Source organism: Variovorax sp. FG153, assembly GCF_057809595.1.
Genome location: NZ_JBMDKG010000045.1, coordinates 1 through 55,077, shown reverse-complemented (window position 1 = coordinate 55,077; position 55,077 = coordinate 1). Strand labels below are relative to the sequence as shown.

The following is a 55,077-nucleotide window of genomic DNA, read 5'->3' as shown; positions in this document are numbered from 1 at the left end:
ACCGCGTTTGGAGGGGGCATTTCAACCAAAGGAGTATTCACATCATGAAAAAGACCATGTTGGCGTTGGCAGCCCTGGGGGCACTGACGTCCGGCAGCGCCTTTGCACAGAAGGCCGGCGACTGGGTCGTCGGCGCGGGCTGGTTCCATCTGTCGCCGCAGGACAAGAGCAAGCCGCTGACGCTCACCGCGCCGGTGCAGAGCGTGCTCGCGGGTTCGGGCGCGAGCGTGAGCGATTCCGACACGCTGGGCCTGAGCGCCATGTACTTCGTCGACGACCACTGGGCCGTCGAAGGCGTGCTGGGCATTCCGCCGAAGTTCAAGCTCAACGGCACCGGCACGCTGGCACGCGTGGGCCAGCTCGGCGAAGCGCGGCAGTGGAGCCCGACCATCCTCGGCAAGTACTACTTCAACGAGGCCAACTCGGCCTTCCGTCCCTTCGTGGGCCTGGGCGCCACCTACGTCTGGTACAGCGACATCAACCTGACGTCGAACCTGCAGGAAGCGCTCGGCAGCCAGCTGCACCAGCGGCCGCTGTCGACCGTGACCACGGCCAAGCTCGACAGCTCCTTCGCGCCCGTGCTCAATGCCGGCCTGGCCTACCAGTTCGACAAGCACTGGGGCATTTCCTTCTCGGTCTCCTACATCCCGCTGAAGACCAAGGCCAAGCTCACGACGACCTCGATCACGGGCCTGCCGATCGCGACCAGCGAGGCGCGCCTGAAGCTCAACCCGATCGTGACCTACGTGTCGGCGACCTACCGCTTCTGAGCGGCGCGACGCGGCCTGGCCGGCTCGCGCCGATCGCGAACGACGATCAGCGCGAGGTCCGGTAGGGCTCGTCGAAGGCCACGAAATCCTGCTCCGCGAGCGCCTGCTCGATCCACGCGGCGACGCCCGGCAGGGCCGCCACCCGCTCGATGTAGGCCCGCGCCGCGGGCGGCACCGGCAGCCCGTAGCCGCGGATGCGCATGCACACCGGCGCGTAGAAGGCATCGGCGATGCTGAATTCGCCGAACAGCATCGGGCCGCCATGGGTGTCGAGCAACTCGCTCCACATGCCCGCGATGCGCTGCAGGTCCTCGACCACGCCGGCCTGTTCCTTCAGCACGCGCGCGCCGACCTCGGCCAGCGAGGCCTCGATGTTCATCGGGAAGTGGCTGCGCAGGTTGCCGAAGCCCGAGTGCATCTCGGCGCTGATGCTGCGCGCGCGGGCCCGCGCGGCCTTGTCGCGCGGCCACAGCGCCTTGTCGGGGAACTGCTCGGCCAGGTACTCGGCGATGGCGAGCGAATCCCAGACCGTGAGGTCGCCGTCGATCAGCACCGGCACGCGCGCCGTGGGGTTGACCGCGCCGACCACGGCCTTGAAGTTGGAACCGGCCTCGAAGGCGTCGAAGCGCACCATCACTTCCTCGAAGGGAATGCCGGCCTGCTTGAGCAGCACCCAGGGACGCATGGACCACGACGAGTAGTTCTTGTTGCCGATGTAGAGCTTGAGCATGGGATTCCTCCGGTTGGTTCGTGGCAAAGCCTTCGATGCTAGGGCGCCGGCGCCGCGCGATTGATACCGTTTGCGGCGCGCATTGATGACGGGCGCGGGCGGCGCGCCGCTGTCTATCTCCGGTCGCTGTCGTCGGTGCGCGGCACGGGCTCGGCGCTCGAGGCGATGACGCGCGGCGCCGCCTGGCCTTCGCCCTTGGGCGGTCCGATCGCGCGCTCGATCAGGCTCACGAGCTTCGGCACGAACTGCAGCACCACCAGCGCCAGCAGTGCGCTGATCACCGCCGTGGCCTCGCGGCCCAGGCCGCAGGCCATGCCGATCGCGGCCGTCATCCACAGCCCGGCGGCGGTGGTGAGGCCCTGCACGTGATGCTCGTCCTTGCCCTGCTTGAGGATGGTGCCCGCGCAGAGGAAGCCGACGCCGGCCACCAGGCCCTGGATCACGCGGCTCATGTCGGCCGGCACGATGCCGGTCTGCTGCGGCACGAGCACGAACAGCGCCGAGCCGATGGCCACCAGCATGTGGGTGCGCACGCCGGCCGCCTTGCCCTGCTGCTCGCGCTCGAAGCCGAGCACGAAGCCCAGCAGCGCCGCGAGCAGCAGCCGCACCAGGATGCGCGTGAGCTGGGCGAGATCGCCCACGTCCGAGAACTCCGCGGCGATGGTGTCGAGGACCTCGTCGCGCCAGCTCATCTCAGGGCAGGTCCTTGTTGGGCTCGGGCATCGCGGCGTCGCGCGGGCCGACCCGGCCCAGGCGTTCCTTCAGCGACTGCGGCCGGCCGGTGATGATCGCGGCGTAGTTGGTGGTGTTGGCCAGTACCTTCTTCACGTAGTCGCGGGTTTCGTTGAACGGCACGTTCTCGGCCCAGATCGCGGCATCGAGCACCGGGCCGTTGCGCCAGCTGCGCGGGCGGCCCGGGCCGGCGTTGTAGGCCGCGGCGGCCAGCGCCATCGAGTCGTCGAAGTCGTCGAGCGCGAGCTTCAAATAGTTGGTGCCGATGGTGATGTTGGTCTCGCGGTCGTTGATCTGGCCCGGCGTGAAGTCGGTCATGCCGATCTTGCGCGCGGTCCAGCGCGCGGTGGCGGGCATCACCTGCATCAGGCCCGAGGCACCGACGCCCGAGCGCGCGTCCATGATGAAGCGGCTCTCCTGGCGGATCAGGCCGTAGACGTAGGCCGGGTCGAGGCCGATGTCCTGGCTCTTGCGCAGCACCGTGTCGTGGAAGGGCATCGGGAAGCGCTGCTCGACGTCGATCACGCCCTTGGTGCGCTCGCTGGTGTTGATGCAGCGGTCCCAGACCTCGCGCTGGCAGGCGAAGTCGGCCGCGGCCAGCAGCGCGCGGTCGTCCATGCCGCCGCGGTCGTGCAGGTTGGTGGCGTAGTTCCATTCGCGCGTGCCCTCGGGGCGCAGGCCGATCGCGATGGCGTAGAGGCCGCGGTTGAGCGAGGGGTTCATGCGCGCGGCATTGCGTTCCTCGGGCGTGAGCGGCGCGGGCCGGGTGGCGGCCATCACGCGCTGGCCCAGCTCCTCGAGCGCCAGCATCTCGTAGAAGCCGCGCGTACCCGCGATGCCCTGGTAGAGCTCGCGCGCCTGGGCGCGGCGCTCGTCGCCGCCGGCATTGACCAGCGCGCGCGCCTTCCAGTAGGTCCAGGTCGGGTCCTGCTGGCTGGCCTCGCTCATGGCGTTGATGGCGGGCGCCACGTCCTTCCACTGGCCGGCGCGCAGCGCCGCGCGCACGCGCCAGCCGAGCATGTCGTCCGACAGGTCGGCGTTCTTCGTGACGTTGCCGAAGTAGCCCACGGCCTGCGGCCAGAGCTTGATCGCCGACTGGCGGCCGATGATGCCCCAGATCCAGTTGCGCTCCTCGGCCGAGAGCATCGCGCTCCACTTGGCGTCGAGCTGCGAGGCGGCCTGCTCGGGGTCGGCCATCGCGATCTTGATCAGTGCCAGCGTCACCAGCTCGCGGCGCGACTTGGCGGCCACCGGCCCGCGCGCGACCAGGAACTTGGCCGCGCTCGCGTTGACCTCCTCGAACAGCGGCAGCGCATCGGGCGAGGCCAGCGTGACGGCGCCGCGCGCGGCCTGCGGCCGGTTGGCCTCGATGGCCAGGCGCGCCTTCTTCCAGGCGTCGTTGGGCGTGAGCAGGCGCGCGGCGATCATGCGGTCGGCGGCCGTGAGGCAGCCGTCGTCGCTGTCGCGCTGGGCGAACCAGTTGCGCCGGATCTCGTCGGCCTGGGCCTGGGTGGCGCTGCCGCTGCGCAGCGCGTCGACCAGGATCGCGTAGCAGCGCACCTGGGCGTCGTCGCCCATGCGGAAGCCGCCGATGGCGGCCGAGAAGTTGTCCCAGTCGCGGCGCTGGCCCGTGAGCAGCAGCCAGTCGTTGCGCAGCCGGTCTTCCTGGTAGGTGCCGGGATAGCGCGCGAAGAAGTCCTGCACCTCGTTCGCGCCGGCTTCCTGCAGCCGCGCCTTGAGTTCCCAGTAGGCGGCCCAGGGTTCGAGCACGTGGCCGCGGGCCTGCGGCAGCAGCGCCGCGAGCCGGGCCTTGTCGCCGCGCTGGAAGGCCTGCTTCATCTGCAGCAGCACTTCGTCGTTGGTGTTGCCTTGGGCCGATGCGGACGCGGGGGCGAGGAGGGCCAGCGCGCAGGCCGCCAGGGCCGAAAGAACCAGTGCCGGCGCGGCGCGGCGCGGGCGACGGCACATGGATGCCAAAATGCTTGGAAACTGCATCGGGAGATTATGGACAAGTCAAAGGATGCCGCCACGTCGGCGACGGCGAGTTTTCTCAAGGATCAGCTGCGCAAGGCGTTGATCGAACAACGTCTGGGGATGCCGGACCGGCTGACACGCGCGGACCTGCTGCAGCGCGTGATGCGCATCTGGCTGGTCGGCCGGCCCGACACCGTGATCGGCGCCTACTGGCCGATCAAGGGCGAGTTCGATCCGCTGCCCGCGCTGCATCGGTGGAAGGAGGACGGCGAACTGATCGACGAGCCGCAGCGCCGCCGCATCGGCCTGCCCGTGATCGACAAGGTCCACAAGACCCTGACCTTCCACGCCTGGTACCCGGGCTGCCAGATGGAAGAGGACGCCTACGGCATCCCCAAGCCCAAGGACACCGAGCTGATCGTGCCGACCCTGCTGTTCGTGCCCTGCGTGGGCTACAGCGCGGGCGGCTACCGGCTCGGCTACGGCGGCGGCTTCTACGACCGCACGCTGGCCGCCCTCGAGCCGCGGCCCTTCACGGTCGGCCTGGGTTTCGCGAACGGCTTCCTCGAGGACTTCGAGCCCGAGGCGCACGACCTGCCGCTCGACGCCATCCTCAACGACAACGGCGTGGTCTGGCCGATCGGCTGAAACGCGCAAACAGCCGAATGCAGAAGTCGCGGAAGGAAAACACAGGAATTCTGTTCTGCGACTTCTGCGTGACTTTGGTATTTCTTCTGCGTTCGGCTACCCGATCCCGTATTCGTCTCAGTCCATGTTGTCGATGGTGTCCGGGTCGGGCACCTCGCCGATGGTCTCGCGCGTGGTGCCGGCCTGCGCCAGCAGCCAGTCCCAGAAGGCCTTGATCTCGGGCCGCAGCGCGCTGCGCGGGCCGGCGATCAGCCAGTAGGACATCGGCGAGTCCATGCGGTGCTGCGGCAGCACCTCGATCAGGTCGCCGTTGGCCAGGCTCTCCGCGATCAACGAGCTGCGCGCCAGCACCACGCCCTGGCCGGTGAGCGCGGCCTGCACCATCTGGTAGGCGTAGTTGAAATAGAGCCAGCGCTTGGGCTGGGCGCGTTCCAGGCCGTGCAGCTCGAACCAGCGCCGCCAGGTCAGCCATTCGAGGTGGGTGCGGTGGGCGTCGCCGGCCTCGATCAGCGTGAAGCGCGCGATGTCCTCGGGTTTCTTGATCGGCGGGCTGCTCTTGATGAGCCAGGGGCTCGCCACCGGCGTGAGGTTTTCGCCGAACAACCGCACGGCCTGCGGGGGCATGGCCTCGCGCGGGCCGTAGCGCAGCGCGATGTCGACGTCGGCCACCTCGAGGTCGACCGCGAGGTCGCTGGCGTCGATCCGGATGTCGATCTCGGGGTTGTCGCGCTGGAAGGCCTCGAGCCGCGGGATCAGCCACATCGAGGCGAACGAGGCGAAGGTGGTCAGCGAGACGCTCTTGCGCCCGGCGCTCTGGCGGATCTGCCGCACCGCGGTGTCGACGCGCGGCAGCGCCTGCTGCACCGCCAAAAGCAGCTGGGCGCCCGCGCTGGTCAGCTCGACCGCGCGCGTGTGGCGCAGGAACAGCGGCACGCCCACTTCCTCCTCGAGCGACTGGATCTGGCGGCTCACGGCCGACTGGGTCAGGGCCATTTCCTCGGCCGCGGCGCGGAAGTTCAGGTGCCGCGCGACCGCCTCGAAGGCCCGCAGGTGGCCGGCGGAGATCGGGCGGGAACGCAGGTGGGTTTGCGAATGCTGCATGGATCGGGGGCCGGCGCCTGCCTCGGGATTGATGCGAAACCGGAATCAGTAGGCTACCTCCTTTTCATTGGACTGCCAACGGCCGGGAAACGATCATTCATTCCCGAACCGCGCCATTGCTGCCTCCTTCTCCAAGCACCCATTGATTCGCGATTCGGCAAACACCTAGGAGCCCATCATGTCCACTGCCGTCTGCACCACCTCTACGCTGTCCACCCTGTCGCTGCCCAACCGCAACACCGCCGCCGCGATTCCGCCGGCCGTGCGCCGCGGTGCCTGGCAAATCGCGCCCGGCGAGGCGATGAGCCTGAAGGCGCGCGGCGAGAGCGTGCTGCGCGTGCGCCAGGGCCGGGTCTGGATCACGCCCGATGCCACGCTCGAGAGCCCGAGCGAGGACCTGGTGCTCGCCCCCGGCGAATCGCTCACCGTGGCGGCCGGCCAGCGCATCGTGATGGAAGCCTGGGACGGCTACGGCGCCACGTACACGTGGGATGCCGCCTGATCCCGCGGGTTTCCTGATCGATCCTGGGCCACCGGGCGGCGGCGCGAGCCGTGCCCGTCATACCAAGGGGCCGGACGGCGCTTCGCGCATCGTCCGGCCCTTTTTCTTTGGCGCGGCCGTCTTCAGCCGTTGATGTCGAAACTGCGGCGCAGCGCCAGGAAATGCTTGAGCGCGACCTCGCCGTCGAGCGCATGCACGCCGGCCATCAGGTCGGGGCCCTCGCTCTCGGCCAGCCCGAGCCGGAAGCCGCTGTAGCGGCGCGCGGCCAGTTCGCCTTGCCAGGCCACGCGCACGTCGACATGGCGCGGGTCGCGCGCGATGCGATCCATCAGCGAGCGCAGGGCATCGGGCGGTCCCTCGATGTGCTGGCAGAAGCGCTGGCCGTCGAAGACCAGCAGCCCGGTGATGCCGAGTTCGCCGTTGCGCACGCGGGCGCGCGCGACGATGCTGGCCACCGTGTCGGGCGGCAGGTCCGGCGCAAGCTCGCTGCAGTAGAGGATCTCGGAGAGCGCCGGGGCGGGCGCGGGAGCTTGCGTCTGTTCGTCGGAAATCATGGGCCGGGATGGGAAAGGCGAGCGCAGTGTAGGCAGCCGTCCGACATCACGAAATGTAAAAAGACATACCGGGACCACCCCCCTCGATGCCTATAGTCGGTGGTGCTCGACCAGTACCCCACACCCGCCGCCCCGGAGAACGGGCCCCATCCCTGCAGCCGTTGCGCGCTGCGTCAGCTGCCGGCCTTTTTGCCGGTGTCCGCCGACCAGTTGCGCACCATCGAATCGTTCCGCATCGGCGCGCGCCGCGTCGAGGCCGGCGGCTCGATCATCGAGGAACACCGGCGCAGCCCGCAGCTGTTCACGCTCTATTCGGGCTGGGCCTTCCGCTACAAGACCCTGAGCGACGGCCGGCGGCAGATCCTCAACGTGCTGCTGCCCGGCGACTTCGTCGGGCTGCAGGACGAGTTCGCCGATGGCCAGACCCATGGCGTCGAGGCCCTGACCGAGGTCTCGCTGTGCGTGTTCGCGCGCGACCGGCTGTGGGAGCTGTTCCATGCCGAGCCCAAGCTCGGCTACGACATCACCTGGCTGGCCGCGCGCGAGGAAAAGATGATCGACGACAACCTCGTGACCACCGGCCGGCGCAGCGCCGTCGAGCGCGTGGCGATGCTGCTGATGCATCTGTACCGCCGCGCCGAGCGCGTGGGCATGGTGCGCGACGGCTGGGTCGAGTTCCCGCTCAACCAGCAGCACATCGCCGATGCGCTCGGGCTGTCGCTGGTCCACACCAACAAGACGCTGCGGCGGCTGTCGCAACTCGGGCTCTACAAGCTCGACGACCGCTGGCTGCGCATCCTCGAGCCGCGCGCGCTCGAGGCGCTGGGCGACTACTTCGAGCGGCCGCTGCGGCCCACGCCGCTGATCTGAGGCCGGGGCCGGCTCAACCGGCCGCCTCCGAGAGCTGCCGCAGGTCCTCGCGGTAGCCCTGCAGCCGCTTGACCGCCTGCGCGCGCTGCGCCGCGCTGGTGCCGTTGTGCAGCGCGGCCAGGTTGCGGCAGCCTTCCTGCAGCAGCGCCTGCTGCTGCTCGCGCCAGGGGCCGGGTGGCGGGTCGGCGATGCGCTGCAGGTAGGCATGCAGCGCGGCGCGCGCCTCGGCCGGCGGCGTGCGGTTCGCGACGAAGCCGCGCAGCAGCACCAGCGCCTCCTGCTGGCGCTTGCGGCGCTCCACGTCCTGCAGCTTCGGGTCGAACACCGACTGCGCCACCTGCTGGCGCAGCAGCTCGCGCTGCTCGGGCGAAAGCCGGCCGTAGAAATCCTCGAAGCGGTCGAGGAACTGGTCGTAGCGCTTCTCCTGCACCCGGGCCGGCGAGCGGTCGAGCCAGTCCTTGCGGTAGTCGGCGTTGTTCTTCGCGTACTTGCGCTCGAGCTGCTGCAACTGGGCCTCGCCGAGGCTCAACGCCAGCTCGGTGCCCGCGGGCTCGGCGCGCTCGCTGACCGCCAGCAGCCGGTCGCGGATGCGGTCGGTCATGGCGCAGGCCTGGGCCGGCGTGATGTCGCCGGGCGCCAGCGCCTCGGCCTCCTGCAGCAGCGCCGCGATCTTCGGCAGTTCGTTGCGCCGGTGCCATTCGAGCAGCCGCGCCAGGTCGTCGCGTACCTTGGGCGTTTGCGAGCCGTCGAAATCGAGGTAGCCGTCGAGCCACCAGTAGCTGAGCTCGGGCAGGTTGTTGTAGGCCAGCCGGATCGCGCTGCAAGCCCCCAGGACGGCCGCCAGCGCCAGCACGCCGATAATCCGCGCCAGCTTGAAACAACGCATCCGGGTAGAAAAAGGCATGAATCAGATTCCGAAGCAGGGCGACCAGGGACCGGTCGACGTCGTGATCATGGCGGCCGGCAAAGGCACGCGCATGAAGAGCAGGCTTCCCAAAGTGTTGCATCGTTTGGGCGGGCGCGCACTGTTGTCGCACGTGACCGGCACCGCCGCGCGCATCGGCGCCCGGCACGTGGTGATCGTCACGGGCCACGGCGCCGAGCAGGTCGAGGCCGCCATGGCCGCCTCGCCCGAGGCCGCCTCGTTGCGTTTCGCGCGCCAGGAGCCGCAGCTGGGCACCGGCCACGCGGTGCAGCAGGCCACGCCGCTCTTGCCCGACGACGGCACGGTGGTGATCCTCTCGGGCGACGTGCCGCTGATCGCCGAGGACACGCTGCGCACCCTGATCGCCGCCAGCGGCGGCGAGCGGCTGGCGCTCTTGACCATCGAGCTGGACGACCCCACCGGCTACGGCCGCATCATCCGCAACGCCGCGGGCGGCGAGGTGACCGCCATCGTCGAGCACAAGGACGCCAGCGAGGCGCAGCGCGCGGTGCGCGAGATCAACAGCGGCGTGATGGCCGCGCCCGCGAAGCTGCTCAAGGGCTGGCTCGAGCGGCTGGACAACCGCAATGCCCAGGCCGAGTACTACCTGACCGACATCGTCAAGCACGCCGCGGCCGACGGCGTGCCGGTGGTGGCCCACATCACGACCGACGGGCTGCAGGTGGCCGGCATCAACAGCCCGGTGCAGCTGGCCGAACTCGAGCGCGCCTTCCAGCGCCGCCAGGCCGAGGCCCTGATGACCCAGGGCGTGCGGCTGGCCGACCCGGCGCGCTTCGACCTGCGCGGCACGCTCGAATGCGGCGGCGACGTCGAGATCGACGTCAACTGCGTGTTCGAGGGCCAGGTCGCGCTCGGCGAGGGCGTGCGCATCGGCGCCAACTGCGTGATCGCCAATGCCCGCATCGAGGCCGGCGCCGTGATCCATCCCTTCACCCACATCGACGGCGAGAAGGCCGGCGTGACGGTCGGCGAGCGCGCGCTGATCGGCCCCTTCGCGCGGCTGCGCCCCGGCGCCCAGCTCGGCACCGAGGTGCACATCGGCAATTTCGTCGAGGTCAAGAACTCCACCCTGGCCGCCGGCGCCAAGGCCAACCACCTGGCCTACCTGGGCGACGCCACCGTGGGCGCGCGCGTCAACTACGGCGCGGGCAGCATCACCGCCAACTACGACGGCGCCAACAAGCACCGCACCGTGCTCGAGGACGACGTGCACATCGGCAGCAACTGCGTGCTGGTGGCGCCGGTCACCATCGGCGCGGGCGGCACCGTGGGCGGCGGCTCCACCGTCACCAAGACCACGCCGGCGGGCGCGCTGACCGTGGCGCGCGGCAAGCAGATCAGCCTGCCGAACTGGCAGCGGCCGCAGAAGAAGCCGAAGGCCTGACGGGCCTCAGCCCGCGGGCGCCAGCGGTGTCAGCGGCACCCGCGGCTCGAACTTCGCGCGCTTGAGGCTGAAGAAGGCCTTGACGTTGCGCACGTTGGCGTCGGCGGTGAACAGCCGCTGCACCAGCGCGCCGTAGGCGGGCATGTCGCGCGCGGCCACCACCAGCACGAAATCCGGTCCCGGCGACACGCGCCAGCACTGCTGCACCGCGTCGTCCGCCATCACGCGCGCCTCGAAGGCCTCGAGCGACCCGGCGTCCTGCCGGTCGAGCGAGATCTCCACCACCGCCTGCAGCCCGTGGCCCAGCACGGCGGCCAGCCGGTCGGGCGACAGCAGCGCCACCTGGCGCTCGATCAAACCCTCCTGCCACAGCCGCTGCACCCGCCGCAGGCAGGTCGGCGGCGAGATGCCCACGGCCGCCGCCAGCTTCTGGTTGGTGGCCGAGGCGTCGCGCTGCAGGGCGTCGAGCAGCTTCAGGTCGATGGCGTCGAGTGCGATGGATTCCATGATTTGTGAAATTATGGAATAAAAATTCATTGACCTGAATGTGTGAAAGAAAAGTCCAAATTCATTGAAATTTAGACGGCAAATTTCCTTTCACCCTCCCTACTATTCGCAGCAATTCTTTTCGTTCTCCCTCATTCCTTTCCAAAGGCAAGACAACCATGTGCGGCATCGTCGGCGCGGCTTCCCATCGAAACATCGTCCCGGTCCTGGTCCAGGGCCTGCAGCGGCTCGAATACCGCGGCTATGACTCCTGCGGCGTGGCCGTGCACGCGGGCGGCCTGACGCGCGCGCGCACCACCTCGCGCGTGGCCGACCTCCAGACCCAGGTGGCCGAGGACAGGCTCGAAGGCCTGACCGGCATCGCCCACACCCGCTGGGCCACGCACGGCGCGCCCGCGGTGCACAACGCGCATCCGCACTTCAGCCACGGCCCGGGCGCCGGCGCGCAGGAAGCGCGGCCCGGCCGCATCGCGCTGGTGCACAACGGCATCATCGAGAACCACGAGTCGCTGCGCGCCGGCCTCGAGGCCAAGGGCTACGTGTTCGAGAGCCAGACCGACACCGAGGTCATCGCCCACCTGGTCGACAGCCTCTACGACGGCGACCTGTTCGAGGCCGTGAAGGGCGCCGTGCGCCAGCTCACGGGCGCCTACGCCATCGCCGTGATCTGCCGCGACGAACCGCAGCGCGTGGTCGGCGCGCGCGCCGGTTCGCCGCTGATCCTGGGCGCGGGCAAGGACGGCGCCGAGAACTTCCTGGCCAGCGACGCGATGGCGCTGGCCGGCGTCACCGACCAGATCGTGTACCTCGAGGAAGGCGACGTGGTCGACCTGCAGCCCGGCAAGTACTGGATCGTCGACCGCGCCCACAAGCCGGTGCAGCGTCCGGTGCGCACCGTGCAGGCCCACAGCGGCGCGGCCGAGCTCGGCCCCTACCGCCACTACATGCAGAAGGAGATCTTCGAGCAGCCGCGCGCCATCGGCGACACGCTCGAGGGCGTGGAAGGCATCGTGCCCGAGCTGTTCGACGGCATCGGCCAGGACGGCAAGCAGAGCGGCGCCAGCGCGCACCGCGTGTTCAAGGAGATCGACCGCATCCTGATCCTGGCCTGCGGCACCAGCTACTACAGCGGCTGCACCGCCAAGTACTGGCTCGAGGGCATCGCGAAGATCTCGACCCAGGTCGAGATCGCGAGCGAGTACCGCTACCGCGACTCGGTGCCCGATCCGCGCACCCTGGTCGTCACCATCAGCCAGTCGGGCGAGACCGCCGACACCCTGGCCGCGCTCAAGCATGCGCGCTCGCTCGGCATGGAGCAGACCCTGACCATCTGCAACGTCGCCACCAGCGCCATGGTGCGCGAATGCAAGCTGGCCTACATCACGCGCGCCGGCGTCGAGATCGGCGTGGCCTCGACCAAGGCCTTCACCACCCAGCTCGCGGGCCTGTTCCTGCTCACGCTGGCGATCGCGCAGTCGAAGGGCCTGCTGAGCGCGGAAGACGAGGCGCGCTACCTCAAGGAGATGCGCCACCTGCCGGTCGCGCTGCAGTCGGTGCTCGCGCTCGAGCCGCAGATCATCAACTGGGCCGAGGACTTCGCGCGCAAGGACAACGCGCTGTTCCTGGGCCGCGGCCTGCACTACCCGATCGCGCTCGAGGGCGCGCTCAAGCTCAAGGAGATCACCTACATCCACGCCGAGGCCTATGCCGCCGGCGAGCTCAAGCACGGCCCGCTCGCGCTGGTGACCAGCGAGATGCCGGTGGTCGCCGTGGCGCCCAACGACGCCCTGCTCGAGAAGCTCAAGAGCAACCTGCAGGAAGTGCGCGCGCGCGGCGGCGTGCTCTACGTGCTGGCCGACGGCGACTCGAAGATCAAGAGCAGCGAAGGCCTGCACGTGATCCACATGCCCGAGCACTACGGCGCGCTGTCGCCGCTGCTGCACGTGGTGCCGCTGCAGCTGCTGGCCTATCACACGGCCTGCGCGCGCGGGACGGACGTGGACAAGCCGCGCAACCTGGCGAAGAGCGTGACGGTGGAGTGAGCGGGCGGGATCGGCCCGAATGGCTTCCCAAGGCCTGCGGGACCTCCTGGCCCCCGGCCTCGCCATCGTCTTCTGCGGCATCAACCCGGGCCAGCGCGCGGCCGCGTCGGGCCTGCACTTCGAAGGCAGGGGCAACCGCTTCTGGCGCGTGCTGCACCTGGCAGGCTTCACGCCGGTGCAGATGCAGCCCGCCCAGGCGCCGCTGCTGCTGCAAAGCGGCTACGGCCTGACCACGGCCGTCGACCGGCCGACGGCGCGCGCGAGCCAGCTGGCGACGTATGAGTTCGCGGCCGCCACCGAGGCCTTCACCCGCAAGATCGCCGCCTGCGGCCCGCGCCGCCTCGCGTTCCTCGGCAAGGCCGCCTACGCGGGCATGACGGGACACCGGCAGATCGCCTGGGGCCGCCAGCCCGAGCCCTTCGCCGGCATCGAGACCTGGATCCTGCCCAATCCCAGCGGACTCAATCGCGCGTTCTCGCTCGATGAGCTGGTGGCGGCCTACAAGGCGCTGCGCGAGGCCGCCGCGCCGGGTTGACCGGTATTCCATCATGTTGGAAAATAAATCCAACATGAAAGAACAAGAGCCCGTCCCCCTCAACGACCGCATCGCCCGCCGCGTGCGCGAACTGCGCGCCGCGCGCGGCCTCTCGCTCGAGGCGCTGGCCGCGCAGAGCGGGGTCAGCCGCTCGATGATCTCGCTGATCGAGCGCGGCGAGAGCAGCCCCACGGCGGTGGTGCTCGAGAAGCTCGCGACCGGCCTCGGCACCATGCTGGCCTCATTGTTCGACGAGCCGCGCCCGCGCGCCGATCCGGTCGCGCGCCGCGCCGACCAGCCGCAATGGCGCGATCCCTCGTCGGGCTACCTGCGGCGCAACGTCTCGCCCGGCGGCATCGCCTCGCCGCTGCAGATCGTCGAGGTGCTGTTCCCGCCCAAGGCGCGCGTGGCCTACGAATCGGGCGCGCGCGAGTCGCAGGTGCACCAGCAGGTCTGGATGCTCGAGGGAACGATCGAGATCACGATGGGCGAGGAGCGCCACCGGCTCGACGCCGGCGACTGCCTCGCGATGGTGCTCGACCGGCCCGTCGCCTACTTCAATCCCACGCGCGAGAACGCCCGCTACGCGGTCGCGATCGTGAGCCCCCATCCCGATGCCTGGAAGTGAGAACGCCATGAACCCCACCAGCCTCCACCCGGTGCGCCGCCTGCAGGCGGTGGACGCGGCGCAACTGCAATCGCTGGCCGAGCTGCTGATCGACTGCGTCGACGGCGATGCCTCGGTGAGCTTCATGCATCCGCTGTCGCTCGAGCAGGCGCTGGCCTTCTGGCGCAAGGTGGCCGACGGCGTGGCGCGCGGAGAGCGCGCGCTGATGGTGGCGGAGGACGCGCGGGGCATCGTCGGCACGGTGCAGCTCGTGCTCGACCAGCCCGACAACCAGCCGCACCGCGCCGACCTCGCGAAGATGCTGGTGCACCGGCGCGCCCGGCGCCAGGGGCTCGGCGCGCTGCTGATGCAGGCGGCCGAGCAGGCCGCGCGCGACAGCGGCAAGACGCTGCTGGTGCTCGACACCTCGAGCCCCGAGGCCGAGCGGCTCTACGAACGCTCGGGCTGGCAGCGCAGCGGCACCATCCCCGGCTATGCGCTGCTGCCGCGCGGCGGCTTCTGCGACACCACCTACTTCTATCGCACGCTCGCGCCCTGAGGCCGCCATGCGGCAGACTGGCGCGATGACCGAATTCGATCGACTGCTGGCCGAGGCTGCGCGCAAGCCGCTGGTCGGCTGGGACCTGTCCTGCGATGGCCGCATCGCGACCACCGCCGTGCCCTGGGATTTCGAACGGGCGGTGGTCCACCGCGCGCGCCAGTCGCCCGACCTGCTCGACATGGGCACGGGTGGCGGCGAGTGGCTCGGCCGGCTGCCGCTGCGGCCCGCGCGCACCGTCGCCACCGAGGGCTGGGCGCCCAACGTCGCGGTGGCGCGCGAGCGGCTCGCGCCGCTGGGCATCGAGGTGGTGGCGGTGGAGGGCGCGCTCGACAACGGCGCGCGAAGCGATGGCGATGACGATGCGCACGACGACGCACCGCTGCCCTTCGCCGATGGCGAGTTCCACCTGGTGGTCAACCGCCACGAGTCCTTCGTGCCGGCCGAGGTGGCGCGCGTGCTCGCGCGCGGCGGCCACTTCCTCACGCAGCAGGTGGCCTCGGACTTCAATGCCGACCACCACCGGCTCGCGGGCCTGGCACCGGCCGAGCCGCCGCCCGAGTGGCGGCTCGACATCGCGCGGCGCCAGCTCGAGCGCGCGGGCTTCGAGATCCTGCGCGCGGAGGCGGGCGCCGAGCTGCTGCGCTTCGCCGACGTGGGTGCCTTCGCCTGGTACCTGAAGAACGTGCCCTATGTCTGCCCCGGCTTCACGATCGAAGGCACGCGCGATGCGCTCGCGCAATTGCATCGCCGGCAGCAGGCGGGCGAGGCGATCGAGGTGCGGCAGACCTTGTTCTGGCTCGAGGCGCTGCGCTGAAGGCGTTCAGCGCGCCCCGAACTTCGCGTTCTCGAACAGGTCCTTGAACTCGCGCGGCTGCGAGCGCCAGTACTGCACGGGGGCCTTCACCCGCGCGCCGAGTTCGGCGGCCGCGTGCCAGGGCCAGCGCGGGTCGTAGAGGATCGCGCGCGCCAGCGAGATGGCGTCGGCCCTGCCCTCGGCGAGGATGGCCTCGGCCTGCCGCGCCTCGGTGATCAGGCCGACCGCGATCACCGGGATGCCGACCTCGGCCTTCACGCGTTCGGCGAACGGCACCTGGTAGCCCGCGCCCAGCGCGATCGCCTGCTTCGGCGACACGCCGCCGCTCGAGACATGGATGGCCGCGCAGCCGCGCGCCTCGAGTGCCCGGGCGAAGGCCACGGTGCCCTCGAGGTCCCAGCCGCCTTCCACCCAGTCGACCGCCGACACGCGCACCCACACGGGCCGCTCGGCCGGGAAGACGGCACGCACCGCGTCGAACACCTCGAGCGGAAAGCGCAGCCGGTTCTCGAGGCTGCCGCCGTAGGCGTCGTCGCGGTGGTTGGCCAGCGGCGACAGGAACTGGTGCAGCAGGTAGCCGTGCGCGGCATGGATCTCGATGCCCTCGATGCCGAGCCGCGCGGCACGGCGGGCGGCGACCACGAAGGCCTCGCGCACGCGCGCCAGGCCCTCGGTGTCGAGCGCGAGCGGCACGTCCTCGCCGAGCGCATGCGGCACGGCCGAGGGCGCGAAGGCCTTCCAGCCGCCGGGCTCGCCGGGGCGGATCTGCGCGCCGCCTTCCCAGGGCGCGCGGCTCGAGGCCTTGCGCCCGGCGTGGCCGAGCTGCATTGCCACGGGCATCGACGAATGGGCGCGCATGGCGGCGAGCACGCGTGCCAGGCCCTCCTCGTTGGCGTCCGAATAGAGACCGAGGTCGCCCGGCGTGATGCGGCCCTCGGCCTCGACCGCGGTGGCCTCGAGGATCAGCAGTCCCGCGCCCGACAGCGCGAGATGGCCGAGATGGATCAGGTGCCAGTCGCCCGGCGTGCCCTCGCTCGCCGAGTACTGGCACATCGGCGCGATCAGGATGCGGTTGTCGAGCGAGAGCGGGCCGATGCGCATCGGCTCGAAGAGGCGGGGGGTGTCGCTGCTCACGGTGTCGTGGCTCCAGGGGTGCGGTAGGTGCAGGGATTCTGCGGGGGCGGCGCGATCCTTGCCGCGGGCAGGGCGTTGGCCTTGCGGTTCAGGGCGGTATGGATCAGGAGCGCAGCCACCACCATCGCCATGCCCAGCAGTTCGTTCGCCGTGGGCAGGGTGCCGAGCGCCGCGCTCATCAGCAGCGCCGACACCGGCACGAAGTTGAGGAAGGCGGTGCCGGTGACGGCGCCGAGCGTGCGCACGCCATGGTTGAAGGCCAGCACCGAGGCGGCCGAGGGCACCACGCCGACGAACAGCAGCGCCTGCCACGACAGCCGCAGCCCTTCGAGGCTGGGCGCCGCCGACCAGCCGAGCAGCGCGGCACCGACCGCGGCCGCCAGCAGCACCGGCCACGCGGCCAGCACCGTGAGCGCGCTGTACTCGACCGCGTCGAGTTCGGGAAAGCGCGCCGCGCCGCGCGTGTACCAGACCCAGCCCAGGGTGCCGGCGAAGGCGATGGCGTCGCCGAACAGCGTGGCGTTGCCCGCGCCGCCATGACCGCCATGACCGCCATGACCGCCGATGAGACCCGAGACGATCGCCACGCCCGCGAGCGCCAGCGCGGTGGCGAGCAGCGCGGCGCGCGTGGGGCGCACGCCGTCGAGCAGCCAGCGCACGAGCTGCGTGGTCATCGGCGTGGTGGCGATGATCACCGCGCCGTGCGAGGGCACCGAGTGCGCGAGGCCGATCAGCAGCAGCACGCTGAACACCCCGAAGCCGGCCGCGCCGCGCAGCGCCAGCGCGCCCGCATGGCGGCGCAGCCTGCGCCAGGGCGCGGCGCCGCGCGGCAGCACCAGCAGCGCGAACAGCAGCGCCGACAGGCTGTAGCGGATCAGCGTGAACCACACGGGTTCGACGTGGTGAAGCACGCCCTTGCTGACGAGGAACAGGGAGCCCCAGCCGGAGGTGGCGAAGAGCAGGGCGGCGATGCCGTACAGGCGTTGGGATCGGGACATGGGGGGCTTTCGGACGATGAAGGAGTCGATGTGTCCGAGGATCGGGGCGGGGCCGCGCGAATGCCATTCGCTTCTTTGGAGCGGGCCCTCCGAAAAAACGAAGGGACCGCGCGCCGCCGCGCGCTCACAATCGGCCGCCATGGAGCTCTACCAGCTGAAGACCTTCGTCGCCATCGCCCGCGAGGGCAGCCTCACGCGCGCCGCCGAGCGCGTGTTCACCAGCGCGCCCGCCGTGAGCGCGCAGCTCAAGGCGCTCGAAGACGAGCTCGGCGTGCGCCTGTTCGAGCGCACGCCGCGCGGCATGACGCCCACGCCCGCGGGCCAGAGCCTGCTCGAGGAGGCCGAGCGCACGCTGGCCTCGGCGCTGCGCATGCGCTCGGCCGCCGAGCAGCTGCGCGGCGCCGCGCAGGGCGTGGTGCGCTTCGGCACCGTGGTCGACCCGGTCTCGCTGCGGCTCGGCGACGTGCTCGTGAAGCTGGCCGAGCGCCATCCGCAGGTCACGCTGCAACTGCGCCAGGGCCTGTCGTACGAGACCGCCTCGGCGGTCGAGCGCGGCGAGCTCGACTGTGCCTACACGCTGAGCGACGTGGCTTCGCGCGAAGGCCTGGCGCTGCACCGCCTGGCGCCGGTCGACCTGGTGGTCGTGCTCCCGCTGCCGATGGCCGACGCCCATCCGGGCCTGTCGCTCGAGACGCTCACCGAGCAGCCCTGGGTCGGCACGCCGCCCTCCTGCGTGCTGCGCGCGCACCTCGACCGCCTGTTCGCCGGTGCCGGCCGCGAGTACCGCCAGGGCCGCACCGCCGACAGCGAGAGCGCGGTGCGCAGCATGGTCGCGAGCGGCATGGGCGCGGGGCTGATGCGGCTCGACCAGGCCGAGCAGGGCGAGCGCCACGGCGAGCTCGCGATCTGGCCCGGCTGGCGCGCCCACACCTGGCTGTGCTGGATCGAACCGGCCGCGGGTGCGCGGGCGCCGGCGGTCGAGGTGGTGCGGCAGGCGGTGTTCGAGGCCTGGGGCGTCTGAGGCCTTTCGCCCCTGTGGCAAGGCGGCCCCTGTCAGCCTCCGGTCAGCGCGAAACGCCGGCACGCGGGTACGATGCGCGCGGCCTGCCGCTGGCGGGGTCTTCCTCCTTTCTCGCATGCCCGAACCGACCCTTTCTCTCGCCGAACTCCTGAACCGCGCCAGGCAGGCACTGGCGGGTCCCGAGGGCGTGCTGCCCGCGCTGCCGCCGGCCACGCCGGTCACCGGCAGCGTGGTCTTCCTCGCGATCGGCGAGGGCGGCAGCCGCGCGCGCGTGGTCTCGGGCCGCGGCGCCGATGCCGCGCAGGCCTGGGAGGAAGCGGCCGAGGCGCTGGCCGATGCCGCGCAGCGCGGCGAGCGGCCGCCGCAGCGGCTGCGCGCGGAGCTGGTCGAGCACGTGCTGCCGATGCACTGGGGCGAGTTCAAGGAACTGCTCGCGAAGACGCGGCGCAACTACTTCCAGCAGGGCGTGTCCTTCGACAGCCGCTTCGAGTTCGCGCTGCTCGCGCCCGAGGCCAACGGCAGCGCGGTCTTCTACGACGGCAGTGTGGACCACTGCCTGCCCAATCCCGGCAACCTGCGGCTGCACACCCGGCGCCGCTTCGGCAAGGAGCTCGACTTTCCCGACGACGATGCCGCGCCCGTGTGGTGCTTCACCACGCGCGCGGTCTACGTCGATGCGGGCGGCGCCTGGCCGATCGTGCCCGAGGGGCAGGAGGCCAACCTGCGCCGCCTCGACGACTGGAACGCCGCGCGGGTGCGCGGCATGGTGGAGGACGCCAGCCGCTATCTCGCGGCGCAGGTCAAGCCCACGGGCGAGTTCCACTACGGCTGGTTCCCCTGCTTCGACCGCGCCATCCCGACCTACAACACGCTGCGCCACGCGAGCTCGACCTATGCGCTGCTCGAGGCCTGGGAGCTCACGCGCGATGCCGCGCAGAAGGAGGCCATCGACCGCTCGCTGGCCTTCCTCGCGGGCTCGCTGATCCGGCCCGCGGTGCTGCCCGACGGCAGCCGCGCGGCCTTCCTGGTCGACGTCGCGCACGAGATCAAGCTCGGCGGCAACGCCGTCTGCCTGCTGGCCTTCGTCAAGTACACCGAGCTCACGGGCGACCGCCGCTTCCTGCCGCTGCTCGAGCAGCTCGCGCTCGGCATCCGCCACATGCAGGACCCCGAGAGCGGCCGCTTCGTGCACGTGCTGCACCGGCCCAGCCTCGCGGTGAAGGAGGCTTTCCGCGTCATCTATTACGACGGCGAGGCCGCGTTCGGCCTGATGCGGCTGTACGGCCTCACGCGCGATCCGCGCTGGCTCGCGATGGTCGAGAAGGCCTTCGACCACTTCATCGCCGCCGAGCACTGGCGCGCGCACGACCACTGGCTCGGCTACTGCGTCAACGAGCTCACGCGCCACCGGCCCGCGCTGCGCTACTACGAGTTCGGGCTGCGCAACGTGGCCGACTACCTCGACTTCGTGCTCGAACGCGTCACCACCTTCCCGACCCTGCTCGAGCTGATGATGGCCGCGCGCGAGATGGTGCTGCGCATCGAGGCCGATCCCGAACTGCGCCCCCTGCTCGAGGGCCTGGACCGCGACAAGTTCGAGCGCGCGCTCGAGCACCGCGCGCGCTACCTCGCGAACGGCCACTTCTGGCCCGAGCTCGCGATGTTCTTCCGCCATCCCGAGCGCATCGCGGGCGCGTTCTTCATCAAGCACCACAGCTTCCGCGTGCGCATCGACGACGTGGAGCACTACCTGTCGGGCTACGTGGCCTACCACCGGATGCTGAAGGCGCGCGAGGGCGGCGAGATCGCCGCGCCGTCCGTGCCGCAGGCCGCCTCGCAGGCGCCGGCCGACACGCCCGCGACGCGCACCGGCACCGTCGCCTTCGGCGGCGACGTGAACCTCGCCCGCCGCCTGCACTACCGGCGCCTCGAGCTCGGCGGCGCGCGCCGCATGCTCAGCGGCATCCCCGCGCTGCGCGAGGCCGACCTGCGCATCGTCAACCTCGAATGCGTGGTCGCCACCACCGGCGAGCAGGGCGTGGACAAGGGCGAGGCCGGCTCCTACTACTTCCGCGCGCGGCCCGAGATGCTGGACGTGCTCACCACCGCGCGCGTCGGCATCGTCGCCACCGCCAACAACCACAGCGGCGACTACGGTCCGGGCGCGCTGATGGAGCAGCAGTGGCACCTGCGCGCCGCGGGCATCGCCTGGGCCGGTTCCGGGCGCGACCTCGAGGCCGCGCTGCGCCCGGCCTTCGCGATGGCCGGCGAGGTGCGCGTGGCGCTGTTCTCGCTCGACGCCACCCAGCCCCAGTTCGCGGCCGGCCCCGACAGGCCCGGCGCCGCCTACCTGCCGCTCGACGAGCCCGTGGCCTGGACCGCGCTGCTCGCGCCGCGCATCGCGAAGGCGCGCGAGTCGGCCGACGTGGTGCTGGTGGCGGTGCACTGGGGCGACAACCTCGAGACCGAGCCCTCCGAGGCCGAGATCGCGGTCGGCCACGCGATCGTCGACGCGGACGCCGATGCCGTGCTCGGCACCTCGGCGCACGTGCTGCAGGGCATCGAGGTCTACCGCGGCCGGCCGATCGTGCACGACGCGGGCGACCTGCTGTTCGAGGCGGTGCGCAACGACTTCGTCGACGCGGGCGTGTTCACGCTCGCACTGAGCCCGCGCGGCGTCGAGCAGCTGGTCTTCACGCCGATCGGCGTGGGCTTCGGCCGCTCGCGCCAGTACGCGAACGAACGCGCGCGCGGCGCGGCCGCGCGCTTCGCGCGCCAGTGCGAGGCGCTGGGCACCGCCATGACGGTACAGCCCGAGGGCCGCTGCACGCTCGCGCTGGCGCCGCCCGAGCGCGCCTCGCGGCTCGCCGCCGACGCGCCCGCGCTGCCCGAGCAGGTGTTCGCGCGCGTCGCGCCGATGCTCGCGCCGCGGCCCGAATGGCTGGTCGACGTGCTGCCGCCCGATTCGCGCCACATCGCGCCGATGCGCTTCGGCCCGCTCGAGCTGCTCGGCATCCGCTGCACGCCGACGCAGATCTCGGGCCGCCGCATGCTGTGGGTCGAGTCGTTCTGGCGCGCGGTCGAACCGGTGGCCGACGACCTGCGCATCCAGTTCCGTGCCATGCCGATGCGCAGCACCCACATGCCGCCCTGGGGCGAGAGCATGGACCACGATCCCTGCGACTGGATGTGGCCCACCAGCCGCTGGCAGCCGGGGCGCATCCACCGCGACCGCTACGGACTGCGCCCGCCCGCGAGCAGCCTGCTGCGCAGCGACGTGCTGCAGCTCGAGGTGCGGGTGGTCGGCAGCGCCCGGCCCGCGCGCCTGGGCGAGGAGAGCGAGGAGACCGTGCCCGCGCCCGAATGGCCGGCGCGGCGCCTGCCCGTGTGGTGCGGGCTGCGTGCCTCGCAGGTGGCGCTGCCGCTGCCCGAACGGCCCGCGCCCGTGCTGTTCGCGCTGCGTCCCGGCGCGTCGGCCACGCCCGAGCCGGTGTGGACCGCCGAGGCGCTGCAGCGCATCACGCACGGCCAGTGGCTGGTCGAGCCGCCGCCCGGCTGGCTCGCGCGCTCGGTGGTGCGCGGGCCCAAGCACATGGAGCTGCTGCCGGCGCCGGCGCTGTTCGTCGCCTCCGACTACGAGACGCTGGCCGCGCACGAGCGCTACAGCCGGCCGCGCAGCACCGTCAACTGGGACCGCCACCTGCTGCTGCCCGGCCTGCAGGACCAGCTCGCGGGCGCGATCGTGCAGCACCCGGTCGAGGGCCTCGCGAGCGACTTCCCGCTGCTGCAGGTGGAGGATCCGATCCGTGCCCTGCTGCGCCTGGGCGCCGCCGCGCGCGAGCGCTACCGCGGCCTGCTGGTCGGCGTGACCGGCACCGTGGGCAAGTCCTCCACCATCGCGATGCTGCGCGACCTGCTGCCCGCGCAGGCGCGCGTGCACACCACCATCGACAACTACAACTCGCGCGTCGGCGTGCCGGCGATGCTGGCCAGCCTCGGGCCCGACGTCGACGTCTGCATCCTCGAGATGGCGCAGAGCTCGCTGTGGATGGACCGCGGCCCGATCTCGCTGATGGCGCGCCCGCACGTGGCGATCGTCACCGAGATCGGCCTGTCGCAGACCCGGCAGGCCGTGAGCGTCGAGCAGACGGCCGAATACAAGTCGCGCATCTTCCTCGGCCTGGAGCCCGGCGGCGTGGCGATCGTGCCCGACCACATCCCCTGCCTGCTGCCGGTGGTGCAGGCGGCCGCGCGCACCGCCGGCGCGGTCTGGGTGGTGGGGCCGGGGCCGCAGGCCGACGTGCGCGTGCTCGGCATCGAACCCGAGGGCCACGGCTGCCGCGTGCGCATCGCGCTGCGCGGGCGCACCCATTCCTACCTGTTCCCGGTCGCGAGCGAAGGGCTGGTGCGCAACTCCACGCTCTCGTTCGCGGCGCTGGTCGCGATGGGCTTCGATCCCGAGGCCGCCTGCGCGCGCATGCCCGGCGTGCGGCTGCCGGCCTCGGTGATGCAGGTGCATGCGCTGCGCACCGGCAACGGCGTGCAGGCCACGCTGATCGACGACAGCTGGAACGCCGAGGTGATGTCGATGCGCAATGCGATGGCGTTCGTGCGCGACTACGGACGCGGGAATGGTGCCACGCCGGTCGCGCGCCGCATCGCCATGCTCGGGCGCATCGTCAACCTCGACCACGAGGCCGAGGCCATGCACCGCAGCCTCGCGGCGCCGCTGCTGGCCTCGGGCATCGAGCACGTCGTGACGCACGGCCACGAGATGCGCTGGCTGCGCGAGGAGATGCCGGCCGCGATGCTGGGTCCGCACTTCGAGAGCGCGGCCGAGGCCGCCGGCTATCTCGGCGCCTTCCTGCGCGACGGCGACCTGCTGCTGGTGAAGGGCGACCGCGACCGCTCCGACTTCGGCGACATCCCCGAACTGCTGCAGAAGCTATGAACCTGCGTTCGACCGCCATGCTGCTGTGCGCGCTCGCCGTGGCGCTGGTGCAGGCGGCCTGCGCGCAGCGCGCCGAGATCCGGCCGCCCGCGATCCGCGCCATCGGCGACGAGGTGCTGCACTGGAACCAGCCGGCGGTGCGCGAGAACTGCCCCGAGGGCCGCTTCGGCTTCCTCTGGGTGCAGCCGGTCGAGGGGCCGGCCTGCATCCGCTATTTCGCGAGCGGCGACATCGAGGGCGCGCGCGTCGCCATCGTGCAGTTCTCGGGCGACCGCGATGCCGTGATGGACCAGCCGCCCGCGCGCATCTCGGGCAACACCGAGGCGCTGCGCACGGCCGATGCGCAGAAGAACCGAGACCGCGCCGGCGTGCCGTGGATCTTCGTCGCGCGGCCCGGCACCTACGGTTCCTCGGGCAACCACCGCCAGCGCCGCCAGCCGGTGGAGTTCCATGCGCTCGATGCCGCGCTCGACGCGCTGATGCAGCGCCACCGGATCCAGCGCCTGGTCATCCTCGGCCACAGCGGCGGTGCCACCGCGGGTGCCGCGCTGCTCACGCTGGGCCGCACGCGCGTGGCCTGCGCGGTGCTGACCTCGGGCGCCTACGGCCTGCTCGAGCGCGCGCGCCTGCTCGGGCGTTCGCGCGACGGGCGCACCGACACCACCGGCAGCACGCGCTTCTACGACCCGCTCGACCATGTCGACGGCGTGGTGCCCGATGCGGCGCGCCGCATCGTGCTGATCGGCAACCGCGAGGACCAGAACACGCCCTTCGCGCTGCAGGAGCGCTTCGCCGAGGCGCTGCAGCGCGCCGGCCATCGCGTGGAGATCCGCACCGCGGCCGCGGAGCCGCCCGACTTCCACGACCTCAAGGACCGCGCGGGGCCGAACGCCGCCGCGGCCTGCGCGCGCGAAGCCATGTACCCGGAACCGCGCGGCATGGAGCACTGAGCCCGGGCCGCTCCATTCACACCAGACGTCATTCGATGAGCGAACCGAGAATCTCCCAGCGCAGCTACGGCCGCATGCCCGACGGCCGGCCCGTCATCGAGTACACGCTCGACAACGGCCTCGGCCTGCGGCTGCAGGCGATCAACCTCGGCGGCATCGTCACCGCGCTGCTGGTGCCCGATCGCCAGGGCCGCGCCGCCAACGTGGTGCTGGGCCTGCCCGACCTCGCGGCCTACCTCGGGCCGCATCCGCACCTGGGCACCATCGTCGGCCGCTTCGCCAACCGCATCGCGGCCGGGCGCTTCGAGCTCGACGGGCAGGCGTACCAGCTCGCGCTCAACGACGGGCAGAACTCGCTGCACGGCGGAGCGCAGGGCTTCGGCAGGCGCTTCTGGAGCATCTACGCGCTGCCGGGCGAGCCCGGGCGCATCGGCATCGAGCTGCGCCATGTCAGCGCGCATGGCGACGAGGGCTACCCGGGCGAGCTGCGGCTCGCCGTGCGCTACGAGCTGAGCACCACGGCCAACACCTGGCGCATCGGCTACCGCGCCGAGACCGACCGGCCGACCGTGCTGAACCTGAGCCACCACGACTACTTCAACCTCGCGGGCGAGGGCAGCGCGATGGCGCACCGGCTCATGCTGCCGGCCAGCCGCTACTGCCCGGTCGATGCCACGCTGATCCCGACTGGGCTGGCCGAGGTCGAGGGCACGCCCTTCGACTTCCGGCAGCCGATGTCCATCGGCGAGCGCATCCGCGACGGCCATGCGCAGATGCTCGCCGCGCGCGGCTACGACCACAACTGGGTGCTCGACCGCGCGCAGGAACGCGACGGCCTCGCGCTGGCCGCGCGGCTGGTGCACGAGGCCTCGGGCCGCACGATGGAGGTGCACACCACCGAGCCCGGCGTGCAGTTCTATTCGGGCAACTTCCTCGACGGCAGCCTGCTGGGCAGCGGTGGCGCGGCGATTCGCCAGGGCGACGGCCTGTGCCTGGAGACGCAGCACTTCCCCGATTCGCCGAACCGGCCGGAATTTCCCTCCACGGTGCTGCGGCCCGGCGAGGTGTTCCGCAGCGTGACCGAGCACCGTTTCGGCATCGCCTGAAGCCCGGCGCCGGGCTCAGGCGGCCGACAGCCGGTCGTCGGGCACCGTGCCGAAATCCGTCAGCGCGAAATCCTCGGGCACGTGCACGGCGCGCGCATCGCGCCGCAGCAGGCCGCGCTGTTCCATGGCGCGCATGGTCTTGTTGACCACCTCGCGCGACAGCCCCGAGTACGAGGCGATCATCGATTGCGAGATGCGCTTGTCGAAGCCGCCCGCATGCGCCGGCGCCAGCTGCGTGAGCTGGTGCAGCACGTGGCCCACCAGCGCGCCCGAGGACAGCGTGGAGACGCGCCGCAGCCGTCCGCGCAGCAGGGCCAGCCGCTTCGCGACCAGGCCCAGCAGGCGCAGCGCGATCTCGGGCCGGCGCGCGCACAGCTCGCGCAGCGCCGCCGCCGACACCAGGTGCACCGACGAGGGCAATGCGGCGACCAGCGCCTGCGTCGAGCGGTAGCGATCCTCCGGCAGCCCGAGATCGAGGAAGAAGTCGTCGGCGCGGATGAACTCGCTCGTGAAGTCGGCGCCCGGCGTGCGGCCGCGCGCCACCACGCGCAGCAGTCCGCTCGCCACGCAGTAGACGCGGTCGGTGTCTTCGCCGGCCTCGAGCACGGTCTCGTTGCGCCGGAAGTAGCGCAGCTCGCTGTGGCGGGTCAGCCATTCCCGTTCCGCCATCGGAAGGCCGGCCGTGAGGGGATGCAGGTACATGGCCGCGATGATTGGCGAGCGCGGCCGCCGCGTCTTCTCATTGCGCGCAGGCGCCCCGCGGCGAAACGATCAGTGGCCGCCGGCCCGTGCCCGCGCGTCGCGCGGCGTCATGGCGTAAGCGGCGCGGAAGGCGCGGTAGAAGGTCGCGAGGCTGTCGAAGCCGCTGCGGTAGGCGATGTCGGTGACCGAGCGTTCCGGTGCCGCCGCCAGCTGCCGCGAGGCGTCGGCGAGCCGCAGCGCCGTCAGCGTGCGCGCGAACGAATGGCCGGTGGGCTCGAACAGCACGTGCACCTGGCGCAGCGAGATGCCCAGTTCGCGTGCCACGCCCGAGGGCGAGAGTTCGGGCAGCCGCAGGTCGCGCTGCAGGATCTCGCGCGCCGCGTGCAGCAGGCCCGCGCGCAGCGCGGCACGGCTCTCGGGCAAGCCCGGCGCGAGGCGGCCGCGCGCCAGCAGCGTCAGCCGCACGGCATGCACCACCTCGGCCCCGGCGTTGGCGAGTTCACCGGGTCGCGTCGTCAGCGCGCGGAACAGCGCCAGCAGCGGTCGCGCGAAGGCGGCCGTGCGCGTGAGCGGTGCCGCGAACAGGTCGTCGGCGCGCGCGCCCAGCAGCATGCCGGGCGCGAGCGGTATGCGCAGCGAGCGGAAGTCGAAGCCGTCGCCGCGGATCGGCGTGGCCTCGAACGGCAGGTCGGCATGGTGGACCACGAGGTCGCCCTCGCGCACCAGCAGGGGTTCGCCGCGGCCGCTGCCGACCCAGCCCGGGCCGCGCACCTGCAGGCCGATGCACAGGCTCTGGCCCGCGACGCGCGCGATGTCGGCGCGCGTGCGGCTCACGCGGTAGGAGGAGGCGCGCAGCTCGGAGACGCTGGCGCAGATGCTCGCGTCGCCGACCGGCGTGGAGAGGAAGTGCCCTTCGAAGGCCGTGCGCCGTTCGCGCGGCACCTCGATCGTGACGCCGAACAGGTGCTTGCCGCGGACTTCGCACCAATGGTCGAAGCGGTCCTGCGGGCGGAGGTCGTCGGTCGAGAAATGCAGCATGGCCGTCGGAGCGAAGCGACGGATTCTCCGGCGACTTCGCGTCGCCGGCATGGCAATCCCCGGTGTCCGTGGGGCCGACGGGGTCGGGTCAGCCCGCGAACAGGTTCGCCGCTACGCCAGGGCCGTCGATGCGCACCGCGAACAAACCGCCGGCCAGCGGCTCGGCGGCGAGCTGCGCCTCGCTGCGGCCGTTGCGCGCGGTCGAGATGTAGAGCGTGCGCAGGTCGGGGCCGCCGAAGGCGCAGTCGGTGACGTTGCCCGCGGGCAGCGCGATGCGCGCGAGTTCCCGCGCGCTCACCGGATCGTGGCAGCTCACGCAGGCGCCGTCCCAGTGCGCGATCCACAGCCGGCCGGCCGCGTCGGTGGTCATGCCGTCGGGCAGGCCGTCGGGCAGGCCGTCGGTGGCGGGGAAGCGGTGCCAGAGGCGGCGGTTCGACACCGTGCCGGCCTCCATGTCGAAGTCGTAGGCGTAGAGATGGTTGAGCACCGTGTTGTTGAAGTACAGAGTGCGGCCATCGGCCGACCAGGTCGGGCCGTTCGTGACCTCGAAGCCGTCGTCGTGACGGCCGCAGCGGCCGTCGCCGTCGAAGCGGTAGAGCGCGCCGGTGGGCGCCTTGCAGTCGAAGTCCATGCTGCCGCCCCAGAAGCGGCCGCGCGCGTCGCACTTGCCGTCGTTGAAGCGGTTGCCCGCGCGCTCGGGCTCGGGCTGGTGCAGGTAGGCGGGCGAGGCGGTCTCGTCCTCGGGCGCCGTCGCGGGATCGAAGAAGGCGAAGCCGCGGCGCAGCGTGATCACCAGGCCCGCGGCGGCGGCGCGCTCGGCGATGGCCGTGATCTCCTCGGCGAAGCGCCAGCTCCGGCGCTCGCCGCTCGCGGGGTGGAAGCGGAACAGCCGCGGCGTGAGGATGTCGATCCAGTAGAGCGCCTGTTCGCGCGGCGACCACATCGTGCCTTCGCCGAGGTTGGCGCCGGCATCCCAGATGCATTCGGGCGTGCCGAGGATCGTCGGCGCGGGGAGGGGGCTTGTCTCTGCGGCGGTCATGCGTGCCTTCTTGGTTGGGTGCCTCGTGGCGGGTCTTCTTGACGCCGCGGATCGTATCAAGGCATATTGATAACTGAAATAAAAAACAATGGCATGTATTGATATTCAATTTGCAATGAATCAAGACCACCCCGTCCGGAGACCTCCTTGACCGCTTCCTCCTCCCTTGCCATCCACCCCAGCCTCTCGGGCCGCACCGTGTTCGTCACGGGCGGCGGCAGCGGCATCGGCGCGGCCATCGTGTCGGCCTTCGCCGCGCAGGGCGCCAGGGTGGCTTTCGTCGACATCGCCGAAGCCGCCAGCGCCGAACTCGCGCAGCGCATCGCACAGGCCGGCCACGTGGCGCCCTGGTGGCGTGCCTGCGACGTGCGCGACATCGCCGCGCTGCAGGCCGCCATCGCCGATGCGGCGGCCGAACTCGGCGACTTCGCCGTGCTGGTCAACAACGTCGCGAGCGACGACCGCCACACGCTCGAGTCGGTCACGCCCGACTACTACGACAACCGCATGGCGATCAACGAGCGCCCCGCGCTGTTCGCGATCCAGTCGGTGGTGCCGGGCATGAAGCGCCTGGGCGCGGGTTCGATCGTCAACCTCGGCTCCACCGGCTGGCAGACCAAGGGCTCGGGCTACCCCTGCTACGCGATCGCCAAGTCCTCGGTCAACGGCCTCACGCGCGGGCTCGCGGTGGAACTGGGCCGCGACCGCATCCGCATCAACACCGTCTCGCCCGGCTGGGTGATGACCGAGCGCCAGGTCGCGCTGTGGCTCGACGCCGAGGGCGAGCAGGCCCTGAAGCGCAACCAGTGCCTGCCCGACAGGCTGATGCCCGAGGACATCGCGCGCATGGTGCTGTTCCTGGCCTCGGACGATGCGCGGATGTGCACGGCGCAGGAGTTCACCGTGGATGCCGGGTGGACCTGAGAGAGACAGCCGAACAGCCGGACGCAGAGGACGCGAAGGTTTCGCGAAGAGCGCGAAAGGAATACCAAATTTTTTGAGGTCTCTTTTGCGTACTTCGCGAAACCTTCGCGTTCTTCGCGTCCGGCTGCCCGCCCCCGAATTCAGTCGATCTCGAGCTTGCGCCCGTAGACGCCCAGGCTCGCCGTCTTCAGCGCCTTCATCATCACCTTGGCCGCCGGCGACAGCAGCCGGTCGGTGCGCGTGATGATGCCGAAGGCGTCCATGTGGCAGGGCATGTCCAGCGGCAGCAGCGACACGATGCCGTGCGCGGCGTAGTAGCGCGCCACGTCGGTCGCCAGCACCGCCACCATGTCGCTCTGCTGCAGCATGCGCGTGATGAACAGCAGCGCCGAGCTTTCGATAGTGTTGATCGGCGGCTGCAGCCCCTCCTCCTGGAACATCAGCTCGAAGCGATGCCGCAGCACGCTGCCGGCCGGCGGCACGATCCAGCCCTCGCCGACCACGTCGCGCAGCGTGAGGCCGCTCACGCCCAGCAGCGGATGGCCGGGGCGCACCAGCGCGCACACCGGCTCCTCGGTCAGCGCCTCGTAGCGCAGCTGCGACTTGTCGTGCTCGGCGAACAGCCGCGCCACCAGGATGTCGAGCTTGCCCTGCTCGAGCCGCTCGATCAGCACCGGGCTGGTCTCGATCTCGAGCGAGATCCGCAGCTGGGGCTGCTCGCGCTTGACCATCGCCACCGCGGGCGGCAGCAGCGTGAGGCCGGGCGCGGTGATCGCGCCCACGCTCACCTGGCCGAAGCGGCCGGCCTTGAGCGCGGTGAGCTCGTCGTGCGCCTGGTTCAGGCTCGCGAGCGCCACCCGCGCGTGGCGGATCATGGTCTCGCCGTACCAGGTCGGCCGCATGCCGCGCGGCAGCCGCTCGAACAGCGGCACCTCGAGCACGTCCTCCAGGTCCTTGAGCAGCTTGGAGGCCGCCGGCTGCGTCATGTTGAGCACCTGCGCGGCGCGGTGGATGTTGCCTTCCTCGGCCAGTGCCACCAGCAGCAGCAGCTGGCGCGTCTTGAGCCGCGCGCGGATAAACCAATGGGTGTAGTTCGTCATGAAGGCTGAGAACCTCGGTTCGCCCGGGTTTTCCAGAATGTCTCGATCGATATTCATTTTGTCGAAAAAATGATTGGATCGATATCCGTTTCATTCCTAGACTGCCGCCCACCCCCCACAACAACAGAGACAAGGTCGGCGCCACGGTGTTCCACGGCGAGATCCATCAGAACGTGCGGCAGTACATCAACGGCCGCTGGGAAACCAGCGCGACCACCGGTGTGAGCACCAATCCCTCGGACACCAGCGAAGTGGTGGCCGAGTACGCACGGGCCGACCGCCGCCAGACCGACGCGGCGATCCGCGCCGCCTCCGACGCCTTCCCCCACTGGAGCCACAGCACGCCGCAGCGCCGCGCCGACGTGCTCGACCGCATCGGCGCCGAGCTGCTGGCGCGCAAGGACGAGCTGGGCCTGCTGCTGGCGCGCGAGGAGGGCAAGGTGCTGCCCGAGGCCGTGGCCGAGGTGGCGCGCGCGGGCCAGGTGTTCAAGTTCTTCGCGGGCGAGGCCTTCCGTGGCGGCGCGGGCGCCGGCGGCGGCGAGAGCCTCGCCTCGGCGCGCGCGGGCGTGCAGGTCGACGTCACGCGCGAGCCGCTCGGCGTGGTCGGCCTGATCGCGCCCTGGAACGCGCCTTTCGCGGTGCCGGCCTGGAAGATCGCGCCCGCGCTCGCGCATGGCAACAGCGTGGTGTTCAAGCCGGCCGAGCGGGTGCCGGCCTGCGGCTGGGCGCTGGCCGAGATCATCAGCCGCGCCGCGCTGCCCGCGGGCGTGTTCAACCTCGTGATGGGCAGCGGCCGCGAGGTCGGCCAGGCGCTGGTCGACAGCCCGCACGTCGACGCGCTGAGCTTCACCGGCTCGGCCGCCGTCGGCGAGCGCGTGCTGCGCGGCGCCACCGCGCGCCGGGCCCGGGTGCAGCTCGAGATGGGCGGCAAGAACGCGCTGGTGGTGCTGGCCGACGCCGACCTCGAGCGCGCGGTCGACTGCGCGGTGCAGGGCGCCTACTTCTCGGCCGGCCAGCGCTGCACGGCCTCGAGCCGGCTGATCGTCGAGGCCTCGGTGCACGATGCCTTCGTGGCGCGGCTGCGCGAGCGGCTCAAGGCGCTGCGCGTGGGCCATGCGCTCGAGCGCGGCGTGGAGATCGGCCCGGTGGCCGACGCCGAACGGCTCGCGGGGCATCTCGCCTGGGTCGACATCGCGCGCGCCGAGGGCGCCGAGCATGTCTGGGGCGGCGAAGCGCTGGAGCGCGCCACCACCGGTCACTACATGAGCCCGGCGCTGTTCCTGGCCGAGCCCGGCCACCGCATCGCGCGCGAGGAGATCTTCGGCCCGCTGGCCTGCGTGCTGCGCGCCACCGACTACGAGCATGCGCTCGCGCTGTGCAACGACACGCCGTTCGGCCTGTGCGCCGGCATCTGCACCAACTCGCTGAAGCACGCGATGCATTTCAGGCGCCATGCCGAGGTCGGCATGACCATGGTCAACCTGCCGACCGCGGGCGTGGACTTCCACGTGCCCTTCGGCGGCCGCAAGGGCTCGGGCTACGGCCCGCGCGAGCAGGGACGCCAGGCCGCCGAGTTCTACACGCAGGTCAAGACCGGCTACATGCTGGCCTGACCCGCACCCAGGTCCCCCTAAGGTTTCCGACAAGCAGCCCCCCATCCACAACAGGAGACGACCCATGACCATGAACCGCCGCACCCTCAACGCCGCGCTCGCCGCCGCCGCCCTCGGCGGTCTGCTGCCGGCTTCCGTCCTCGCGCAGAAGAAGCTCGTGCTGGGCTTCGCGCAGGTCGGCGCCGAAAGCGAATGGCGCACCGCCAACACCGAGTCGATCAAGGCCTCGGCCAAGGAGGCGGGCATCGAGCTCAAGTTCTCCGACGCGCAGCAGAAGCAGGAGAACCAGATCAAGGCGATCCGTTCGTACATCGCGCAGAAGGTCGACGTGATCGCCTTCTCGCCCGTGGTCGAGTCGGGCTGGGACACGGTGCTGCGCGAGGCCAAGGCCGCGAAGATCCCGGTGGTGCTGACCGACCGCTCCGTCAACAGCAAGGACGACACGCTCTACGTGACCTTCATGGGCTCGGACTTCGTCGAGGAGGGCCGCAAGGCCGGCCGCTGGCTGGTCGAGAAGATGAAGGACCAGAAGGGCGAGGTCAACATCGTCGAGCTGCAGGGCACGGTGGGCTCGGCGCCCGCCATCGACCGCAAGAAGGGCTTCGAGGAAATCATCAAGGCCGACCCGAAGTTCAAGATCGTGCGCTCGCAGACCGGCGACTTCACGCGCGCCAAGGGCAAGGAGGTGATGGAAGCCTTCCTCAAGGCCGAGGGCAAGAAGATCAACGTGCTCTACGCGCACAACGACGACATGGCGATCGGCGCGATCCAGGCCATCGAGGAGGCCGGCCTCAAGCCCGCGAAGGACATCGTGATCATCTCCATCGACGGCGTGAAGGGCGCCTTCGAGGCCATGATCGCCGGCAAGCTCAACGTCTCGGTCGAATGCAGCCCGCTGCTGGGCCCGCAGCTGATGCAGGCGGTGAAGGACATCAAGGCCGGCAAGACGCTGCCCAAGCGCATCGTGACCGAGGAGGGCATCTTCCCGATGGAAGTGGCCGCCAAGGAATTCCCGAACCGCAAGTACTGAGGACGACCATGAAGCGCAACTTCCTCAAGGCGGCCGTGGCGGGCCTCGCGCTCGCCGCCGCCGGCGTCGCGCCGCTGGCCCGGGCGCAGGACAAGGGCCTGATCGCGATCTCGATGCCCACCAAGTCCTCGGCGCGCTGGATCGCCGATGGCGCCAACATGGTCAAGTACTTCAAGGAGAAGGGGTACAAGACCGACCTGCAGTACGCCGACGACGACATCCCGAACCAGCTCGCGCAGGTCGAGAACATGGTGACCAAGGGCTCGAAGGTGCTGGTGATCGCGGCCATCGACGGCACCACGCTGTCCGACGTGCTGCAGAAGGCTGCCGACAAGGGCGTGAAGGTGATCGCCTACGACCGGCTCATCAAGGGCTCGAAGAACGTCGACTACTACGCCACCTTCGACAACTTCCAGGTCGGCGTGCTGCAGGCGCAGTCGATCGAGAAGGCGCTCGACCTCAAGGCCGGCAAGGGACCGTTCAACATCGAGCTGTTCGGCGGCTCGCCCGACGACAACAACGCCTTCTTCTTCTACAACGGCGCGATGTCGGTGCTCGACCCCTACATCAAGAGCGGCAAGCTGGTGGTGCGCAGCAAGCAGATGGGCATGGACAAGGTCGGCACCCTGCGCTGGGACGGCGCGGTGGCGCAGGCGCGCATGGACAACCTGCTGTCGGCCTTCTACACCAAGGAGCGCGTCGACGCGGTGCTCTCGCCCTACGACGGACTGTCGATCGGCATCCTGTCCTCGCTCAAGGGCGTGGGCTACGGCTCGGGCTCGCAGCCGATGCCGGTGGTGTCGGGGCAGGACGCCGAGATTCCCTCGGTGAAGTCGATCCTGCGCAAGGAGCAGAGCTCGACCGTGTTCAAGGACACGCGCGAGCTCGCCAAGGTCACGGTGGCGATGGTCGACGCCATGCTCTCGGGCAAGACGCCCGAGGTCAACGACACCAAGACCTACAACAACGGCGTCAAGGTCGTGCCCTCGTACCTGCTCAAGCCGGTCAGCGTCGACGGCAGCAACTGGAAGCAGGTGCTGGTCGACAGCGGCTACTACAAGGAAAGCCAGGTCAAGTGAACGAGCGCGACGCGCACGGCGGCGGCACGATCCTCGAGATGCGCGGGATCACCAAGACCTTCCCGGGCGTGAAGGCGCTGTGCAACGTCAACCTCGCGGTGCGCGCGGGCGAGATCCACGCGGTGGTGGGCGAGAACGGGGCCGGCAAGTCCACGCTGATGAAGGTGCTCAGCGGCGTCTATCCCTGCGACTCGTACGACGGCGAGATCCTGTTCGAGGGCGAGCCGCGCCGCTTCCGGGGCATCGCCGACAGCGAGAAGCTCGGCATCATCATCATCCACCAGGAGCTCGCGCTGGTGCCGCTGCTGTCGATCGCCGAGAACATCTTCCTCGGCAACGAGATCGCGCGCGGCGGCGTGATCGACTGGTTCGCTGCCTATGCGAGGACGCGCGAGCTGCTCGCCAAGGTGGGCCTCAAGGAAGCGCCGACCACGCTGGTGACCGACCTCGGCGTGGGCAAGCAGCAGCTGGTTGAAATTGCGAAGGCGCTCGCGAAGGAGGTGCGCCTGCTGATCCTCGACGAGCCCACCGCGAGCCTCAACGAGACCGACAGCGACGCGCTGCTGCGGCTGCTGCTCGAGCTCAAGCGCCAGGGCATCGCCTCGATCCTGATCTCGCACAAGCTCAACGAGATCGCCAAGGTGGCCGATGCGATCACGGTGCTGCGCGACGGCGCGACGGTCGAGACCATGGACTGCCGCGCCCAGCCGATCAGCGAGGACCGCATCGTGCGCGGCATGGTGGGGCGCGACATGGCGCACCGCTATCCGCCGCGCGAGCCGAAGATCGGCGAGACGGTGTTCGAGCTGCGCGACTGGCGCGTGCACCATGCGCAGCATGCCGACCGCGAGCAGATCCACGGCGTGAGCCTGCGCGTGCGCCAGGGCGAGATCGTCGGCATCGCGGGCCTGATGGGCGCGGGCCGCACCGAGCTCGCGATGAGCGTGTTCGGCCGCTCCTACGGCCAGCGCATCAGCGGCGAGGTGCTGATGCACGGCAAGACGGTGGACGTGAGCACGGTGCGCAAGGCCATCGACCACGGCATCGCCTACGTGACCGAGGACCGCAAGGGCCTGGGCCTGGTGCTCGAGGAGGAGATCCGCAAGAACGTGAGCCTCGCGAACCTCGGCGCGGTGGCCGACGGCCTGGTGATCGACCCGGGCCGCGAGTTCCAGGTGGCGAACGAGTACCGCAAGGCGCTCAACATCCGCTGCGCGGGCATCGAGCAACCCGTGGTCAACCTCTCGGGCGGCAACCAGCAGAAGGTGGTGCTGAGCAAGTGGCTCTTCACCCAGCCCGAGCTGCTGATCCTCGACGAGCCCACGCGCGGCATCGACGTGGGCGCCAAGTACGAGATCTACACCATCATCGACCGGCTCGCGCGCGAGGGCAAAGGCATTCTCATGATCTCTTCCGAACTGCCGGAGCTGCTCGGCATGTGCGACCGCATTTACGTGATGAACGAAGGGCGCTTCGTCGCCGAATTCACGGCCGCCGAGGCCACGCAGGAACGCATCATGCACGCCATCGTGCGCGCGGGGAGCACGGTCCATGTCGCAGCCTGAAGCACAGGCGGCGACCGCCGCCGTGGCCGCCGAGCCCAGGGGCCTGCACGCGGGCTTCCTCAAGAACAACCTGCGCGAATACGGCATGCTGATCTCGCTGGTCGCGATCATGGTGCTGTTCCAGGTGCTGACCGACGGCACCCTGCTGCGGCCGCTGAACCTCACGAACCTGCTGCTGCAGAACAGCTACGTGGTGATCATGGCGCTGGGCATGCTGCTGGTGATCGTGGCCGGCCACATCGACCTGTCGGTGGGCTCGGTCTGCGGCTTCATCGGCGCGCTGGCGGCGGTGCTGATGGTGGAGTACGAATGGCATTTCGTGCCGACCGCGATCGTGAGCATCCTCGCGGGCGCGCTCATCGGCGCGGCGCAGGGCTGGTTCGTGGCCTTCCGCAAGATCCCCTCGTTCATCGTCACGCTCGCGGGCATGCTGGTGTTCAAGGGGCTCACGCTGGCGCTGCTCGCGGGGCAGTCGGTGGGGCCGTTTCCCGAGGCCTTCCAGCGCCTGAGCTCGGGCTTCATCCCCGACCCGATCGGCGGCGCGGCGCTGCGCACCACCTCGCTGGTCGTGGGCGCGCTGGCGGCCGCGGCACTGGTGTTCTTCAAGCTGCGCGGCCGCGCGAAGCTCGCCGCGCACGGCATGGCGCAGGAGCCCTATGCCTTCTTCCTCGTGAAGAACCTGTTCTTCGCGGCCATCATCCTGTTCTTCAGCTACCTGCTGGCCACCTACAAGGGCCTGCCCAACGTGCTGATCGTGATGGCGGTACTGATCGTGGCCTACGACTTCGTCACCAACCGCACCACCATCGGCCGGCGCATCTATGCGCTGGGCGGCAACGAGAAGGCGGCGCGGCTGTCGGGCGTGAAGACGCAGCGCCTGGCCTTCCTGACCTTCGTGAACATGGGCGCGCTGGCGGCGCTCGCGGGCCTGGTGTTCGCGGCCCGGCTCAACACCGCCACGCCCAAGGCCGGCCTGGGCTTCGAGCTCGACGTGATCGCGGCCTGCTTCATCGGCGGCGCCTCGGCCTCGGGCGGCGTGGGCAAGGTGATGGGTGCGGTGATCGGCGCCTTCATCATGGGCGTGATGAACAACGGCATGTCGATCCTCGGCATCGGCATCGACTACCAGCAGGTGATCAAGGGGCTGGTGCTGCTGGCGGCGGTGTTCATCGATGTCTACAACAAGAACAAGTAGCGCCATGGCCGACTCCGCGACCTCCGCGCCCCTGCCCGTGCTCGCGCTGCGCGGCATCCGCAAGCAGTTCGGCGGCATCGCCGTGCTCGACGACGTGCAGCTCGAGCTGTACCCGGGCGAGGTGCATGCGCTGATGGGGCAGAACGGCGCGGGCAAGTCGACGCTGATCAAGGTGCTGACGGGCGTGCTGCCCTCGAGCGGCGGCGAGATGTTCCTCGACGGGCAGGCGATCCATCCGGCCTCGCCGCTCGATGCGCAGAAGCTCGGGATCAGCACGGTCTACCAGGAAGTGAACCTGTGCCCGAATCTCTCGGTGGCCGAGAACGTGTTCGCGGGCCGCTATCCGCGCCGCGGCGCGCTGCAGGGCTTTCGCATCGACTGGCGCGCGGTGAACCGCCGCGCGGAGGAACTGCTCGCGCGCATCGGGCTCGAGATCGACGTGACGCGGTTGCTGTCGAGCTATTCGGTGGCGGTGCAGCAGATGGTGGCGATCGCGCGCGCGCTCGGCGTGTCGTCGAAGGTGCTGATCCTCGACGAGCCCACCTCGAGCCTGGACGACGACGAGGTCGAGAAGCTGTTCGAGGTGCTGCGGCGGCTGCGCGCGGAGGGCATGGCGATCGTCTTCGTGACGCACTTCCTCAACCAGATGTACGCGGTGTCCGATCGCATCACGGTGCTGCGCAACGGCCACTGGGTGGGCGAATGGAAGGCAGCGGACCTCGGACCGCAGGCGCTGATCGCGGCGATGCTCGGGCGCGAGCTGGCGGCGCAGTCGGCGCGCCCCGCGGCATTGCCGGCCTTCGACGAGGCGGCCCCCGCGCTGCTGCAGATCGAGGGGCTGGCACAGGCCGGCCAGCTGCAGCCGACCGACCTGCGCGTGCGTGCCGGCGAAGTGGTCGGCATCGCGGGCCTGCTGGGCGCGGGCCGCACGGAACTGGCACGGCTGCTGTTCGGGCTCGAGATGCCCGACCGCGGGGTGTTGAAGATCGAGGGCCGCACGCTGAGCTTCTCGAACCCGGCCGATGCGATCCGCGAGGGCCTGGCGCTGTGCCCCGAGGAACGCAAGACCGACGGCATCGTGGCCGAACTCTCGGTGCGCGAGAACATCGCGCTCGCGCTGCAGGCGCGCCTGGGCACGCGCAAGTTCCTCTCGCATGCCGAACAGACGGCGATGGCCGAGCGCTTCGTGGCCTCGCTGGGCATCAAGACGGCGAGTGTCGAGACCCCCATCGGATTGCTGTCGGGCGGCAACCAGCAGAAGGCCATGATCGCGCGCTGGCTCGCGACCGAGCCGCGCGTCCTGATCCTCGACGAGCCCACGCGCGGCATCGACGTGGCGGCCAAGCAGGAGATCATGGAAGAGATCCTGCGGCTTGCGCGTGCGGGCATGGCGGTGATCTTCATCTCGTCGGAGATGAGCGAGGTGGTGCGGGTCGCGCATCGCATCGTGGTCCTGCGTGACCGGAAGAAGGTGGGGGAGTTGCCGGGCGGGGCCACCGAGGACGAGGTGTACGACATGATTGCTGCGGCATGAAGCGCTTGTCTTGCTTTGTTCGTTCGGGACGGGCGCGCGCCGATGGGGTACTCCCCTCCGCGAATGTCCCCCGCCTTCGGCTCCTCCTTTATTTCGCTGCGGGGAGTACCCCATCGACGCGCGCCTGGACGCAGCGGTTGTTGAACCGCCGGCACCACCGCAGCGCCTCTCGTGCACAGGGCAGTGGGTGCTTCCCGCAGCGAAATCAAGGAGGAGCCCGAAGGGCGGGGGACATTCGCGGAGGGAAGTACCCGCTGTCCTGTGCACGCGCCCCAGCCCTCAAGCAGAGACCCTACCAATGACAGCAACAAAAAGCCGAGTGCACAAGGCCATGCACCACCGCCTGACCTGGCCCCTGGTCACGCTGTTCCTCCTGCTGGCCGTCAACACAGCCTTCAACCCCAGCTTCCTCCACCTCGAATGGAGAGAAGGCCATCTCTACGGCAGCCTCATCGACATCCTCAACCGCGCCGCCCCCCTGGTGCTGGTGTCGCTGGGCATGACCCTGGTCATCGCCACCCGCGGCATCGACATCTCGGTCGGCGCCGTCGTGGCCATCGCGGCGGCGCTCGCGGCCTGGATGATCGGCGGCTCGGTGGCCAGCGACGTGAGCCGCTTTCCCATGAGCCTGGCCATCGTGGCGGCCATCGGCATCGCGTTGCTGTGCGGCCTGTGGAACGGCCTGCTGGTCGCCAAGGTCGGCATGCAGCCGATCATCGCCACGCTGATCCTCATGGTGGCCGGGCGCGGCATCGCGCAGCTCATCGCCGACGGCCAGATCATCACCATCTACTACAAGCCCTTCTTCTTCCTCGGCAGCGGCTACCTGCTGGGCCTGCCGTTCTCGCTGTTCATCGTGGCCACCGTGTTCGTGCTGCTGTATCTCGCCATCACCCGCACCGCGCTGGGCCTGTTCATCCAGGCCGTGGGCATCAATCCGACGGCCGCGCGCGTGGCGGGCGTGCAGGCGCGGCGGCTGATCGTCGGGGCCTATGCCTTCTGCGGTGCCTGCGCGGGCGTGGCGGGCCTGCTGATCAGCTCCAACGTCAAGAGCGCGGACGGCAACAACGCCGGCCAGCTGATCGAGCTCGACGCGATCCTCGCCGTGACCCTCGGCGGCACCGCGCTGACCGGCGGGCGCTTCAGCCTCGTGGGCAGCGTGATCGGCGCGCTCATCATCCAGACCCTGACCTATGCGATCTATTCGCTCGGCGTGCCGCCCGAGATCAACCTCGTGGTGAAGGCCGGCGTGGTGTTCGCGGTGATGCTGCTGCAGTCGCCCGAGTTCAGGTCGGAGATCCGGACGCTGGTGCAGCGGCCGGCGCATGACGGAGCCAAGGCATGAGCGCGGTGATCGAGGCGGCACCACAGTCCTCCGCCGTGCGTACAGGGGGGAAGGAGCGCAGCGGGCTCAATCCCAAGTACCTGCCGCTGGCCGCGACCATCTCCCTGTTCGTGCTCGTCGCCACGCTGGGCTCGGTGTTCTACGACGGCTTCTTCTCGGCCCAGGTCTTCCTCAACCTGCTGATCGACAACGCCTTCCTGATCGTCGTCGCCGTCGGCATGACCTTCGTGATCCTCTCGGGCGGCATCGATCTTTCGGTGGGCTCGGTGATCGCGCTCACCACCATGGTGTCGGCCGCGCTGGTCGAGAAACACGGCTGGAGCCCGGCGGTCGTGATCCCGCTCGTGCTCGCCATGGGCACCGCCTTCGGCGCCTTCATGGGCCTGCTGATCGAGCGCTACCGGCTGCAGCCCTTCATCGTCACGCTGGCCGGCATGTTCCTCGCGCGCGGCCTGTGCTACCTGATCAGCATCGACTCGATCAGCATCACCAACGAGTTCTACACCGAGGTCTCGCAGATCCGCATTCCGATCTGGGGCGAGGCCTCGATCTCGCTGAGCGCGGCGATCGCCGTCGGCGTGCTGCTGGCCGCGGTCTTCGTCGCCCACTGCACGCCCTTCGGCCGCGCCGTCTACGCCATCGGCGGCAGCGAGCATTCGGCCATGCTGATGGGCCTGCCGGTGCGTCGCACGCTGATCGGCGTCTACACCCTCTCGGGCTTCTGCTCGGCGCTGGCCGGCGTCATCTTCACCTTCTACATGCTCTCGGGCTACGGCCTGCATGCCGTGGGCCTCGAGCTCGACGCCATCGCGGCGGTGGTCATCGGCGGCACCCTGCTCACCGGCGGCGTGGGCTATGTCGCCGGCACGCTGTTCGGCGTGCTGATGCTCGGGATCATCCAGACCCTGATCTCCTTCGACGGCACGCTGAGCTCGTGGTGGACGCGCATCGTCGTCGGCGCGCTGCTGTTCGTGTTCTGCCTGCTGCAACGCTTCTTCACCTCGCGCGCCCCGCGCCGCTGATCGACCTCCCCATGACCCCCAAGAAATTGCGCTCCGCCGAATGGTTCGGCACGGCCGACAAGAACGGCTTCATGTACCGCAGCTGGATGAAGAACCAGGGCATCCCCGACCACGAGTTCGACGGCCGGCCGATCGTCGGCATCTGCAACACCTGGTCGGAACTTACGCCCTGCAACGCCCACTTCCGCAAGATCGCCGAGCACGTCAAGCGCGGCATCTCGGAGGCCGGCGGCTTTCCGGTCGAGTTTCCAGTGTTCTCCAACGGCGAATCGAACCTGCGGCCCACCGCCATGCTCACGCGCAACCTCGCGAGCATGGACGTCGAGGAAGCCATCCGCGGCAACCCGGTCGATGCCGTGGTGCTGCTGACCGGCTGCGACAAGACCACGCCCGCGCTGCTGATGGGCGCCGCGAGCTGCGACATCCCGGCCATCGTGGTCACGGGCGGGCCGATGCTCAACGGCAAGCTCGACGGCCGCAACATCGGCTCGGGCACGGCCGTGTGGCAGCTGCACGAATCGCTCAAGGCCGGCGAGATCGACCTGCACCAGTTCCTCTCGGCCGAAGGCGGCATGTCGCGCTCGGCCGGCACCTGCAACACCATGGGCACGGCCTCCACCATGGCCTGCATGGCCGAGGCGCTGGGCACCTCGCTGCCGCACAACGCGGCCATTCCCGCGGTCGACGCGCGGCGCTACGTGCTGGCGCAGATGTCGGGCATTCGCGCGGTCGAGATGGCGAAGGAGGGCCTGACGCTCTCGAAGGTGCTCACGCGCGAGGCCTTCGAGAACGCCATCCGCGTCAATGCCGCCATCGGCGGCTCGACCAATGCCGTGATCCACCTGAAGGCGATCGCGGGGCGCATCGGCGTCGAACTCGAGCTCGAGGACTGGACCCGCATCGGCAGCCACACGCCGACCATCGTCGACCTGATGCCCTCGGGCCGCTTCCTGATGGAGGAGTTCTACTACGCGGGCGGCCTGCCCGCGGTGCTGCGCCGCCTCGGCGAGAACGGCCTGCTGCCGCACCCGGGCGCGCTCACCGTCAACGGCCGCTCGCTGTGGGACAACGTGCGCGACGCGCCCAGCCTCGACGACGAAGTGATCCGCCCGCTCGACAAGCCCCTGATCGCCGACGGCGGCATCCGCATCCTGCGCGGCAACCTCGCGCCGCGCGGCGCCGTGCTCAAGCCCTCGGCGGCCACGCCCGAGCTGCTCAGGCATCGCGGCCGCGCGGTGGTGTTCGAGAACCTCGAGCACTACAAGGAGCGCATCGTCGACGAGTCGCTCGAGGTCGACGCCAGCTCCGTCCTCGTGCTGAAGAACTGCGGCCCCAAGGGCTACCCCGGCATGGCCGAGGTCGGCAACATGGGCCTGCCGCCCAAGCTGCTGCGCCAGGGCATCAAGGACATGGTGCGCATCTCCGACGCGCGCATGAGCGGCACTGCCTACGGCACCGTGGTGCTGCACGTCGCGCCCGAGGCGGCCGACGGCGGCCCGCTGGCGGCGGTGCGCGACGGCGACTGGATCGAGCTCGACTGCGATGCCGGCCGGCTGCACCTGGATATCGGCGACGAGGAACTGGCCGCGCGGCTGGCCGCGCTCGGGCCCTCCGACGCGCAGCCCATGAACACGCGCGGCGGCGGCTACCAGAAGCTCTACGTGAACCACGTGCTGCAGGCCGACGAGGGCTGCGACTTCGATTTCCTGGTCGGTTGCCGTGGGGCGGCCGTGCCGCGCCATTCGCACTGAAATGAAACACCAACAGCCGGACGCAGAGGACGCGAAGATTTCGCAAAAGGCGCGAAAGAGAAATTCAAAATTTTTCTTGTCTTCCTTTTGCGTCCTTCGCGAAGTCTTCGCGTCCTCTGCGTCCGGAAGTCCGCTCCCGTCTTCGGCCGTAGCGCAATGAACAACCGACCTCTTCGACACACCATGACCCCCCGATACCGCGGCATCTTCCCGGTGGTGCCCACCACCTTCGACGAACAGGGCGCGCTCGACCTCGAGAGCCAGAAGCGCTGCGTCGACTTCATGATCGACGCCGGCTCCGACGGCCTGTGCATCCTGGCCAACTTCTCCGAGCAGTTCGTGCTGTCGGACGAGGAGCGCGAGGTGCTCACGCGCACCGTGCTCGAGCACGTGAAGGGCCGCGTGCCGGTGATCGTGACCACCACCCACTACAGCACGAAGGTGTGCGCCGAGCGCAGCCGGCGCGCGCAGGACATGGGCGCCGCGATGCTGATGGTGATGCCGCCATATCACGGCGCCACCTTCCGCGTGCCCGAGGACCAGATCTTCGCGTTCTATGCGCGGCTGTCGGACGCCGTGGGCATTCCGATCATGGTGCAGGACGCGCCGGCCAGCGGCACCGTGCTGTCGGCGCCGTTCCTCGCGCGCATGGCGCGCGAGATCGAGCACCTGGCCTATTTCAAGATCGAGACCGCGGGCGCGGCCGCCAAGCTGCGCGAGCTGATCCGCCTGGGCGGCGACGCGGTCGAGGGCCCGTGGGACGGCGAGGAGGCGATCACGCTGATGCCCGACCTCGATGCCGGCGCCACCGGCTCGATGACCGGCGGCGGCTATCCCGACGGCCTGCGCCCGATCCTGGTGGCGCACCGCGAGGGCCGGCGCGAGGAGGCCTTCGCGCGCTACCAGCAGTGGCTGCCGCTGATCAACTACGAGAACCGCCAGGCCGGCCTGCTGGCCTGCAAGGCGCTGATGAAGGAGGGCGGCGTCATCGCCTGCGAGGCGCCGCGGCATCCGCTGCCGGCGCTGCATCCCGACACGCGCGCGGGACTGATCGAGACCGCGCGGCGGCTCGATCCGCTGGTGTTGCGCTGGGGGCGCTGAAGAACGACTGCCGCGTCAGCGGTAGTAGACCTCGACCGTGCCCTTGAGCTTGAGCAGCAGCGGATGGCCCTTGCGGTCCACCGTCTTGCCGGCCGGCACCTTGATCCAGCCTTCGCTGATGCAGTACTCCTCGACGTCGAGGCGTTCCTTGCCGTTGAAGCGGATGCCGATCTCGTGCTCGAAGGCCGTGGGCAGGTGGAAGGGGCTGCGCGCGTCGGTCGAGAGGCGGTCGGGCAGGGGCGGGCGTTCGGTGGCGTCGGTCATGGCAAGGATTGTCGGTCGAAGGGGTCGGCCGCGGCAGTGGGCGCGCGGCGGCGTGCAATGATAGTGGCCGACCGACCCCCGCCCCCATGAGACCCGACCTGGATTCCCTTGCGCTGTTCCTGCGCGCCGTCGAATGCGGCAGCCTCTCGAAGGCCGCCGCCGAGAGCCACATGGTGCTGTCGGCCGCGAGCCGCCGCATCGCGATGCTCGAGAGCCAGTTCGGCGTGACCCTGTTCCAGCGCAGCTCGCGCGGCGTGACCGTGACGGGCGCGGGCGAATCGCTCGCGGTGCATGCGCGGCTGATCCTGCGCGACGTCGACCGCATGCGCGCCGACCTGTCCGACTACGCGCAGGGCGCCACCGGCCGCGTGCGGCTGCAGGCCAATGCCTCGGCGATGGGGCAGTTCCTGCCCGACGACGTGGCGAGTTTCCGGCGCGGCTATCCCGAGATCCGCGTCGACGTGGAGGAGCACCGCAGCGTGTGGATCGTGCAGGCGATCCGCGAGCGCCAGGCCGACGTCGGCGTGATCACCGGCGAGACCTCGGATGCCAGCCTCAACTTCATCCCCTACCGCATGGACCGGCTGGTGGCCGTGGTGCACCGGCGGCATCCGCACCGCGGCCGCGAGGTCTCGTTCGAGCAGCTGCTCGACTTCGACTTCGTCGGCCTCGAGAGCGACTCCGCGATCGCGCGCACCATCGAGGACGCGGCCGCGATGGCGCGCAAGGTGCTGCGACTGCGCGTGCAGGTCAAGAGCTTCGAGGCTGTGTGCCGGATGATCGAGGCCGGCATGGGCGTGGGCATCCTGCCCGAGGGCGCGGCCGCCACCTACCGCAAGGAGATGGGGCTGCGCTTCCTGAATCTCACCGACGCCTGGGCCTCGCGCCGCATGTACATCTGCACGCGGCAGGAGACGCTGGGCTTTCCGCAGCGCCGGCTGGTGGACCACCTGCTGGCGCGCAGCGTCGCGCCCGTCACTTCATCAGGTCGCTGAGGTTCACCGGCTTGATCTTGCCGCCTTCCACCGTGGCCACCAGCGGGTCGACGATGGTGCCGCCCACGCTGTCCACGCCCTTGAAGCTGCCGGCATTGATCTTCTCGGGCAGCGCCTTGAGCGCATCGCCGAGCTTGGCGCGGATCGCCGCCGCGTCGCTGGTGGTGCCCGCGAGCTTCATCGCGCCGGCCAGCGCGTGCACCAGCGTGTAGTTGTAGGAAGACTCGGTGGTCGCGTCCTTGTCGGCGCCGTAGGCCTTGCGGTAGGCCTCGGCGAAGCTCTTCGGGCCCACGCGCTCGTCGTAGGCCACCGGCAGCACGCCGATCGAGCCCTCGAGCGCGCCGAGGCCGCCCGTGACCTTGGCCATCTCGTCGAACTTGGCCTGGTCCATCACCAGGAAGCCGCCCTTGAAGCCGAGCTCGCGCGCCTGCTTGGCCACCAGCGCGGTGGGCTCCGAGGGACCGCCGACGAACAGCACGTCGGGCTTCTCGGCCAGCACGCGGCTCACGCCGCTGTAGAAGTCGGCCGAGCGGTTGTAGGACATGGGGTTGTTCGAGGCGATGGTGCCGCCGGCCTTCTCCCAGGCCGGGCCGAACAGCTGGCTCCAGTTCTTCGCGTACTCGTGGTCGCCCGGCAGCATGCCGACGCGCTTGCCGAACTTCTTCATCTCGTAGCGCGTGAAGGGCTCGATGTAGGAGTTGAAGGTCGGCGGGATGCGGATGGTGAGCTTGTTGCCGGTCTCGGTGATCTTCGGCGTGCTCGAGTACGCCATCACGATGAACTTCTCCTGCTCGTTGAAGGCCTGCATCGCGTAGATGCCGCCCGAGTGCGGCACGAACACCGCCGGCGCCTGGTGCTGCTGCACCAGCCGGCGCGCGTTGATGGCGGCATCGGCCGGCGAGTACTTGTCGTCGAGCGCGACCAGCTCGAACTTGTACTTCTTGCCGCCGACCTCGAGGCCCGCGGCATTCACTTCCTTGATCGCCATCTCCATGCCGTTGACCACGTTCTTGCCGTAGAGCGCGGCGCCGCCGCTCAGCGGGCCCGTGAAGCCGATCTTCACCGTGTCCTGCGCGAAGGCGGAGCCGGCACCGAAGGCGGCGGCCAGCGCGGCGGCCACGGGCAGCGCGGCGAGGCGGCGGCGGGTGCGAAGGGGCGTGGTGGATGTCATGGCGTTGTCTCCTGTAGTTGGGGGGCGAGGAAAAAGGCGGGGGACCGGCGCGCGGCTCAGGCGCCGATGTAGGCGGCGCGCACCGCCTCGTTGTGCAGCAGCGATTCGCGGTCGCCCTCGAGCGCGATGCGGCCGCGCTCGATGACGTAGGCGCGGTGCGCGATGGCCAGCGCCGAGTAGGCGTTCTGCTCGGCCAGCAGCACCGTGGTGCCCTGCTGGTTGATGCGCTGGATCACCTCGAACACCTGCTTCACGATCAGTGGCGCCAGGCCCAGCGAGGGCTCGTCGAGCAGCAGAACCCTGGGCCGCCCGAGCATCGCGCGGCCGATCGCCACCATCTGCTGCTGGCCGCCCGACAGCGACCCCGCGGGATCGTTCTGCTTGGCCGCGAGGATCGGGAACAGCGAGAACACCTCGTCGAGCGAGCGCTGGATGCCGGCCTTGTCGCCGCGGTGCACGTAGGCGCCCAGCGTGAGGTTCTTGCGCACCGTCATCATCGGGAACAGCTTGCGGCCCTCGGGGCAGTGCACCAGGCCCGAGGCCACGATCTGCGCCGGGCGCTGGCCCGTGATGTCGCCGTCGCCCAGGCGGATGCGGCCCGCGCTCGGGCGGCGGATGCCGCTGGCGGCCATGAAGATCGAGGTCTTGCCCGCGCCGTTGGCGCCCAGCAGCACCACCAGCTCGCCCGGGTCGGCATGCAGGCTCACGCCGCTGAGCGCGCGGAAGCTCCCGTAGTGGAGGTCGACGCCCTCAAACCGCAGCATGGTCGGTCCCCAGGTAGGCCTCGATCACCTGCGGATCGCGGCGGATCTCGGCGGGCGTGCCCTCGGCGATCTTGGCGCCGTTGTTGAGCACGACGATCTTGTCGGCCAGCTGCATGATCATGTCCATCTTGTGCTCGATCAGGCACACGGTCTTGCCGTGCGCCACCAGCTTGCGGATCAGCGCCGCCAGGCCCACGGTCTCCTCGGGGTTCACGCCGCCCGCGGGTTCGTCGAGCAGCAGCAGCTGCGGGTCGGTCGCCAGCGCGAGCGCGAAGGCCACGCGCTTGCGCTCCTCCTGCGTGATGTCGGCCGCGATGCGGTTGGCGATGTGCGAGAGGCCCACGAAGTCCAGCGCCTCCTGCGCCTTGTCGCGGCACAGCTTCTCTTCCTCGCGCAGGCGGCGGCTGCCGATCAGCACGTCCCACAGGCCCGAGTGGGTGCGCAGCCGGTGGCCCACGATCAGGTTGTCGAGCACGGTGGCGTTGTCGAACAGGTGCGTGGTCTGGAAGGTGCGCGCGATGCCCAGCCGCGCTACGTGGTCGGGGCGCATGCCGGTGACGTCGCGGCCCTCGAAGGCGATGCGGCCCGCGCTCGGCTTGTGCGTGCCCGCCACCAGGTTGAAGAAGGTGGTCTTGCCGGCGCCGTTGGGGCCGATGATGGCGCTGATCTGGCCGCGCTCGAAGCGCGTGCTCACGCTGTCGACCGCGGTCAGGCCGAAGAACTGCTTGGTGAGGCCCTCGATCTCAAGCATGGCGCTGCACCTCCTGCACGGTGGCGGCGGAGGCCGCGGCCCGCCGCGCATCGGCACGGCGCGCGCGGCGCTTGAGCCAGGTGCCGACGATGCCGTCGGGCAGGAAGATGATCAGCGCGATCAGCACCGGGCCGAACACCACCATGCGGTAGTCCTGCAGGAACTGCAGGCTCTGCGTGAGGCCGGTGACGAGGAAGGTGCCCACCAGCGGCCCGAGCAGCGTGCCGATGCCGCCCACCAGCACGAACATCACGAGGTCGAAGGTCACGGCCTCGCTCGCGAGGTCGGGGCCGAGGAAGCGCACCTGGCCCGCGTAGAGCGCGCCCGCGAAGCCGGCGTAGATCACCGACAGCACGAAGGACAGCGTCTTGGTGCGCATCAGGTCGGTGCCCAGCGCCTCGGCCAGCTCGTCGCTGTTGCGCACCGCCATGAAGCTGCGGCCCAGCAGCGAGCGCACGATGCGCGCCATGACCCAGATGCCCAGCGCGAGGAAGGCCAGCACCAGGTAGTACTGCGACAGCGGCGTGCCGAACTGCAGCGGCCCGATGCCCGTGGGCGAGGGGATGCCCATGATGCCCACCGGACCGTGCGTGAGGCTTTCCCACTTCTCGATCAGGAGGAACATGATGTAGCTCACGCACAGCGTGAAGATCGAGAAGTAGTGGCCCTTCAGGCGCAGCGACAGGATCCCGATGAAGAAGCCCAGCACGCCCGTGACCACGCCCGCGAGCGCGAAGGCGATCCAGAACGGCACCTGGTGGTCGACCGTGAGGATGCCCACCGTGTAGGCGCCCACGGCCATGAAGGCGCCGTGCGCGAGGTTGAACTGGCCCGTGTAGCCGGTGATCAGGTTCAGGCCCAGCGCGGCGATGGCCATGATGAAGGCCTGCGTCGCCACCGAGATCAGGTAGTTGTTGGGCGCGAACAGCGGAAAGGCCAGCGCGATCAGCGCGAGCACGGCCCAGCCGGCCTTGCCTTGCAGCAGCGATCCCATCAGCGCGCTCCCTTCGGCGTGAACAGGCCCTGCGGGCGCAGCGACAGGATCACCACCAGCAGCACGAAGGCGATGATGTCCTTGTAGTCGGTCGAGAAGTAGAAGCCGCCGAAGCTCTCGGCCATGCCGATGATCAAGCCCCCGACGATGGCGCCCGGGAAGCTGCCCATGCCGCCGAGGATGATGATCACGAAGGCCTTGGTGATCACCAGGTTGCCCATGCTCGGGTAGACCAGGTTGATCGGCGCATAGAGCACCGCGGCCACCGCCGCCAGCGCGCCCGAGATCGCGAACACCAGCAGCGTGACGCGCGTGGCGTCGATGCCCACCAGCGCCGCGCCGTCGCGGTTCTGCGCCATCGCGATGATGGTCGAGCCCAGCACCGTGTGGTTGAGGAACAGGTGCAGCAGCACCATCAGCCCGAAGGCGCCCGCGATGATCAGGAGGCGCTGCAGCGGCGCCGTGAGCCCGAACACCTCGACGATCTGGCCGTAGGGCGTGGGCATGCGGTGGAAGTCGGCGCCGAAGATGGCCTGCGCGCCGGCCTCGATGAACAGCAGGATGCCGATGGCGGCGATCATGTCGTGCAGCTCGGGCGCGTTGCGCAGCGGATGGAACACCAGCCGCTCGGCCAGCATCGCGATCACCGCGACCACCACCGCCGCGCCGGCCATCGCGAGCCAGTAGTTGAGGCCCAGCCGGGCCATCAGGTAGTAGCCCGCGAAGGCCCCGGCCATGTAGAAGGCGCCGTGCGCGAAGTTCGGCACGTGCAGGATGCCGTAGACCAGCGTGAGGCCCAGGGCCACCAGGCTGTAGACACCGCCCACGGTCAGGCCGTTGAGCAGTTGCTGAAAGAACAGTTCCACGTCGATCCTCGCAGTTGCCGTCAAGGCATTCACCCGCGCACCGGCTCTGGAGGTCGGTGTCGCCGGAGTCCAGCGGGGGATTGTGGAAGCGCGGTGTGGCCGCGTCGACTGAGGTTTGCCCGAACTTGCCTTGTCGCTTCAGCGAGTTCGAAAAACGGGTATGGGGTTGCGCGGGGCCCGGCGGTCACGCGGGCGTCGCGCGGATCTGCGCAGGAAACGCCCGCGCGAGCGCGTTCCCGCGCGGGTGCTCAGCGCTTGAGCGCCTCGACCAGGTCCAGCACCATGCGGTCGCCGCCGAAGGTGTCGACGCCGCGCGTGAGCAGCGCGTCGACCGCCTGCGCGATGCCGTGCGCGGACGAGGACTGCTCGGCCATGTCGTTGTAGTAGCCCAGGTCCTTCTTGGCGTTGGCCATCGAGAACTTGAGCGAATCGGTGCTGCCGGTCAGGAGCTTGGGCTTGACGCGCTCGAGCGCGACGCCGTTGCCGCCGCCCTTGGCGAGCACGTCGACGAACACCTCGGGCTTGACGCCCGCGCGCTCGGCGCAGGCCGCGGCCTCGCACAGCAGCGCCACGGTGCCCAGCGAGACGAAGTTGTGCAGCAGCTTCATCGCATGGCCGGCGCCGATGCCGCCCACGTGCGTGACGTTCTCGGCGAAGGCGCGCAAGAGCGGCAGGCAGGAGGCCAGCACCTCGGCGTCGCCGCCCACCAGCAGGTTGAGCCGGCCCTCGGCCGCTTCCTTCGCGGTGCGGGTCATCGGCGCGTCGAGGAAATGGCCACCCCTGGTCTCGACGGCGCGCGCCACGCGCGAGGTGGATTCGGGCACCGCGGTCGAGCAGTCGACCACCACGGTGCCGGGGCGCAGGGCGGAGAGCGCGCCCTTCTCGCCGAGCATCACGGCCTCGACCTGCGGCGTGCCGGTCACGCAGAGGATCAGCACGTCGACCTCGGCCGCGAGCTTCGCCACGTCGGGCGTGGAGCTCGCGCCGGCCGCGAGCAGGGCGTCGATCGGCTGGTTGCCCGGGTGCTCGAGCACCGTGAGCGCATGGCCGTGGCCCACGATGTTCTGCGCGATGCCGCTGCCCATCAGGCCCACGCCCACCAGGCCCACGCGGCGCTTGGGAGCGGCCGCCTTCTCTTGTTCGTTCAATGCCATGGTTCGTTTCCGCCTTGCTTATCCGTGCTTGATCGCGATGGTCTTGAGGGTGGTGAAGCCGAGCAGGGCCTCGAAGCCCTTCTCGCGGCCGAAGCCCGAGGACTTCACGCCGCCGAAGGGCAGTTCCACGCCGCCGGCCGCGCCGTAATTGTTGATGAAGACCTGGCCGCAGTGCATCTTGTGCGCCATGCGCAGCTGGCGCGCGCCGTCGCGCGTCCAGATGCCGGCCACCAGGCCGAAGTCGGTGCCGTTGGCCAGGCGCACGGCCTCCGCCTCGTCGGCGAAGGGCGTGAGCGCCAGCACCGGGCCGAAGATTTCGCGCTGCGCGATGTCGCTGTCGCCGGGCACGTCGCGGAACAGCACGGCCTCCTGGTAGAAGCCCTGGGCCGATGCACTGGGCGCCACGCTGCCGCGCGCGGCCACCTTCAGGCCCTGGGCCTCGGCGGTGGCGACCATGTCGCGCACCTGGCGGAACTGCTTCTCGTTGATCAGCGGGCCCATGTCGAGGTCGTCGGCCGGCGGGCCGGCGCGCACGGCCGAGAAGCGCTTCGCGAGCCGCTGCACCACCTCTTCGTAGATCGACTGCTCGACCAGCACCCGGCTGCCCGCCGAGCAGGTCTGGCCGGCGTTCTGGATGATGGCGTTGACCAGCACCGGCTCGGCCGCGTCGAGGTCGGCGTCGGCGAACACGATCTGCGGCGACTTGCCGCCCAGCTCCAGCGTCACGGGGCAGTGGCGCTCGGCGGCCGCCAGGCCCACGCTGCGGCCGGTGACGGTGGAGCCGGTGAAGGAGATGTGGTCGATGCCCGGGTGCGCGCACAGCGCCGCGCCGGCTTCCTTGCCGTAGCCCGTGACCACGTTGAGCGTGCCGGCCGGAAAGCCGACCTCGGCCGCCAGCTCGGCCAGGCGCAGCAGCGAGAGGCTCGCGTCCTCGGCCGGCTTGACCACGCAGGCGTTGCCCGCGGCCAGCGCGGCGCCCACGCTGCGGCCCGCGATCTGCATCGGGTAGTTCCAGGGAATGATGTGGCCGGTCACGCCGTGCGGCACGCGCACGGTGAGCACGGTGTAGCCGCGCTCGTAGGGCAGGGTGTCGCCGTGCAGCTTGTCGCAGGCGCCGGCGTAGTACTCCATGTAGCGCGCGAGCGCGGTGGCGTCGTTGCGCGCCACGCGCAGCGCCTTGCCGGTGTCGCGCGCCTCGAGCTGGGCCAGTTCCTCGTGGTGGGCGATGACGGCCGCGCCGAGCTTGGCCAGCAGCCGGCCGCGCTCGAGCGCGCTCAAGCCGCCCCAGGGGCCGTCGAAGTTCTCGCCGACCGCGCGGCGCGCGGCCTTCACGGCGGCATCGATGTCGCCCGCGGTGCCGCGCGCGAGCTGGCCGAAGCGCTCGCCGTCGCTGGGGTCGATCACGTCGATGGTGGCGTTGCCTTCCGAGGGCACGCGCCGGCCGTCGATGAAGTGGGTGGGGTTCATGGGGGTGTCTCCTTGCGGGCGGCGCCGGCGGGGCGGCGCGGAAAAACGGGGGCGGTGCGCGAGAGGCTCGCGCGCCGCCAAGTGTCGGACAAGCGCTTCAGCCGAGTTCGGGCCAGGGCTTCTGCGGCTCGCGGATCTGCTCGAAGGCGCGGCTGAACTGCAGCACGCCGAGGTCGTCGAAGCGCCGGCCGATGATCTGCAGGCCGATCGGCAGGCCCTCGGCGGAGTAGCCGCAGTTGATCGAGGCCGCCGGCTGTTCCGACATGTTGTAGGGCACGGTGAAGCCGATGTGCTCGAGCGAGCGCAGCGGGTCGTTGGTGGGCGAGGCATGCTCCGCGGGCGCGGGCATGTTGGGCGACACCGGCGAGAGCACGAAGTCGAAGCCGACCGTGGCGGCCACCGCCGCGGCGCGCGTGGCGATGAACTGGCTGTAGGCCTCGTAGATGTGCTCGCCCGAGAACTCGGCCGCGCTCTCGGCCCAGGTCAGGATGTAGGGCAGCATCTTCGCGCGCTGCTCGGCGCTCATCGTGCGCAGGTCGCTCAGCGAGCGCATGCGCCAGAAGTGGTCCATGCCCTGCAGCATCTTCGGCGTCATGAAGGGCTGCATCGGCTCGACGTGCGCGCCCGCGTCCTCGATGCGCTTCGCGGCGCGGCGCACCGCCTCGGCGATCTGCGGATCGAGCGGCAGGCCGCAGCCCGCTTCCATCAACAGGCCCACGCGCTTGCCCTTGATGAAATCGGGCTCGACCGCGAAGGCGGCCCAGTCGATCGCGCCGGGCGGCAGCTCGGAGTAGTCGCGCGCGTCGGGCTGGGCCATCGAGGCCATCATCAGCGCCGAGTCCTCCACGGTGCGCGTCATCGGGCCGGCGCAGCGGCCCATGTAGGGCGTGCTCAGCGGAATGCGGCCGAAGCTGGGCTTGAGCGAGTAGATGCCGCACCAGCTCGCGGGCAGGCGCAGCGAGCCGCCGATATCGGTGCCCACGTGCAGCGGGCCGTAGCCGGCCGCGGCCGCCGAGCCGGCGCCGGCGCTCGAGCCGCCCGGCGTGCGCGACAGGTCCCAGGGATTGCGCGACAGATGGTGGAAGGTCGACAGGCCCGAGGACAGCATGCCCACGTCGGGCATGGTGGTCTTGGCCACCAGCACCGTGCCGTCCTCCTTGAGGCGCGCGGCGGGCGGCGAGTCCTGCGTCATCGGCACCAGCGGATAGGCGGCGGTGCCCAGCGGCATCGGGTCGCCCGCGGTCGCGAGGTTGTCCTTGATGGTCACGGGCACGCCGTCGAGCGCGCCGCGCTGCGTGCCGGCGAGCCAGCGCGCCTCGGAGGCGCGCGCCTGCTCGAGCGCGAGCTCGGGGCGGAACAGCCAGGTGGCGCAGAGCCTGGGCTCGAGCGCCTCGATGCGCGCATTGACCGAGCGCGCCACCTCCACCGGCGAGAGTTCGCGGCGGGCATAGGCGGCGCCGAGTTCGGCCGCGCTCAGGTCGTACAGGTTCTTCGTCGTCATCGCATCAGCTCCACGAGATGGCCGCGAGGTCGTTCACCACGATCGGCATGCTGGGCCACAGGCCCTTGACTTCCTTGCGCGCGATGGTCGGGAACACGGCCTGGTAGAGGAAGCCGTTGACCGCGTCGGTCGCGAGCATCTTCTGCGCATCGCCCAGCAGGTCGGCGCGGCGCTTCTTGTTCTCCTCGTTCTGGATCGCGGCGAACAGGTCGCGGAACTTCTTCGAGTCGTAGCCCCAGTAGTAGTCGGGCTCGGTGTACTTCACGAGGTCGAAGGGCTCGACGTGCGCGACCATCGTGAGGTCGAAGTCGTGCGCGCCGCCGAAGGTGCCGCTGAGCCACTGGGCCCATTCCACGTTCTGGATCTTCACGTTGATGCCGATCTGCGCGAGCTGCGCGGCGATCACCTCGCCGCCCTGGCGCGCGTACGACGGCGGCGGCAACTGCAGGCGCAGCTCGAGCGGCGTCTTCACGCCGGCCTCGGCCAGGAGCTTCTTCGCCTTCTCGACGTCGAAGGGATTCATCGCGGTGGTGTCGACGAAGCCCGGCGCGCCCAGCGCGTAGTGGCTGCCGATCGGCTTTCCGAAGCCGTCGGCCGCGCCCTGCACGATCGCGTTGCGGTCGATCGCCGCCAGGATCGCGCGGCGCACGCGCACATCGTCGAGCGGCTTCTTGCGGTTGTTGATGGTGAGGATCACCTTGCCGCGCGTGCCGACCTCGATCACCTGGAAGCGGTTGTTGCCCTTGAACTGGCTCACCGAGCGCGTGCCCGCGCGCGGGAAGATGTCGATGTCGCCCGACAGCAGCGCGGCGGTCTGGGCCGCGGTGTCCGACATGAAGCGGAACACGAAGCGCTCGATCCTGGCCTGCGCCGGATCGCGGTAGGTGGTGGACTTGACCAGCGTGCACGAGGCGCCGCGCTGCCAGCCGCCGAGCTTGTAGGGGCCGGTGCCCACGGGCTGCGTGGCATTGGTGTCGGCGCTCTTGGGCTCGACCAGGCAGGCGGTGGACTGGCCCAGCATGAAGGGCAGGTCGGGATTGGGCAGCGTGCTGTTCACGCCCACCGTGTGCTCGTCGAGCACCACGGTGCCGATCTCGCTGAAGAAGCGCTTGTCCTTGTTGGTGCTCTTGGCGTTGCCCGCGCGGTCGAAGGAGAACTTCACCACCGCCGCGTTGAAGGGCTCGCCGTTCTGGAACTTGACGCCGCGCTTGAGCTTGAAGACGAAGGTCTTCATGTCGGGCGAGGAGGTCCAGCTCTCGGCGAGCATCGGCGTCACAGAGCCGTCGGCATTGACCTTGGTCAGCGTCTCGAAGATGTTGTACTGCGTGATCTCGGCGATGGCCGAGGCCGCGCCCGTGGTCGGGTCCAGGCCCGGCGGTTCGAGCGGCATGCCGATGGTCAGCGTGTTCTTGCCGGCCTGCGCGCGCGCCTGCGGCAGGAAGACGCCCGGGATGGCCGCGGCCATGGCGGACGTCATGAGGGTGCGACGCTTCAACATACTTCGATAGCTCCTGGAAAAGACAACAGAAAAAATTCAGTGGGCCGGTGCCTGCAGCACGGCGCCGAGCAGCGTGCGCGTGTACGGATGCTGCGCGTTGGCGAAGAGCTCCTGCGGCGTCCCGCGCTCGACGATCTGCCCCTTGAAGACCACGCACACTTCGTCGCACAGGTGGT

General features: G+C 70.2%; 50 protein-coding genes. 26 read left to right on the top strand and 24 right to left on the bottom strand.

The genetic code is table 11. The features are described from left to right. Positions 1 to 44: 44 nt before the first annotated feature. Positions 45 to 770, top strand: a complete 726-nt coding sequence (locus ACODT0_RS33490) for an OmpW/AlkL family protein (protein WP_057596555.1) — start codon at positions 45 to 47, stop codon at positions 768 to 770. Between the two features lie 46 nt (positions 771 to 816). On the opposite strand, the gene ACODT0_RS33485 is transcribed toward ACODT0_RS33490, so the two are convergent. The 3 genes from ACODT0_RS33485 to ACODT0_RS33475 all read right to left on the bottom strand — a co-directional run bounded on the left by ACODT0_RS33485 (position 817) and on the right by ACODT0_RS33475 (position 4,200). Then, entirely contained in the window at positions 817 to 1,500 is a 684-nt protein-coding gene (locus ACODT0_RS33485) for a glutathione S-transferase family protein (RefSeq protein ID WP_489043227.1), read from the bottom strand. A 113-nt stretch (positions 1,501 to 1,613) separates the two neighbouring features. Next, entirely contained in the window at positions 1,614 to 2,192 is a 579-nt protein-coding gene (locus ACODT0_RS33480) for an MgtC/SapB family protein (RefSeq protein WP_057596553.1), read from the bottom strand. Position 2,193: 1 nt separating this feature from the next. Beyond that, the gene (locus tag ACODT0_RS33475) at positions 2,194 to 4,200 is read right to left on the bottom strand and encodes a lytic transglycosylase domain-containing protein (RefSeq protein ID WP_489043226.1); all 2,007 of its coding nucleotides are present in this window, start codon (positions 4,198 to 4,200) and stop codon (positions 2,194 to 2,196) included. Between the two features lie 36 nt (positions 4,201 to 4,236). Here ACODT0_RS33475 and ACODT0_RS33470 point away from each other — a divergent pair, with 36 nt between their 5' ends. Continuing rightward, positions 4,237 to 4,854 carry a 5-formyltetrahydrofolate cyclo-ligase gene (locus ACODT0_RS33470; RefSeq protein WP_057596551.1) on the top strand — a complete coding sequence of 206 codons (618 nt, stop codon included), beginning with the start codon at positions 4,237 to 4,239 and terminating at the stop codon, positions 4,852 to 4,854. Positions 4,855 to 4,971: 117 nt separating this feature from the next. On the opposite strand, the gene ACODT0_RS33465 is transcribed toward ACODT0_RS33470, so the two are convergent. Then, the gene (locus ACODT0_RS33465) at positions 4,972 to 5,955 is read right to left on the bottom strand and encodes a LysR substrate-binding domain-containing protein (protein ID WP_057596550.1); all 984 of its coding nucleotides are present in this window, start codon (positions 5,953 to 5,955) and stop codon (positions 4,972 to 4,974) included. A gap of 178 nt (positions 5,956 to 6,133) precedes the next feature. On the opposite strand from ACODT0_RS33465, the gene ACODT0_RS33460 reads away from it, so the two are divergent. Further along, positions 6,134 to 6,457, top strand: coding sequence for a DUF2917 domain-containing protein (locus ACODT0_RS33460; protein WP_057596549.1), 324 nt, complete (start codon positions 6,134 to 6,136; stop codon positions 6,455 to 6,457). Between the two features lie 122 nt (positions 6,458 to 6,579). On the opposite strand, the gene ACODT0_RS33455 is transcribed toward ACODT0_RS33460, so the two are convergent. Then, positions 6,580 to 7,011 carry a BLUF domain-containing protein gene (locus ACODT0_RS33455; RefSeq protein WP_057596548.1) on the bottom strand — a complete coding sequence of 144 codons (432 nt, stop codon included), beginning with the start codon at positions 7,009 to 7,011 and terminating at the stop codon, positions 6,580 to 6,582. A gap of 177 nt (positions 7,012 to 7,188) precedes the next feature. On the opposite strand from ACODT0_RS33455, the gene ACODT0_RS33450 reads away from it, so the two are divergent. Continuing rightward, a complete protein-coding gene (locus ACODT0_RS33450; protein WP_082322025.1) occupies positions 7,189 to 7,881 on the top strand; it encodes a Crp/Fnr family transcriptional regulator in 693 nt (230 codons plus the stop codon). A gap of 13 nt (positions 7,882 to 7,894) precedes the next feature. Here ACODT0_RS33450 and ACODT0_RS33445 read toward each other — a convergent pair whose 3' ends face one another. Next, positions 7,895 to 8,785: a DUF6279 family lipoprotein gene (locus ACODT0_RS33445; protein WP_413764462.1), complete on the bottom strand. Its 891-nt coding sequence runs from the start codon at positions 8,783 to 8,785 to the stop codon at positions 7,895 to 7,897. On the opposite strand from ACODT0_RS33445, the gene glmU reads away from it, so the two are divergent. Then, positions 8,784 to 10,211 carry a bifunctional UDP-N-acetylglucosamine diphosphorylase/glucosamine-1-phosphate N-acetyltransferase GlmU gene (gene glmU, locus ACODT0_RS33440; RefSeq protein WP_261216595.1) on the top strand — a complete coding sequence of 476 codons (1,428 nt, stop codon included), beginning with the start codon at positions 8,784 to 8,786 and terminating at the stop codon, positions 10,209 to 10,211. The two genes, ACODT0_RS33445 and glmU, sit on opposite strands and share 2 nt — an antisense overlap. Before the next feature lie 6 nt (positions 10,212 to 10,217). Here the strand turns inward: glmU and ACODT0_RS33435 are convergent, their stop codons facing one another. Then, positions 10,218 to 10,718: an Lrp/AsnC family transcriptional regulator gene (locus tag ACODT0_RS33435; protein ID WP_261216597.1), complete on the bottom strand. Its 501-nt coding sequence runs from the start codon at positions 10,716 to 10,718 to the stop codon at positions 10,218 to 10,220. A gap of 158 nt (positions 10,719 to 10,876) precedes the next feature. On the opposite strand from ACODT0_RS33435, the gene glmS reads away from it, so the two are divergent. From glmS to ACODT0_RS33410, 5 genes are read left to right on the top strand one after another with little or no spacing between them, the layout of a single operon-like run. Further along, positions 10,877 to 12,760: a glutamine--fructose-6-phosphate transaminase (isomerizing) gene (gene glmS / locus ACODT0_RS33430; RefSeq protein WP_057594576.1), complete on the top strand. Its 1,884-nt coding sequence runs from the start codon at positions 10,877 to 10,879 to the stop codon at positions 12,758 to 12,760. A 19-nt stretch (positions 12,761 to 12,779) separates the two neighbouring features. Beyond that, entirely contained in the window at positions 12,780 to 13,295 is a 516-nt protein-coding gene (gene mug / locus ACODT0_RS33425; RefSeq protein ID WP_489043225.1) for a G/U mismatch-specific DNA glycosylase, read from the top strand. Between the two features lie 34 nt (positions 13,296 to 13,329). Then, a complete protein-coding gene (locus ACODT0_RS33420) occupies positions 13,330 to 13,923 on the top strand; it encodes a helix-turn-helix domain-containing protein (protein ID WP_422097976.1) in 594 nt (197 codons plus the stop codon). Positions 13,924 to 13,930: 7 nt separating this feature from the next. Further along, positions 13,931 to 14,461 carry a GNAT family N-acetyltransferase gene (locus ACODT0_RS33415; protein WP_057594579.1) on the top strand — a complete coding sequence of 177 codons (531 nt, stop codon included), beginning with the start codon at positions 13,931 to 13,933 and terminating at the stop codon, positions 14,459 to 14,461. A 25-nt stretch (positions 14,462 to 14,486) separates the two neighbouring features. Next, positions 14,487 to 15,278, top strand: coding sequence for a class I SAM-dependent methyltransferase (locus tag ACODT0_RS33410; protein WP_422097974.1), 792 nt, complete (start codon positions 14,487 to 14,489; stop codon positions 15,276 to 15,278). Between the two features lie 6 nt (positions 15,279 to 15,284). Here ACODT0_RS33410 and ACODT0_RS33405 read toward each other — a convergent pair whose 3' ends face one another. Together ACODT0_RS33405 and ACODT0_RS33400 are read right to left on the bottom strand one after the other, a co-directional pair. Then, positions 15,285 to 16,379, bottom strand: a complete 1,095-nt coding sequence (locus ACODT0_RS33405) for an NADH:flavin oxidoreductase/NADH oxidase (RefSeq protein ID WP_489043232.1) — start codon at positions 16,377 to 16,379, stop codon at positions 15,285 to 15,287. A gap of 29 nt (positions 16,380 to 16,408) precedes the next feature. Continuing rightward, positions 16,409 to 17,410, bottom strand: coding sequence for a DMT family transporter (locus ACODT0_RS33400; RefSeq protein ID WP_489043224.1), 1,002 nt, complete (start codon positions 17,408 to 17,410; stop codon positions 16,409 to 16,411). Positions 17,411 to 17,549: 139 nt separating this feature from the next. Here ACODT0_RS33400 and ACODT0_RS33395 point away from each other — a divergent pair, with 139 nt between their 5' ends. The 4 genes from ACODT0_RS33395 to ACODT0_RS33380 all read left to right on the top strand — a co-directional run bounded on the left by ACODT0_RS33395 (position 17,550) and on the right by ACODT0_RS33380 (position 25,438). After that, positions 17,550 to 18,431 carry a LysR family transcriptional regulator gene (locus tag ACODT0_RS33395; protein ID WP_261216604.1) on the top strand — a complete coding sequence of 294 codons (882 nt, stop codon included), beginning with the start codon at positions 17,550 to 17,552 and terminating at the stop codon, positions 18,429 to 18,431. Positions 18,432 to 18,546: 115 nt separating this feature from the next. Beyond that, positions 18,547 to 23,382: a CapA family protein gene (locus ACODT0_RS33390; protein ID WP_489043223.1), complete on the top strand. Its 4,836-nt coding sequence runs from the start codon at positions 18,547 to 18,549 to the stop codon at positions 23,380 to 23,382. Continuing rightward, on the top strand, positions 23,379 to 24,332 hold the full coding sequence (locus ACODT0_RS33385) for an alpha/beta hydrolase family protein (RefSeq protein WP_489043221.1): 954 nt from the start codon (positions 23,379 to 23,381) through the stop codon (positions 24,330 to 24,332). The genes ACODT0_RS33390 and ACODT0_RS33385 overlap by 4 nt, the downstream gene beginning before the upstream one ends. 35 nt (positions 24,333 to 24,367) lie before the next feature. Then, on the top strand, positions 24,368 to 25,438 hold the full coding sequence (locus ACODT0_RS33380; RefSeq protein ID WP_489043220.1) for an aldose epimerase family protein: 1,071 nt from the start codon (positions 24,368 to 24,370) through the stop codon (positions 25,436 to 25,438). Between the two features lie 15 nt (positions 25,439 to 25,453). On the opposite strand, the gene ACODT0_RS33375 is transcribed toward ACODT0_RS33380, so the two are convergent. From ACODT0_RS33375 to ACODT0_RS33365, 3 genes are all read right to left on the bottom strand, one after another. Further along, positions 25,454 to 26,140, bottom strand: a complete 687-nt coding sequence (locus ACODT0_RS33375; protein ID WP_057594587.1) for a Crp/Fnr family transcriptional regulator — start codon at positions 26,138 to 26,140, stop codon at positions 25,454 to 25,456. Between the two features lie 69 nt (positions 26,141 to 26,209). After that, on the bottom strand, positions 26,210 to 27,178 hold the full coding sequence (locus tag ACODT0_RS33370) for an AraC family transcriptional regulator (RefSeq protein WP_057594588.1): 969 nt from the start codon (positions 27,176 to 27,178) through the stop codon (positions 26,210 to 26,212). Positions 27,179 to 27,266: 88 nt separating this feature from the next. Continuing rightward, entirely contained in the window at positions 27,267 to 28,217 is a 951-nt protein-coding gene (locus tag ACODT0_RS33365) for an SMP-30/gluconolactonase/LRE family protein (protein WP_489043219.1), read from the bottom strand. Positions 28,218 to 28,364: 147 nt separating this feature from the next. Here ACODT0_RS33365 and ACODT0_RS33360 point away from each other — a divergent pair, with 147 nt between their 5' ends. Next, positions 28,365 to 29,141, top strand: coding sequence for an SDR family NAD(P)-dependent oxidoreductase (locus ACODT0_RS33360; RefSeq protein ID WP_261216612.1), 777 nt, complete (start codon positions 28,365 to 28,367; stop codon positions 29,139 to 29,141). Between the two features lie 140 nt (positions 29,142 to 29,281). Here ACODT0_RS33360 and ACODT0_RS33355 read toward each other — a convergent pair whose 3' ends face one another. Then, positions 29,282 to 30,241: a LysR family transcriptional regulator gene (locus tag ACODT0_RS33355; protein WP_057594591.1), complete on the bottom strand. Its 960-nt coding sequence runs from the start codon at positions 30,239 to 30,241 to the stop codon at positions 29,282 to 29,284. A 146-nt stretch (positions 30,242 to 30,387) separates the two neighbouring features. On the opposite strand from ACODT0_RS33355, the gene ACODT0_RS33350 reads away from it, so the two are divergent. The 10 genes from ACODT0_RS33350 to ACODT0_RS33305 all read left to right on the top strand — a co-directional run bounded on the left by ACODT0_RS33350 (position 30,388) and on the right by ACODT0_RS33305 (position 43,476). Continuing rightward, positions 30,388 to 31,854, top strand: coding sequence for an aldehyde dehydrogenase family protein (locus tag ACODT0_RS33350; protein ID WP_261216614.1), 1,467 nt, complete (start codon positions 30,388 to 30,390; stop codon positions 31,852 to 31,854). 64 nt (positions 31,855 to 31,918) lie between these two features. Further along, positions 31,919 to 32,884 (top strand): ABC transporter substrate-binding protein, encoded by a 966-nt coding sequence (locus ACODT0_RS33345; RefSeq protein ID WP_057594593.1) that lies wholly within the window; start codon positions 31,919 to 31,921, stop codon positions 32,882 to 32,884. Positions 32,885 to 32,892: 8 nt separating this feature from the next. Then, positions 32,893 to 33,963 (top strand): multiple monosaccharide ABC transporter substrate-binding protein, encoded by a 1,071-nt coding sequence (gene chvE / locus ACODT0_RS33340; RefSeq protein WP_261216616.1) that lies wholly within the window; start codon positions 32,893 to 32,895, stop codon positions 33,961 to 33,963. A gap of 38 nt (positions 33,964 to 34,001) precedes the next feature. Beyond that, positions 34,002 to 35,528 (top strand): multiple monosaccharide ABC transporter ATP-binding protein, encoded by a 1,527-nt coding sequence (gene mmsA / locus ACODT0_RS33335; protein ID WP_489043231.1) that lies wholly within the window; start codon positions 34,002 to 34,004, stop codon positions 35,526 to 35,528. Beyond that, positions 35,515 to 36,723 carry a multiple monosaccharide ABC transporter permease gene (gene mmsB, locus ACODT0_RS33330; protein ID WP_057594595.1) on the top strand — a complete coding sequence of 403 codons (1,209 nt, stop codon included), beginning with the start codon at positions 35,515 to 35,517 and terminating at the stop codon, positions 36,721 to 36,723. The genes mmsA and mmsB overlap by 14 nt, the downstream gene beginning before the upstream one ends. A gap of 4 nt (positions 36,724 to 36,727) precedes the next feature. After that, positions 36,728 to 38,257, top strand: coding sequence for a sugar ABC transporter ATP-binding protein (locus tag ACODT0_RS33325; RefSeq protein ID WP_489043217.1), 1,530 nt, complete (start codon positions 36,728 to 36,730; stop codon positions 38,255 to 38,257). A 298-nt stretch (positions 38,258 to 38,555) separates the two neighbouring features. Beyond that, entirely contained in the window at positions 38,556 to 39,602 is a 1,047-nt protein-coding gene (locus ACODT0_RS33320) for an ABC transporter permease (protein WP_413764443.1), read from the top strand. Then, a complete protein-coding gene (gene yjfF / locus ACODT0_RS33315) occupies positions 39,599 to 40,624 on the top strand; it encodes a galactofuranose ABC transporter, permease protein YjfF (protein ID WP_261216626.1) in 1,026 nt (341 codons plus the stop codon). The genes ACODT0_RS33320 and yjfF overlap by 4 nt, the downstream gene beginning before the upstream one ends. A gap of 11 nt (positions 40,625 to 40,635) precedes the next feature. Beyond that, complete coding sequence (locus tag ACODT0_RS33310; protein ID WP_489043216.1) at positions 40,636 to 42,375, top strand: IlvD/Edd family dehydratase; 1,740 nt, start codon at positions 40,636 to 40,638, stop codon at positions 42,373 to 42,375. Between the two features lie 183 nt (positions 42,376 to 42,558). Next, positions 42,559 to 43,476: a dihydrodipicolinate synthase family protein gene (locus tag ACODT0_RS33305; protein WP_489043215.1), complete on the top strand. Its 918-nt coding sequence runs from the start codon at positions 42,559 to 42,561 to the stop codon at positions 43,474 to 43,476. A 15-nt stretch (positions 43,477 to 43,491) separates the two neighbouring features. Here the strand turns inward: ACODT0_RS33305 and ACODT0_RS33300 are convergent, their stop codons facing one another. After that, complete coding sequence (locus tag ACODT0_RS33300) at positions 43,492 to 43,740, bottom strand: DUF3297 family protein (protein WP_057594601.1); 249 nt, start codon at positions 43,738 to 43,740, stop codon at positions 43,492 to 43,494. 86 nt (positions 43,741 to 43,826) lie between these two features. Here ACODT0_RS33300 and ACODT0_RS33295 point away from each other — a divergent pair, with 86 nt between their 5' ends. Then, a complete protein-coding gene (locus ACODT0_RS33295) occupies positions 43,827 to 44,735 on the top strand; it encodes a LysR family transcriptional regulator (protein WP_413764440.1) in 909 nt (302 codons plus the stop codon). Here ACODT0_RS33295 and ACODT0_RS33290 read toward each other — a convergent pair. The 10 genes from ACODT0_RS33290 to ACODT0_RS33245 all read right to left on the bottom strand — a co-directional run bounded on the left by ACODT0_RS33290 (position 44,716) and on the right by ACODT0_RS33245 (position 55,054). Next, positions 44,716 to 45,906 carry an ABC transporter substrate-binding protein gene (locus ACODT0_RS33290; RefSeq protein WP_479671711.1) on the bottom strand — a complete coding sequence of 397 codons (1,191 nt, stop codon included), beginning with the start codon at positions 45,904 to 45,906 and terminating at the stop codon, positions 44,716 to 44,718. The genes ACODT0_RS33295 and ACODT0_RS33290 overlap by 20 nt on opposite strands. Positions 45,907 to 45,962: 56 nt before the next feature. Beyond that, positions 45,963 to 46,670, bottom strand: a complete 708-nt coding sequence (locus tag ACODT0_RS33285) for an ABC transporter ATP-binding protein (RefSeq protein ID WP_057594604.1) — start codon at positions 46,668 to 46,670, stop codon at positions 45,963 to 45,965. Continuing rightward, positions 46,657 to 47,421: an ABC transporter ATP-binding protein gene (locus tag ACODT0_RS33280; RefSeq protein WP_093353660.1), complete on the bottom strand. Its 765-nt coding sequence runs from the start codon at positions 47,419 to 47,421 to the stop codon at positions 46,657 to 46,659. The genes ACODT0_RS33285 and ACODT0_RS33280 overlap by 14 nt, the downstream gene beginning before the upstream one ends. After that, the gene (locus ACODT0_RS33275; RefSeq protein ID WP_093353663.1) at positions 47,414 to 48,415 is read right to left on the bottom strand and encodes a branched-chain amino acid ABC transporter permease; all 1,002 of its coding nucleotides are present in this window, start codon (positions 48,413 to 48,415) and stop codon (positions 47,414 to 47,416) included. The genes ACODT0_RS33280 and ACODT0_RS33275 overlap by 8 nt, the downstream gene beginning before the upstream one ends. Beyond that, a complete protein-coding gene (locus ACODT0_RS33270) occupies positions 48,415 to 49,281 on the bottom strand; it encodes a branched-chain amino acid ABC transporter permease (protein ID WP_057594607.1) in 867 nt (288 codons plus the stop codon). The genes ACODT0_RS33275 and ACODT0_RS33270 overlap by 1 nt, the downstream gene beginning before the upstream one ends. Positions 49,282 to 49,529: 248 nt before the next feature. After that, positions 49,530 to 50,435, bottom strand: a complete 906-nt coding sequence (locus ACODT0_RS33265; protein ID WP_489043214.1) for an NAD(P)-dependent oxidoreductase — start codon at positions 50,433 to 50,435, stop codon at positions 49,530 to 49,532. Positions 50,436 to 50,453: 18 nt separating this feature from the next. After that, entirely contained in the window at positions 50,454 to 51,902 is a 1,449-nt protein-coding gene (locus ACODT0_RS33260; RefSeq protein WP_489043213.1) for an aldehyde dehydrogenase family protein, read from the bottom strand. A 97-nt stretch (positions 51,903 to 51,999) separates the two neighbouring features. Further along, positions 52,000 to 53,403, bottom strand: a complete 1,404-nt coding sequence (locus tag ACODT0_RS33255) for an amidase (RefSeq protein ID WP_296728405.1) — start codon at positions 53,401 to 53,403, stop codon at positions 52,000 to 52,002. 4 nt (positions 53,404 to 53,407) lie between these two features. Then, positions 53,408 to 54,901, bottom strand: a complete 1,494-nt coding sequence (locus ACODT0_RS33250) for an ABC transporter substrate-binding protein (protein WP_489043212.1) — start codon at positions 54,899 to 54,901, stop codon at positions 53,408 to 53,410. Between the two features lie 36 nt (positions 54,902 to 54,937). Next, positions 54,938 to 55,054: an ABC transporter ATP-binding protein gene (locus tag ACODT0_RS33245; RefSeq protein ID WP_489043230.1), complete on the bottom strand. Its 117-nt coding sequence runs from the start codon at positions 55,052 to 55,054 to the stop codon at positions 54,938 to 54,940. Between the last annotated feature and the right edge of the window lie 23 nt (positions 55,055 to 55,077).

What these genes read in the sequence shown, in the direction of transcription:
- ACODT0_RS33490 (WP_057596555.1), top strand. Translation starts at nt 45, where the DNA reads ATGAAAAAGACCATGTTGGCGTTGGCAGCCCTGGGGGCACTGACGTCC.
- ACODT0_RS33485 (WP_489043227.1), bottom strand. Translation starts at nt 1,500, where the DNA reads ATGCTCAAGCTCTACATCGGCAACAAGAACTACTCGTCGTGGTCCATG.
- ACODT0_RS33480 (WP_057596553.1), bottom strand. Translation starts at nt 2,192, where the DNA reads ATGAGCTGGCGCGACGAGGTCCTCGACACCATCGCCGCGGAGTTCTCG.
- ACODT0_RS33475 (WP_489043226.1), bottom strand. Translation starts at nt 4,200, where the DNA reads ATGTGCCGTCGCCCGCGCCGCGCCGCGCCGGCACTGGTTCTTTCGGCC.
- ACODT0_RS33470 (WP_057596551.1), top strand. Translation starts at nt 4,237, where the DNA reads ATGGACAAGTCAAAGGATGCCGCCACGTCGGCGACGGCGAGTTTTCTC.
- ACODT0_RS33465 (WP_057596550.1), bottom strand. Translation starts at nt 5,955, where the DNA reads ATGCAGCATTCGCAAACCCACCTGCGTTCCCGCCCGATCTCCGCCGGC.
- ACODT0_RS33460 (WP_057596549.1), top strand. Translation starts at nt 6,134, where the DNA reads ATGTCCACTGCCGTCTGCACCACCTCTACGCTGTCCACCCTGTCGCTG.
- ACODT0_RS33455 (WP_057596548.1), bottom strand. Translation starts at nt 7,011, where the DNA reads ATGATTTCCGACGAACAGACGCAAGCTCCCGCGCCCGCCCCGGCGCTC.
- glmU (WP_261216595.1), top strand. Translation starts at nt 8,784, where the DNA reads ATGAATCAGATTCCGAAGCAGGGCGACCAGGGACCGGTCGACGTCGTG.
- ACODT0_RS33445 (WP_413764462.1), bottom strand. Translation starts at nt 8,785, where the DNA reads ATGCCTTTTTCTACCCGGATGCGTTGTTTCAAGCTGGCGCGGATTATC.
- ACODT0_RS33435 (WP_261216597.1), bottom strand. Translation starts at nt 10,718, where the DNA reads ATGGAATCCATCGCACTCGACGCCATCGACCTGAAGCTGCTCGACGCC.
- glmS (WP_057594576.1), top strand. Translation starts at nt 10,877, where the DNA reads ATGTGCGGCATCGTCGGCGCGGCTTCCCATCGAAACATCGTCCCGGTC.
- mug (WP_489043225.1), top strand. Translation starts at nt 12,780, where the DNA reads ATGGCTTCCCAAGGCCTGCGGGACCTCCTGGCCCCCGGCCTCGCCATC.
- ACODT0_RS33420 (WP_422097976.1), top strand. Translation starts at nt 13,330, where the DNA reads ATGAAAGAACAAGAGCCCGTCCCCCTCAACGACCGCATCGCCCGCCGC.
- ACODT0_RS33415 (WP_057594579.1), top strand. Translation starts at nt 13,931, where the DNA reads ATGAACCCCACCAGCCTCCACCCGGTGCGCCGCCTGCAGGCGGTGGAC.
- ACODT0_RS33410 (WP_422097974.1), top strand. Translation starts at nt 14,487, where the DNA reads ATGACCGAATTCGATCGACTGCTGGCCGAGGCTGCGCGCAAGCCGCTG.
- ACODT0_RS33405 (WP_489043232.1), bottom strand. Translation starts at nt 16,379, where the DNA reads ATGCGCATCGGCCCGCTCTCGCTCGACAACCGCATCCTGATCGCGCCG.
- ACODT0_RS33400 (WP_489043224.1), bottom strand. Translation starts at nt 17,410, where the DNA reads ATGTCCCGATCCCAACGCCTGTACGGCATCGCCGCCCTGCTCTTCGCC.
- ACODT0_RS33395 (WP_261216604.1), top strand. Translation starts at nt 17,550, where the DNA reads ATGGAGCTCTACCAGCTGAAGACCTTCGTCGCCATCGCCCGCGAGGGC.
- ACODT0_RS33390 (WP_489043223.1), top strand. Translation starts at nt 18,547, where the DNA reads ATGCCCGAACCGACCCTTTCTCTCGCCGAACTCCTGAACCGCGCCAGG.
- ACODT0_RS33385 (WP_489043221.1), top strand. Translation starts at nt 23,379, where the DNA reads ATGAACCTGCGTTCGACCGCCATGCTGCTGTGCGCGCTCGCCGTGGCG.
- ACODT0_RS33380 (WP_489043220.1), top strand. Translation starts at nt 24,368, where the DNA reads ATGAGCGAACCGAGAATCTCCCAGCGCAGCTACGGCCGCATGCCCGAC.
- ACODT0_RS33375 (WP_057594587.1), bottom strand. Translation starts at nt 26,140, where the DNA reads ATGTACCTGCATCCCCTCACGGCCGGCCTTCCGATGGCGGAACGGGAA.
- ACODT0_RS33370 (WP_057594588.1), bottom strand. Translation starts at nt 27,178, where the DNA reads ATGCTGCATTTCTCGACCGACGACCTCCGCCCGCAGGACCGCTTCGAC.
- ACODT0_RS33365 (WP_489043219.1), bottom strand. Translation starts at nt 28,217, where the DNA reads ATGACCGCCGCAGAGACAAGCCCCCTCCCCGCGCCGACGATCCTCGGC.
- ACODT0_RS33355 (WP_057594591.1), bottom strand. Translation starts at nt 30,241, where the DNA reads ATGACGAACTACACCCATTGGTTTATCCGCGCGCGGCTCAAGACGCGC.
- ACODT0_RS33345 (WP_057594593.1), top strand. Translation starts at nt 31,919, where the DNA reads ATGACCATGAACCGCCGCACCCTCAACGCCGCGCTCGCCGCCGCCGCC.
- chvE (WP_261216616.1), top strand. Translation starts at nt 32,893, where the DNA reads ATGAAGCGCAACTTCCTCAAGGCGGCCGTGGCGGGCCTCGCGCTCGCC.
- mmsA (WP_489043231.1), top strand. Translation starts at nt 34,002, where the DNA reads ATGCGCGGGATCACCAAGACCTTCCCGGGCGTGAAGGCGCTGTGCAAC.
- mmsB (WP_057594595.1), top strand. Translation starts at nt 35,515, where the DNA reads ATGTCGCAGCCTGAAGCACAGGCGGCGACCGCCGCCGTGGCCGCCGAG.
- ACODT0_RS33325 (WP_489043217.1), top strand. Translation starts at nt 36,728, where the DNA reads ATGGCCGACTCCGCGACCTCCGCGCCCCTGCCCGTGCTCGCGCTGCGC.
- ACODT0_RS33320 (WP_413764443.1), top strand. Translation starts at nt 38,556, where the DNA reads ATGACAGCAACAAAAAGCCGAGTGCACAAGGCCATGCACCACCGCCTG.
- yjfF (WP_261216626.1), top strand. Translation starts at nt 39,599, where the DNA reads ATGAGCGCGGTGATCGAGGCGGCACCACAGTCCTCCGCCGTGCGTACA.
- ACODT0_RS33310 (WP_489043216.1), top strand. Translation starts at nt 40,636, where the DNA reads ATGACCCCCAAGAAATTGCGCTCCGCCGAATGGTTCGGCACGGCCGAC.
- ACODT0_RS33305 (WP_489043215.1), top strand. Translation starts at nt 42,559, where the DNA reads ATGACCCCCCGATACCGCGGCATCTTCCCGGTGGTGCCCACCACCTTC.
- ACODT0_RS33300 (WP_057594601.1), bottom strand. Translation starts at nt 43,740, where the DNA reads ATGACCGACGCCACCGAACGCCCGCCCCTGCCCGACCGCCTCTCGACC.
- ACODT0_RS33295 (WP_413764440.1), top strand. Translation starts at nt 43,827, where the DNA reads ATGAGACCCGACCTGGATTCCCTTGCGCTGTTCCTGCGCGCCGTCGAA.
- ACODT0_RS33290 (WP_479671711.1), bottom strand. Translation starts at nt 45,906, where the DNA reads ATGACATCCACCACGCCCCTTCGCACCCGCCGCCGCCTCGCCGCGCTG.
- ACODT0_RS33285 (WP_057594604.1), bottom strand. Translation starts at nt 46,670, where the DNA reads ATGCTGCGGTTTGAGGGCGTCGACCTCCACTACGGGAGCTTCCGCGCG.
- ACODT0_RS33280 (WP_093353660.1), bottom strand. Translation starts at nt 47,421, where the DNA reads ATGCTTGAGATCGAGGGCCTCACCAAGCAGTTCTTCGGCCTGACCGCG.
- ACODT0_RS33275 (WP_093353663.1), bottom strand. Translation starts at nt 48,415, where the DNA reads ATGGGATCGCTGCTGCAAGGCAAGGCCGGCTGGGCCGTGCTCGCGCTG.
- ACODT0_RS33265 (WP_489043214.1), bottom strand. Translation starts at nt 50,435, where the DNA reads ATGGCATTGAACGAACAAGAGAAGGCGGCCGCTCCCAAGCGCCGCGTG.
- ACODT0_RS33260 (WP_489043213.1), bottom strand. Translation starts at nt 51,902, where the DNA reads ATGAACCCCACCCACTTCATCGACGGCCGGCGCGTGCCCTCGGAAGGC.
- ACODT0_RS33255 (WP_296728405.1), bottom strand. Translation starts at nt 53,403, where the DNA reads ATGACGACGAAGAACCTGTACGACCTGAGCGCGGCCGAACTCGGCGCC.
- ACODT0_RS33250 (WP_489043212.1), bottom strand. Translation starts at nt 54,901, where the DNA reads ATGTTGAAGCGTCGCACCCTCATGACGTCCGCCATGGCCGCGGCCATC.